We start from the raw sequence: 45,422 nt of genomic DNA on the forward strand, positions 1-45,422 counted from the left end.
GCGCAATCCTACCGCAGTGGAAAGAAGTTTAAGTGTGGACACTGTGGATGGGAAGGGGATGCGGATTTGAATGGTGCGAATGTGATTGCGCTTTTTGGGGCTGCTGTAAACCAGCCTAGAGGTTCGTGGTTGGCTTGCCAACTGCAGGGCTACCGAAAGCCCGCTCCGTACCGCTTTAGCGGTCGGAGTCGGGTAGTTTACGTTTTCACTTCCGAATCTCTCCTATCCAACAGGTTTTGCAACCACACCTGAATATCCCGCAGGCTCTCCGGGGAAACTTCATGGCCCATCTCGTACTCGCGATAGGTGAAGTTCAGTGGCAGCGGGGCAAAATAATCCCTGATCTGGCGGCCAAAAGCAATCGGCAAAACAGCATCAGCAGTGCCATGAACCACCAGGATGGCCAGGTGTTTCATCCGCTCCGGCTCCACCGCCTCGGCCAGGATCTCTGGAGATAGGCGCCCACTCATTGCCACCACCCCCGCCAGCTTCTCCGGCTGGGTCAGAGCCAAGTACAGGCTCATGATCGCCCCCTGGCTAAACCCCAGCAAATACACCTGCCTGGGATCCAAGGCAATATCCGGGATCCCATTGGGCAGCGCCTGTTCCAGAAAGCGGCTCAGGAGCTTGAGGCTATTGCGCGCTTGCTGGGGATCCCCCACCAGCCCTTCTGGCGTCCAGGCCATTTCAAACCAGGCAAACCCGCCCACACTCCAAGGAATAGGGGCTCTCAAGCTAATCACCGCCAACCGGGGATCCAGATAGGGGGCCAACTGGAACAAATCCCCCTCGTGGCTGCCGATCCCGTGCAGCATCACCAACACAGGTGCGGATCCCAAGCCGACCTGTCGAGGCGGCTGAAAGCGGTAGGTGAGGGGCAAAGAAGAAGGCACGCAGCGGATCCTCAAAGGCGGAGACAAGGTATGGCCGGCCTACGCCCAATCCTGGGGCTGGCGAAGCACCTGATGGAGCTTGGCTTCCCACGTGTCCGGTTGCGGCTCGTAGCCATATTCCCAGCGCACCAATGGCGGCAAAGACATCAAGATCGACTCGGTGCGGCCCTGGGTCTGGAGTCCAAAGATCGTGCCGCGGTCATAGACCAAGTTGAACTCCACGTAACGCCCGCGACGATAGAGCTGGAATTGCCGTTCTCGCTCTCCCCATTCCATCCCCTGCCGCCGCTCCACAATCGGCGCATAGGCCGGCAAGAAGGCTTCGCCACAGGCTTGCACCAACTCGAAAAGATGTTCCCAACTGCGGGATCCCACCCGCACCTGTAACGATGGTGGCTCAGAAGCCAGTTGTTCGGGATCCCCTTCCGCCTGGCCTTCAGGCCGATAGAGCAGCCCAGGGCGTTCATCCTGATAGTCGAAGAAAATGCCGCCAACGCCGCGCGCCTCGCCGCGATGAGGTAGGAAAAAGTAGCGATCGCACCAGATCTTGAAAACTGGGTAGTAGACGGGATCCAAGCGGTCACAGGCTGCCTTGAGGGTGCGGTGAAAATGGGCCGCATCCTCCTCAAACAGGTAATAGGGGGTGAGATCCATCCCGCCCCCAAACCACCAAACCGGCCCCGCCTCGAAATAGCGATAGTTCAGGTGTACCGTCGGCACATAGGGGTTGCGAGGATGCAACACCATAGAGGTGCCTGTGGCGTAGAAAGGATGCCCTGCCGCTTCTGGACGCTGTTTCAGAATCGAAGGGGGCAGATGGGATCCGAACACCTCGGAAAAATTGACTCCCCCCTGCTCAAACACGTCTCCCTGCTGAATGACCCGCGAGCGCCCGCCCCCTCCTCCAGGGCGTTCCCAACGGTCTTCCCGAAACTTGGCTTTTCCGTCTAGGGCCTCCAGACGGGCACAGATGTCATCTTGTAGGCGCTGCATGAATTGGCTCACCTGTTGACGGGCATCCACTGGCAGCGCTGTAGGGCTTGAGGCCAGCATCATAGTCTTCCAATCTCTCGAAACTCGACAAAAACCTCTCCAGCCCCCATCAAACCTCTCAGACTGGGAGAGCCGAACTGCCAAACTGAAGAGTTCTAACCTGGCCGGGCAAGAAACTCCCTGGAAATCCAGGCCGCTCTTGGATCTTACGTGGGAACCGCCTCATAGGGACGAAGTCGCGCCCACTTGTTCCGTTCCTCGCGAAAGCTCTGGCAGCCCACCACATCCCATTCCATCTCGGTGCCCCCATTGCGGATATTGACATTGATCTGGGGGCCCTGCGGCTCAAAATCCGGCGTCAGTGTGAGATGAGGTTGCTGATGCTGCGCTTCCACGGCATGGTAGGTGGTACAGCGATCCACGTAGTAGCAGTGAATACAAATACACATGGCTGCTGCCTGCAAGAAACGGTTCCCAATCTTGAGGGTAGCATCCTGCCTCCTTCCAGACGGCGGATCCCCTCTTTCTCAGCCGATTCTTGAGATATTTCTTAGCAAAGAGAGGCATCTCCTCGTCTCTCGTCTAAAATCTCGACATATTTCTCAGGATGGGGCTTGATCTGTCCTTAGGATCGAACCATCCAGGCTATCCAGAGGAACTGCCATGAACACCCACACCCGCTACCGCTTCACCTGCACCCTCTCCTTTGGAGATATCTACGGCCAGATCATCGTTTGGCTGATTGTCATCTTTGCCAGCTTGGCCGCTGCCCTCTCCCTGATGAATAGCCCCCTCTACGCTTTTCTCACCATTGCTCTGATTTTGGTGATCTCCCTGCCTTTCCTGCTCTTCGCCTTCGTGACCACCCTGCTCAATCACATCGAGTTTGCCGTTGTCCCTCCTGAGGAAGAGGAAAATCGCGCTGCTGCTGCCGCTAAGTCGCCCGTGGCCGTCAGTTAGAAACAACTGGCAGTCGGTTGGCGCTTGTCGGATGGATCCCTTGCCCCAAAGACACCTGTGCTGAGTTAAAAAAACCTTGGCTCTCTTGGTCTAGCGCTTGAGTTGGCCCCTGCAAGGCGAGCAAGCGGGTAGCCTTTTATTGGCATTTTATTGGCAATTGTTTTACCAAAGAATTGGGTCTAAAGCCCTGCCGTTCACGGCAGCTTTTGTGCTGTACTCTAGACCAGTAGTAGAGTAGTCAACCACTTAAAAAACCCGGTAGCCCGGCGACTACGCAAGCAACCTAAATAGGTTTTGCCCTTTCTCTTCAACGGTACTTAGGGCAGAAGGGAACTGCCCCGCTTGGGGAGATGGGCACCGCTGTCGTAAAGGGGCAACCCGATACGGCAAGTGCTGTCTTGGAACCAAGAGCCAGAATCCTCTGCCTTTGGGCAGGGGAGTATGGTGACATCCTCCCGGCGCTCGTCCTGTGGACAGAGCGCGGGCCACCCTTCCCGTCAGCAGGACGGAGTCCTTACCTCGCGGTCGGGCATTCCTGCCCCACGCCACTTGTCTGGGTCTACAACCCCCGACAGACCGACTGAACAGGCAGTTTCCCTTCCCCAGCCTCCCTGGCTACTGCCAGCTTGCAAAACAAGTCTAATCCCAGGGAACGGTGCATCGGCAGACAGGATGGACTCCTGCACCCAGGAACCCCTGTCCACCGGCCAAGAGCAAGATGCTATCCACTCGTTGATTTCCGGCAAAGTGTAGTTGTATACGTCCTGGCCAATCTCCAGCCACGCCAACAGCAAGGCCTCCGTCCCGCTGACGCGAGCGGCTTGTTGGGAGGCATCTGGATCAATCCGGTGCTTGTAGGTTACACCAGCATAAGTAGGTTTTGCTACAGATTTCGCTCAGGGGTATGGTGGGGATCCCTGTATCCCGGTGCTTACCCTGCGGGTAGAGCGCAGGACTGATTGCCCCCGCACCACCGTTAGCTAAATCGTTGAGTTGCTCTGCAAGCTAAGATCGGCAAACCCTGTTCCATCGATGAGGATCCGCGTCGGCCATGATGACCGTAATGGAGTTTTTCGCCCTCAGTGCTGGGGAGTGGATGTGCCAACGCACCAGCCATCACTTGGCTTTTCGCCGCTCTGAGGGTGGGAGGTCGCGGCTACAAATTGCCACCCTTGCGGCAACCGATCCAGCAGTCATCCGGGTTTGCGAGTTGTTCAGGGTGGATCCCCGACGAGCTGTGGGAGCAGCGCGGGTGCGGTGGGATGGCGAGCAGGAGTGGGACAACGAAGAGTACAAGGGAGACGTGGTGCTGGTACCTATCCCCGATGAGACCGATCCCATGCGCGGGCAGTTGCTGCGGGATCAGGGCTACGCTGAGAAAGTACCGGTGGCCGGTACCTATGTCATGGGATCCGATGGCGCCCTTACCCTTTACACCCAGTATGAGATGACTGAGTCGGAAGAGCGCATTTGGTTTGCCAGCCCCAACTTGCGCCTGCGGGCCAGCACTGTCAAGCGGTTCGGTGGCTTCAGCATGGCTTCTTTCTGCTCCGAGGTGCGTAAACTCTCCGTCGGCCCTTCTCCCACCCCTACGGTGGCCGAATCCAGCTCTTTCCGCAGCTAGAGCGTTTTCTCCTCAACCGCAACACGGGTTGTGCCATGCACCAAGTCTTGGATCTGGGGATTAACCTGCTCCACGCCAATCAACACCAGGCCGACCACAACCGGGAGCATTTTGATGCCTGGGGAGTAACCTGTCTGAACCTCATGAGCGCGCCGGGGGCGGGTAAGACGTCTTTGCTGGAGAAAACCGTGGTCGCTCTTGCTGGCTCGCTGCGCCTGGCGGTGATCGAGGGAGACATGACGACCCAACTGGACGCGGAGCGGTTGCGTCGCTACGGGATCCCGGTGATTGCCATCAACACGGGGCGGGCCTGTCATTTGGATGCGGCCATGGTGGCCGGGGGCTTGCAGCAATTGGAAGCACTGCTGGATCCCCAACAACTGGATTTGCTGCTGGTGGAAAATGTCGGCAACTTGGTCTGCCCGGCGGAGTTTGAGGTGGGGGAACACGCCAAGGTAGCACTGCTCAGCGTCACAGAAGGGGAAGACAAGCCTCTCAAGTACCCAATCATGTTTCGAGAGGCGGATTGTCTGCTGATCACCAAAGTGGATCTGGTTCCTGTGTTGGAGGTGGATTTGGATCGGATCCAGGCCAATATCCGCGAGATCAACCCTTCTGTGCCGATTTTTTGTCTTTCTGCCAAGACGGGTGACGGGCTGGAGCCCTGGCTGGGCTGGATCCGAGAGCAGATTCTCCTGGCCCAACACCGACGGCAGCCGCAGTGAAGGGTATCATACTGAGCATCTAGCCGTGGAACTGATACATTTACGCTGAACACTGCTGAACATCACTGTTCAACTATGCAGCGATAGCATTCTGTTTGTTTCCATTCGCGTTAGCGGGACGGAGTCCAAACAGAATGGCGGTATCCCGCAAAGCTTTGAGTAGAATACCCAAAGCGCAGTTTCCGTGTCGTCTTACTACCAATTTTCTGCTTTGCTTTGGCTACCATGTTGGCAGACTCGAAAGTAAACAGAAAGATCAACTGGTAGTAATCCGTACTGAACATATTATACATTATTTTCAGTATAGTTGAGCTTATTATTGACTAGAGTCATGCTCTCCTCACCTGAGCTGGCCAGGCAGGGGATGAGTTAGCACCTCTGGCGGGTCAATTTGCAGATAACTTGTGTGGATGGAAAATCCCGGCTATGGCCAATTTAAGTGACTTTGTACAGGGCATTGAGCAGTTGATCGAGCTGGCTCAGAAGCTGGACGAGAAAAAGCAAAGTGGAGAGCTGCGAACCGAAGTCCGCATCCAGGCCCGTCCTCTGGGCAGTTCTATTCCCCCTTCCGGCTCCATCCCCCGCCGCCGCAGCCCTGCCCAAACGGGGGATCCCCCCTGGAGCAGCGAGCCCCAAGTGATGTCTGCGGTTCGCTTCCAGGAACCGTCCAAGGCCGCTGTGCCCGACCCGCCAGCAACTTCTGCCGACCGCCCAGAGTCTTGGGCTGGGCCACGCCTCAAGGATGTGGGGGGACTGAGGGAACAGCTCCAAGCGCTGCGGGAGATGGTGGAGATCCCCCTCAAGCGGCCCGATCTGCTGGCCAAGCTGGGGTTGGATCCGCCCCGCGGCGTGTTGTTGGTAGGCCCCCCCGGCACCGGCAAAACCCTGACGGCCCGCGCCCTGGCCGAGAGCCTGGGGGTGAACTACATCGCCATTGTCGGCCCGGAGCTGATCGGCAAGTACTACGGCGAGGCGGAGGCGCGCCTGCGGCAACTGTTTGAAAAGGCAGCCAAATCGGCTCCCTGTCTGGTGTTTATTGACGAAATCGATGCCCTAGTGCCCAACCGCGCCACTGTCGAGGGGGAGGTGGAAAAACGCCTGGTGGCCCAGATGCTGGGGCTGATGGACGGGTTTGTGGCCCAAAAGGGGATCGTGGTGCTGGCAGCCACCAACCGGCCCGAGGCTCTGGATCCGGCTCTGCGGCGACCGGGGCGCTTTGATCGGGAGGTGATCTTCAAGGTGCCGGACCGGGAGGGGCGGCGGGAGATCCTGGCCATCCACACCCGCGGCATGCCCTTGGCGGAGGATGTGGATCTGGACAGCCTGGCGGATCAGACGCTGGGCTTTGTGGGGGCAGATCTGCGGGGCCTGTGCCAGGCAGCAGCCTATGCGGCTTTGCGGCGGCAGGTGCCCGATTTGGGATCCCCCATCCCCGAGTCCCTGACGGTAACCGCAGCGGATTTTCAACAGGCTCTGCAACAGGTGAAGCCGGCGGTGCTGCGCTCGGTGGAGATTGAATCCCCGCAGGTGAGCTGGGATCAAATTGGCGGCCTGGAGCACGCCAAGCAGATTTTGCAAGAGGCCATCGAGGGATCCCTGCTGCACCCTGAGTTGTACGAGCAGGCTCAGGCCCAAGCGCCCAAGGGCATCCTCCTCAGCGGCCCCCCTGGCACTGGCAAAACCCTGTTGGCCAAAGCCATCGCTTCCCAGGCCAAGGCTAACTTCATTGCCGTCTCCGGCCCGGAGCTCTTGAGCAAATGGGTGGGATCCTCCGAGCAGGCGGTACGGGAACTTTTTGCCCGCGCCCGCCAATGCGCCCCCTGTGTCATCTTCATCGACGAGATCGACACCCTCGCCCCGGCGCGGGGAAGCTACTCCGGGGATAGTGGGGTCAGCGACCGCGTTCTGGGGCAGCTGCTGGCAGAGCTGGACGGGATCCGCCCCAGCCAGGGGGTGTTGGTGGTGGCCGCCACCAACCGCAAAGCCAGTTTGGATCCCGCCCTCACCCGGGCCGGCAGGTTGGAGCTGCACCTGAGCGTGGAGCTGCCGGATCGCAGCGGGCGACGGGAAATTTTGGCCGTTCACAACCGCAAGCGTCCCCTAGGGCCTGATGTGGACTTACAGGGGTGGGCCGAGCAGACCGAAGGTTGGAGTGGTGCCGACCTGGCCCTGCTCAGCAACCGCGCCGCCATTGCCGCCATCCGCCGCCACCGCGCCACTTCCGAGACGGTGGATGCCAAAACCCTGGTCATCCAACAGGAAGACTTCTGTCGAGCCTTTGCCGAGCTGCAGCAGCAACGCCAAGCCGGCTGATCCCAGCCTGAGGGCTATTCCCATCACGCCAGCGGCTCGGAGCACCTTCAAACTTTCAAAATCAAAAGACTGGGATCCCTTGCCATTCTGGTTGGCTGTGGGCGTGGGCTGACTCACCGCAGGTGCGGGGGGTGGGAAAGATCTTGCCGGGGTTGGCGATGTGCTGGGGGTCGAACACCTGCCGCACCCATTGCATGCTCTCCAGATCCGCAGGCGTAAACATTTCCGGCATGTAGCAGCGTTTGTCTGCCCCGATGCCATGTTCGCCGGAGATGCTGCCCCCCAAGCGCACGCAGAGCTTGAGGATTTCGCCCCCCAGTTTCTCCACCTGCTCCAGGGATCCCGGCACTGACTCGTCGTAGAGGATCAGGGGATGCAGATTGCCATCGCCGGCGTGAAACACATTGGCCACCGGATAACCGTACTCACGGCTGAGGCGCTCGATTTCCTTCAAGACAAAGGCTAGCTGGCTGCGGGGGATCACCCCATCCTGGACATAGTAGTTGGGGCTGAGCTTGCCCATGGCGGCAAATGCTGCCTTACGTCCTTTCCACACCCGCGCCCGCTCTTCCGGGTCGGATGCGACTTGCACCTGTCGCGCCCCATTTTTGAAGCACAGCGCCCTCACCTGTTGGCTGGCTTCTTCCACCTCCAGTTCCAGCCCATCCACCTCCACCAACAAAATGGCCGCCGCATCCCGCGGATAGTAGCCCAACTGCACCACATCCTCCACGGCATTGATGCTGAAGTTGTCCATAATCTCCAGGCCGGCGGGGATGATCCCGGCAGCAATGATGTCGGAGACGGTGGATCCCGCCGCTTCCACACTGTCAAAGTCTGCCAGCAAAACCTGCACTTGAGCCGGGGCCTTGAGCAAGCGCAGGGTAATCTCGGTGGCAATGCCCAGGGTGCCCTCGGATCCCACAAACAGCCCCACCCAGTCGTAGCCGGGCATCTCCGGGATCTTGCCTCCCCAGCACACCACCTCCCCATCCGGCAGCACCACCGTCAGGCCGAGAATGTGGTTGGCTGTTACGCCGTACTTGAGGCAGTGGACACCGCCGGAGTTCTCCGCCACATTACCTCCGATGGAGCAAACCGACTGGCTAGAGGGATCCGGCGCATAAAAGTAGCCTTGGGCGGCCACGGCCTGGGTAATCCAAGTGTTAATAACCCCCGGCTGCACCACCATGCAGCGGTTGTCCAGGTCGATTTCCAGGATCTGCTTCATCAGGGTGGTGGCGATGACGACGCTATTTTCCACCGGCAGGGCTCCCCCTGAGAGGCCCGTACCGGATCCCCGCGCCACGAAGGGCACCTGGTAGCGGCTGCACAGCTTCACCGCCTGCGCTACCTCTTCTGTTGTGCGGGGCAGCACCACCAGCGCCGGCCTTTGCCGGTAGCTGACCAGCCCATCGCATTCGTAAACCAGCAGCTCCTCCGGCTTGCTGATCACCCGCTGGGGATCCAAAATCTTTTTGAGCTCAGCCGTCAGCCTAATCCAGTCGAAGGTGAGGCCGGTTTGCAGAGGATGAGAAGAAGTTTTTGCGCTGGCAGTGCGAAGCACTTTCATAACAGTAGGCTCAGCAGGAGTTTGGGAGGGGGATATTGTCACTATAGTCTTGCTGGCTCCAACAGATAGTCCATGCAGCCCAACTCCCCCAGCGCCGAACAAATCCTCAACCAAGTGCGGCAGCTCTACGAGCTCTACCCTTTCCCCCCGCAGCCCGTCGGCACTGTTCCCCCGCCGGGGTGGAATTGGCGCTGGAGTTGGCCCCAGGCCCATGCCTTTTGTACGGGATCCCATCCGGGTCGGCGCAAGGTGCGCATTCTGGATGCGGGCTGTGGCTCGGGAGTGGGAACAGAATACATTGCCCACCAAAACCCCAACGCAGAAATTTGGGCCTTTGATCTGAGCAGCCGCGCCCTGGAGATTGCCGAGGCCCGTTGTCGGGCTTCCCAGGCACCGCCGGTGCAGTTTCGCCAGCTCAACGTCTACGACATCGACCAGCTGCCGGGGCAGTTTGACTTCATCAACTGCGTGGGCGTGCTCCACCACCTGCCCGATCCGCTAGCGGGGCTGCAGGCTTTGGCCGGCAAATTGGCTCCCGGCGGGCTCTTGCACCTGTTTGTGTATGGTGAGCTGGGCCGCCACGAAATCCGCCTCATGCAAAAGGCCATCCGCCTGCTGGTAACGGGTTCTGAACACCAGACCCTTGCCTCGGCGGAGCAATTGCAGAGGGGTCTCCAGGTGGGCCGCCGCCTTTTCGAGATCTTGCCGGAAACCAACCGCATCCAGCAGCAAGAACGGGCCCGCTGGGCCATCGAGAACGTGGACGACGAATGCTTCGCCGATATGTACCTGCACCCCCAGGAAGTGGACTACACCATCGAGACTCTGTTTGAATTAATCCGGGCTTCCGGACTGCAGTTTCTGCGCTTTTCCAACCCGGAGTTTTGGCGGCTGGAACGGGTGTTGGGCCAAGACGAGGCCCTGCTGGCTCAGGCGGCTCAGCTGCCGGAACCGGAACGCTATCGCCTGATCGAGCTGCTGGATCCGGTGGTAGCCCACTACGAGCTGTTTCTCGGCAAGCCCCCCATCCGCTGCTGGGAATGGACAAGCCCGGAAAGTGTAGCATCAGCCATTGCCCACCTCAGCCCCTGTCTGGGCCTGTGGCCGGGGCGGAGCATTTTCAACTACGCTTACGAAGCCATCTCCCTGAGCGAAGAAGCCTTCGCCTTTCTCCAACAGGTGGACGGGATCCGCACCGTCCAAGAGATCCAGGCTGGCCTAGAGTGCCCCCTGAGCTTTGAGCAACTGCAACGCTTGCTGCGCTGGCAAGTGCTGCTGCTGGAGCCTCAAAACTCAGTCTCCTGAGAGTTTCTCGACCCCTTTCCCTTGCCTCAGCGGGACGAACCTTGGCATTTGCCCTCTTGTTCTTCTATGGCTTATCCTAGAAAGCTGTGACCTTTAGCTCTGGCCCCGCATATTCTGGGGTTGTCATCATGCCCAAAATCAAAACCCGCAAGGCAGCAGCCAAGCGCTTCCGCCTGACCGGCAGCGGCAAGTTTATGCGTCGCAGGGCCGGGCACAACCACTTGCTGGAGCACAAAACCAGCAAGCGCAAACGCAAATTGGCCGGTGTGGCCCTGGTGGACAAGCGGGATGTGGTCAATGTGCGCCTGATGTTGCCCAACACCCACTAGCCGGGATCCCGCTCGCGCCGGCAAGAAGATTTCAGGGGCCGGCATTGGCGACAGCAGTTCCGATCCCGTTAGCAGGACGGAGTGCTTCTACCCTTCAGTTTGAGTTTGTTCAAGTTCCTATTGAGTTACTGCCATGAGAGTCAAACGGGGCAATGTCGCCCGCAAGCGCCGCAAAAAGATCCTCAAGCTGGCCAAAGGCTTTCGGGGAGCTGGTTCAAAGCTGTTCCGCACCGCCAACCAGCAGGTGATGAAGGCTTTGCGCAGCGCCTACCGGGATCGCCGCCGCAAGAAGCGGGATTTTCGTCGCCTATGGATTACCCGCATCAACGCGGCCACCCGTGCCCAGGGCCTGCGTTACCACGAGTTCATCGATGGTCTCAAAAAAGCCAATATCCAGCTCAACCGCAAAATGTTGGCCCGCTTGGCTTTCCTGGATCCAGAGGCCTTTACCTGGGTGGTGGAGGCAGCGCGCCAGTCTCGCGCCTCCTGAGGAGGTTCCGACGGCTATCCAGAAGTCCTTCCTGGCAGCCATTCTGGCCCTCGCCTGCCTGGGGGGAGGGATCCCTACTGTGGCTCGTCCTTGGCCGGAGATTGTGGATTCTGGACGGCTGCGCGTTGCCATAAAAGACAACTTGAGGCCGCTGGGGTTTCGCACTCCCCAAGGGGATCTGCAGGGGTTTGAGATCGAGCTGGCTTGTGAGCTGGGATCCCGGCTGTTGGGCTCGGCAGAGGCTGTGGAGTTGGTGCCGGTCTCGAATGTAGAGCGGCTGCAGGTGCTGGCTGACGGCCAGGTGGATTTGGCCATTGCTCAGATCGGCATTACCCCGGATCGGGCGCGCCAGGTGGAGTTCACTTCTGCTTACTATCAGGATGGCCCCAGCTTGGTTGTGGCTCGTTCCCACAACTGGGAAAGCTGGTCGGACTTGCGGGGCGGTCGCGTTGCAGTCTTGCGCGGTTCCAGCGCCATTCCCCTGCTGAATCGATACCTGCCAGGGGTGGAGTTGGTGCCTGTCGATTCCTACCGAGAAGGGGCGGAACTGCTCCTGAAAGGGGCGGTGCAGGGGTGGGCAGCAGATCGCTCGGTGCTGGCAGGGTGGCTAGCAGAGCATCCCCGTCGCGAAAGCGCTGCGGAGCCACAGTTTCAATTTCTGGGATCCCCCTTGGCAACGGTGGGGCTGGGCATTGCCATGCCCAAGGGGCTGCAGCACGCCGAATTGCGGCTGCGGGTGCGCCGAGAACTGGAGAATTTGCGGGCTGAGGGCTGGCTGGCAGAGCGGGCCAGAGCCTGGGGGTTGCCCTAAAGTTGAGGATACTCCCTACTGATACATTTACGCTGAACACTGCTGAACATCACTGTTCAACTATGCAGCGATAGCATTCTGTTTGTTTCCAAACAGAATGGCGGTATCCCGCAAAGCTTTGAGTAGAATACCCAAAGCGCAGTTTCCGTGTCGTCTTACTACCAATTTTCTGCTTTGCTTTGGCTACCATGTTGGCAGACTCGAAGGTAAACAGAAAGATCAACTGGTAGTAATCCGTACTGAACATATTATACATTATTTTCAGTATAGTTGAGCTTATTATTGACTAGAGTCATGCTCTTTGTCTCTCTTGGGAAGATTTCTCTCTTGAGCAGAAAGGCGGGCTCAGTGCAGAAAGTGACGTATGCCGGTGCAAACCATGGCAATACCGGCAGCGTTGGCAGCAGCAATGGAATCGGCATCGCGGATGCTCCCCCCCGGCTGGATGATGGCGCGGATCCCTGCTTGGGCAGCCATCTCCACGCTGTCGGCAAAGGGGAAGAAGCCATCGCTGGCCAAAACAGCTCCTGCTGTTTGGGATCCCGCCTGCTGGAGAGCGATCTCCGCTGCTCCCACCCGATTCATTTGTCCGGCTCCGACGCCGAGCGTCTGCCTCTGCTTGGCGACGACAATGGCGTTGGATTTCACATGTTTGCAGACTATCCAGGCAAATTCCAGATCCGCCCACTCCTCCGGTGTGGGCTGGCGCTGGGTGACCACTTGCCAAGAAGGGGGGCTGTCGGTTTGCGTCGGTTCCTGGTCGCGACAGCGTTGCAGAGCAACAGGTGAATCGGCGTCTTGCACCAGAAAGCCCCCGGCCAGGGTGCGGATTGTTTGGGCAGGCCCCACACACAAGTCCGGCAAGATCAAGACCCGCAAGTTCTTTTTGACTGACAGTAGCTCAGCCGCTTCTGGAGTGCAATCGGGAGCCACCACACACTCCAAAAAAGGCTCCACCAGCCGTCGGGCGGTCTCTGCGTCCAAGGGTTGGTTGAGGGCGACGATGCCCCCAAAGGCCGAAACTGGATCAGCAGCCAGGGCAGCCTCGAGGGCGGCAGCCGGCGATGGGCGAATGGCCACCCCGCAGGGGTTGTTGTGCTTAACCACCACCGCCACCGCTTGTTCAGGTTGCAAGAACTCCCTCCGAGCAGAGCCAGAAGACACAGAGCCCTTCCCGTCAGTGGGCCGCGTCGCATCAGCATTGCGGAGTAACAAGGTTAACTCTGCCGCCAGGGCACGGGCCGCCTCCAGATCCAGCAGGTTGTTGTAGCTCAGCTCCTTCCCCTGCAACTGCTTAGCCCGGTGCCAGCCGGGGGCAGCCGGATCCGTCACATACCAAGTGGCAGCTTGATGGGGATTTTCCCCGTAGCGCAGGCGTTGCCACAGGATCCCTTGCAGTTGAAACCTGTCTTCAGCGGCAGCTGCGGAGGACTGGGAGGGACCTGCTAGCTCCAGGCGAGCCAGGTAGGTGACGATGGCGCGGTCGTAGGCCAGCACCTGCTCAAAGGCCCGACGAGCACACTGGAAGCGAAACGCCAGCCGCTCTGTTTCCCCATAGGCCCCGGAGAGCAGTTGCAAATACTGGGGGTACTGGCTGGGATCCGTCAGCACCGTAACGTAGGGATAATTTTTGGCTGCCGCCCGCGCCAAAGTGGGCCCGCCGATATCGATCTGCTCAAAAGCTTCCTCCAGAGACACTCCTGCCTGGGCCACTGTCTGTTCAAAAGGGTAGAAGTTGACCACCACCAGTTGGATGGGAGGGATCCCCAGCGCCTCTAGGTCTGCCCGGTCTTCGCTGCATTCCAGGCGGGCCAAAATGCCGCCGTGGATGCGGGGGTGCAGCGTCTTCACCCTTCCCCCCAAGATTTCCGGCGCGCCAGTGTGGGCAGAGACAGGGGTGACCGGGATCCCAGCTTCTGAGAGCGCCTTGGCGGTTCCTCCACTGCTGAGCAGTTGAAAGCCATGATCCTGGACAAGGGCTTGGGCCAGCGGGATCAGTCCGGTTTTGTCGGACACGCTCAACAAAGCCAACGGTACAGAATCCTGGTCGCGACAGGGTTGCGGAGCAACAAGGGACATCGGACGGCGTTACCCAATAGAGATTCAGAGGAAAAAGCTGGCCAGCGCTCTCACAGCATACCCCGAAAGCTGGACCCTCTTGTCCAGCCACCTGGTTCATATCGTTCGCATCAGCGGTGCGGAGCACAATGGTGTTCAAAAGTGAACAGAGCCCGTTCGCGCTGCTCGGACGGAGTCCTCTCAGGAATAGTCTGCTTCGCCTCTAACCTGATCCTGCCGAGCCTGTTCCCGCTCCCGGTTAAGGCGGGCCACCTGGGCCTCCAGATCTTGAATACGGTGCAGCAACTGCTCGATTGCACGCCCCACCGGGTCAGGCATGAGATGGTGATCTAGGTCAATGCCATGGGCGGGGATGCGGCGTTGATGGGGTGGGATGACCGCACGGCCTGGGATCCCGACCACCGTCATGCCGGGAGCCACATCCTGAATCACGACCGCGTTGGCTCCGATACGAGCTTTTTCCCCAATGCGAACCGGCCCCAGAATCTTTGCCCCCGTGCCGACAATCACCCCATTTTCCAGGGTGGGATGACGTTTGCCCTTGTTCCAAGAGGTACCCCCCAAGGTGACCCCGTGGTAGAGGGTAACATCATCGCCAATTTCTGCCGTCTCACCGATCACCACCCCACAGCCGTGGTCAATGAAAAAGCGCCGCCCAATCTTGGCTGCCGGGTGGATTTCAATCAATGTGAAAGAACGAGCCAAGAAGCTGAGCAGCCGCGCTAGGAAAAACCAGCGCCGTTTCCACAGCCAGTGGGCGATGCGGTGCAAAAACAGAGCATGCACACCGGGATAAGTGAAGATGACCTCCCAGCGATTGCGTGCTGCCGGATCCCGATCGAAGACACAATCAACATCCTCCCAAAATTGCTGCCAGAACCCCAGTTTTGGCTCCGGCTTGCCAGCAGGGAGAGAATTGCCCTCCCCCGTTTTGGGGCTTTCCACCGCCGACTGCTCGGCCTCCGTCAGCATGAATGGTCTCCGTTTAGGAACCTCCACTCCCCTTTTAGCACTTTTTGCCGGCAGCAAGGAGAGATCTCCAATCGCGCCAAGGGAGCTCCTCGCGCAACTCTCCACTGGGTCGAGCTCAAGCAAATTGCCTTCTGCCCTAGCCTTTACTCAACTGCTGAGCCACCAGTTCTCCAATGGCTTGCGCGGCTCCCGGCCTTCCCCCCAGCCGCTGCAGTTCTGTCTGCATTTGCTGACGGCGCTGGGGATCTTCCAACAGAACTCGCATTTGTGCGGCCACGGCCACCGGGCGCAAGTGGCCCCGCAACTCTGGCACCACCTCTCGCCCTGCCCAGATGTTCGGCCAAGCCAAGTGACCTAGCCAACGCAGAGCAATTCTGTTGACGGCGCGGGCCAGCCAAGTGCCCAAGCCTGGAAGGCGGGTCAACAGGCCAAGAATCCCATCCCAGGCGCGCATTGCCTCCAGCTTGTTGGTAGGGATCACCACAACCATCGGCACCCCCAAATAGGCCAGCTCGGCGGTGTTGGCGCCAATGGTGGTCAGACAGAGATCACAGTTGGCCAGCACAGAATAGGCAGGGAAGCTTGTCCACAATTGCACCGTGCTGCCAAAGGGGGTAACAAACTGGGATCCCAGATTGGTCTGCTCCAGAATGGCTGAGGTGCCATAGATCAAAGCCATATCGGGATTGAGCTTGGGATGGGCATAGGCTGCCAACGACTGGGGGGTTTGTCCTGGGGCCACCGGGATCACAAAGCGGACATTCGGCAGCATCTGTCGCAGCTCATCGGCCACAGCCAACACCAATGGCACCCCCAAGGAGAGCTTGGCTGGCTTGGAGCCTGGGAGCAGCCCCACCTGATAGTGGGTGCGGTTCTCATCGCTCAGACGCTGCCAGCCGCGCGGTAGCAATTCTTCAAAGGCCTCCGGCCCGCTTACGCGAAAGGCCTCCGGCCCGCTTACGCGAAAGGCCTCCGGCCCGCTTACGCGATCGGTGAAGCGGTTCCCCACTCTCTCTGGCGCAGTTCTTACAGGCTCCCCCTCGCCGATGGAGCTGGGAGATGCATCTTGGAGCAGGCCAAAGGCTTGGGTTGGGGAAGAAAAGCCTGCCGTGGGTTTGGAGGCAGCGGCAGGAGATCTGCTGCCAAGCCAGCCGGAAAGCGGCACCCCCGGCAAATAGACAGCGCTGGCCACGCCATCCGCCATCAAGTCCCCGACAACGTGCATCTTGTGGGCCCAAGGGTGGCCCAGCAGCCGTCCGCCATCGTAGCGGCGTTTGATGGCCTCGGTTCGCACGGCGAAAGCATGTACCCAAGGCCGCCAACGGGGTTGATGCTCAGCATAGACCACCAGCCGATAGCGCAAGCGGCGAGCAATCCAGACGGCAAAAAACTGATCCCCCCCCAGAAACAGCACCACCCCTCGCTTGGCCCAATCCCAGGCTTCTTCGGTTTGGCCAGTAAGCAAAAAAGCCAGAAAAAAATCGGGATCCTGCACCCGATCCACGTCGACGAACGCTTGCGCTATCTTCATCTCTTGCCCGGAAGCATGGGGGCAGGGGGACAGCACCAGGGAGAGGCGTGCCTGAGGCAGTTGCTGGCGCAATTCCATCACCACCGGACGCACCCAGGTGGTCAGCTCTCCAGGGCCGTTTGAGAGAATAAGAATGTCATAGGGAGGCTCACCGCTGCTCAGTGGGGCCATCGGAGGCTGGGATCCTGCAATTAATCGTCTCATTCTACCGTTTGCCCATGGCCCTGGGCCGATTCCTGCCAGTCCGGAGATTTGTCGGGATCCCTTCCCAAAGAGGCAGCCCCAGCGTCGGCTGAGGGGCAAGGCGTTCTTCAGAGAGGCATCTGGCCATGCGAGAGGCCAAGGGATCCTTTAGGCCAGCAGGGACCCGCCGATCATCCCCGCCAGCAGAATAAACCCTTGCACCACATTTTGGCCGAAGATGGCCAGGTACAAGGTGGGAGAGGCATTCCTTTGGTGGAGCTGCCAGGTTTGCCGGCCCCAGAGGACGCTGGCGATGGCCCAACTGACAAAATAAACTCCATGCAACCGTAGGCTGATCCCCACCCCCAACAGCGCGATGGCAGTGCCCAAAAAAAATAGCCCCACCGCCGTCGGCGTCCGCTGCCCGAAAAAACGGGCGCTGGAATGGATCCCGGCCCGCTCATCGTCCTCCCGATCCGCAAGAGCATAGACGGTATCAAATCCCAGTGTCCACAACACCGTGGCCAGCCACAGCCAGCCCAGCCCCTCTTCCCACAGGGGTGTGTTGGCATCTTGGCCGCTCACCGCCGTCCAACTGATGAGCACGGCAAATCCCCACGCCAGAGCCAGCACCAACTGCGGCACCGGAAACACCCGCTTGGCCCCTGGATAGAGCAGAATTACCGGCACCGCCGCCACACAGAGGGCAAAGCTAACCGGGTTGAGAAACAGCGCCAGCCCTGCCGCACAGGCCAAACTCACCACCGCCATCAGGATCCCGACGCCAACGGTCAACTCCCGGCTGGCCAACGGGCGATGGCGGGTGCGCTCCACCAGCGGATCCAAATCTCGATCCCAAAGATCGTTGATGACACAGCCCGCTCCGCTGGCGGCCAAACTGCCCAGAATCAGGATCCCGACCAACGGCCAAGGGGGCGTTCCCCGTCCGGCCAAAAAAGCTCCCCACAGCGCCGGGATCATCAAAATCAGTCGCCCTGCCGGCTTGTGCCAGCGCAACAGCCGCAGAATGGCTCCGCCAGTGGCCCAGAGTGCAGAAGGGGAAGCAGACATAACCGGTTTCCGGCCAATCGCGACAGCGGGACGGAGTCCTTAAAGCGTGAGTTGCCGTTCGCGGGAGGGGTGCAGAGCACCATGAGGCGTGGGTAGGGGCGGCTCCACATTAGAGATCTTAAATCAATCATCCTGAATTGCAGGTTTTTGGAATCCTTTCGGTTCCATTCGCCGTCTCAAGGCCCTGTGCAAGTCAGTCCGCCCCTGTTCTCTTTATTGGCCTGCCCTGGAAGTTTGATATCCTATCGGGGGGCTGCTGTTGACGGTGGCGGCACTTGCCCTTCTCACCCTGTGAGGCAGTGATTGCTACGTGACGCTTCCGCGTTCGTGACGGCGGTGCGGAGCACTTGCGTGCAGGCGCAACGGAGTTCTGTATGGAAGCAACCCTCTCCATGACCGGTCCACTTCCTCAAGCCAAGGAAGCTGCTTCCCATCTGGAGACCCTGCTGGTGGTGGATGACGAGGATGCCATTCGGGAAACGGTTGCCCTGGCTTTGGAAGAGCAGGGGTATCAGGTTTTACAAGCCGCTGATGGTCGGCAAGCCCTTGAGATGGTGCATACGGTTGAGCGGCTGGATTTGATGATCTTGGATTTGATGTTGCCCAGCTTGAACGGTCTGGATCTGTGCAGGCTGCTGCGCAGGGAGGGCAACACGATTCCCATCCTGATGTTGACGGCCAAAAGTAGCGAAACCGACCGCGTGGTGGGCTTAGAGCTGGGAGCTGACGATTATCTGACCAAGCCCTTTGGTATGCGGGAGCTGATCGCCCGCTGTCGTTCGGTGTTGCGTCGGCAACAACTGGCCCAAGCCAGCGATGCCACGGTGCTCCGCTACGGGGATCTGTGCATGTTTACTCAGGAGTGCCGCGTGTTGGTGCGGGGCGTTGAGGTGAGTTTTTCCCCCAAAGAGTTTCGCCTGTTGGAGCTGTTTATGTCCAACCCCCGCCGCGTTTGGACGCGGGAGCAGCTTCTGGAGCGCGTCTGGGGATCCGACTTCATGGGCGACAGCAAGACCGTCGATGTACATATCCGCTGGCTGCGGGAAAAATTGGAGCTGGATCCCAGCAACCCAGAGTATTTGGTGACGGTGCGCGGCTTCGGCTATCGCTTCGGCTAGTCTTTTTGCTGGCCACGCCACCGGCGGGCAAAAGAGAGCGCCTCGGCACGAGTTTGAATCTGCCCCCAAGCCTGCGCCTCCTGGAGGTCTTGCAGCAACTGGCCTACCCAGGGGCCGGGTTTGGCCCCCAAGCTGTGCAGCAGATCGCGGCCATCCAGCAGGGGCACCAGATGGGCCAGGGGATCCTGGGGGTCTTCGTAGCGTTTGAGCCAAGACTCCAGCTTTTGAGGGTCGCCGCCCGTAGCCACCGCCAACAGCGCCAGGCCACCGAACAGGGATCCCGCCTGTTGATAAAGCCGCCACTGTTGCGCAGGGGTGGGGGAGTCCGTCAGGAGAAGCTGAAGCTGAGGCAGAAGATGGTGTAGCTTTTGGATGGCCCGCATTTCCGCTCGGCTGAAGCGCAGCCGCTCCAGCTCGGTTTCCACCCTTTCTGCCGTTCGCGTCAGCAAGACAGAGTCCTCAGTTCCCGCTGGATCCCACAACAAGGCCGCCAGCACCACTGCCAACAGCCTGCCGCGCCCTTCGCGTGAGGATGTCAAGGGCTGGGCCAGCTCTGCCAGCGTGCGGGGATAGAGCGGTTGCCAGCGCCCGGCCCACTCCCACACGGCCTGAGCTTGAGGGAAGCCCGGACTTTCCGGCTTCAGGTGGGGCAGCCAAGCCTGCAGCAACCCCGCCGCCACCGCCGCCTGTAGGTGAGCCAGCCCTGGGATCCCTGCCTCCAACAGGGCCACTATCTCTGCCCGCACCCGTTCTGCCGCCACATTCGCCAAAAGGGGGGCCCGCTCCCGGATTGCCTCTTGCGTAGCCGGATCCAGCACAAACCCCAGTTGAGCCGCCTGTCGATAACCCCGCAACAGCCGCACCGGATCGGCGCTGAGGTTGTCGGGGTGTACCATGCGCATCCGGCTCTGGCGAATATCGGCTTGTCCGCCTGTGGGATCCAGCAGTTGCTCCCTTTGCAGATCCAAGGCCAGGGCATTGCAGGTGAAGTCCCGCTGCCTCAGATCCTCCTCAGGGGTGGATCCCGCCTGCAGCCCCACGTCCACGGTCAACTTTGCCAACACAATGCGGGCAATCTGCCGTTCGGGATCCAACACCACAAAGCCCGCCCCCAACCGCCGTGCCACTGCCGCTGCCCAGCCCACGGGATCCACAGCGCACATCAGGTCCAAATCCACCGACGCTGAGGACTCCATCCCACCGTCGCGAGCGGGATCTCCAGCAGCACAGCTCCGCAGCCAAGCCAGGTAAGCATCCCGCAGGGATCCCCCTACCCAATAGCTTTTCTGCGGCAGCCACTCTTGGGGGAAAGGCAGCCGTTGGTAAAAATAGGTCAGCAGCCACTTCGTCAGCAAGGCTTCGCTCGGGCTTAGGGTCATTCCCAGTCAAAACTCCATGAAGATGAGACACCTGGGGTGGTAGGAGAACGCTTCTGGGGGTATGAAGTCAGCGTCCTCGTCTGGTCGCGTCAGCGTTGCAGAGCAACAATGAGCAGAGCAACAATGAAATGCCCGGAGTTTTTCCCTACCGCTCCAGCAGCGAGCCGCCCACAGCAGCAGGGACAAAGGCAGGAGCTGCCAAGCCCGGAGTGAGCAGATGAGGCCGCACCAGCGCCGCCAAGCCAGCAATGAACAGAGGGTCGGTATTTAAGGCGGGCACACGGCGAAAATCGGCAATCCCAGCTCGATGGGCCAGTTCCCGATACTCGATGTCAATCTCCTGCAGGGTCTCGATGTGCTCCGACACAAAGCTAATCGGCACCACCAGCAACTGTTTCACGCCTTGGGATCCCAACTCCAGGATGACCCGTTCGGTATAGGGTTGCAGCCACCGCACCGAACCCACCCGGCTTTGATAGGAGAGGGTGTGGTCATTGGGGCGTCCCACCTGCTTCCAGATCAGCCGCACGCAGGCTTCCATTTCCCGTTGGTAGGGATCCCCGGCCTCGGTGACATAGCTTTCGGGAATGCCGTGGGCGCTGAACAGCACATGCACCCCTTCGGGCTCGGCAAATCCATCCAACTGTTCCCGAATTGCTCTGGCCATCGCCTGCACGTACTGAGGCTGATCGTACCAGGAGTAGATCTGGCAGCGCTCGATGCATGCCAGCTCCGGATCTTCAGCCCAGAGCCGATCCAGCAGCTTAAAGCTGGATCCCGTCGTGCTGATGGAATACTGCGGGTAGAGCGGCAGCACCACCAAGCGGGTGATCCCATCCGACTTGATCTGCTGCACCACCGACTCGATCAACGGATGCCAGTAGCGCATGGCAACATACACCGGCACGTCATAGCCCTCAGCCACCAGGTGGGCCTGCAGTTCTCGCGCTTGCTCAGCAGTAATGCGCCGCAAGGGGGATCCCCCCCCAATGGCCGCGTAGTTGCGGCGGGATTTTTCGGCCCGCAGTGTGGAGATGGCCCAGGCGAAGGCCCGCTGCAAGAAGGGAAACGGCAGCCGGATCAGCTCGGGATCGGCAAACAGATTGTAAAGAAAGGGCTGCACATCGGCCTGGGTCTCTGGCCCCCCCAAGTTCAGTAGGAGCACGCCGCTTTTGGACATAACAAGGCTCATTGCGTTGGCGGTGCGGAGCACCATGTTCTTCTTTATCCACTATCCCACAGCGGGAAAGTGACCTTAAGTTTTTTTGCAGTCTTTCTCAGCTTTCCCCTCAGGAGAAACCACCCGCACCCAAACCTACAAGTCCAATCCGGAGACTCCGTCCCGCTGTCGCGAACAAAGTCCAAAAAGGGATCCCCACCCACTGCAGGGATCCCCGGCATCAACACCCCATTGCCGCTAAGGAGCAGAGCGCTGTCAGAACTCTTGACCGCGGTAAACCCGCTGCAGGGCCGGAGTGACGGGGTAGCGATCAATATCGGCCAGGCTCAACTTCAAGCGCAGCGTATTGAGGAGTTTCCAGTAGGGGGGCACAAAAGCCTTTTCAGGGATGGGTTGGACGGCAGGAGAGGGATCCCCAGGTCGGGCAACCGTCTCCATGGGGCAGCCGCGGTAGCGGAGCGGACGGGATCCGAGGTTAGCTGAGCGCAGATCTCGGCTGGGATCCACCGTCAAGCCGCGAAACTGGATCGCCCCCGGACGAGAGGCTTCCCGATAGCGCAGATAGCCTGCCCACACCTGGGCAATCCACTCCGGCAAAGCTTCGGGCCGAATGTGATAGCGCTCCGGCAACAGACGGTCGTTGAGAAAACCCATCAGCCCAGACCAAACTTGCCAGACAAAAGCTCCGACGATGCGAGCAGCGGGAGACGATGAAATCTTCATGGTGGAAGCTGAAAAATGTAGAGAACCTGAAAAACCGGTGATGCAGCCAGAATTTGCCGTTGATTATATCAGCCCAGATGCATCGGAACGCTCACCCTGAACCTTTTGGCCTCGAGTTTTTCTGCTCACTGGAAAGCAGAAGCCGGCTTGCGGCCAAGCGCGTTGAGCCACCCAAATCCATCGACTACAATAGGCCCAAGGCTTGGGTGTTGCTTTCTCTCTCTGAATCTTTAGCTGGTGGGGATCCTGGAAGCGCACCGACAAGCAAACTTCACTTCAATGACCACTGCACCTAATAGGGATCGACGGATTATGACCTGGCGCGGCGACATCACTCCCATCAATCGGCTGTGGGGATCCCTTCCCTACCTTTTGCCTTTGGTATCGGCTCTGCCCTTGGGCTTTTTGCCCTCTGGGTTGTTTCAATCTCTGCCAGGGCTGATCCCCATTTTTGCGCCTCTGTTTCGTCTGGTGCCCCTGGCCACGGGCTGGCTGGGAATGGGGGTGTCTTTGGCTCTCCTGTTCCTGGTGATCCGCAACACCCGCGTAGCCCATTTTGTTCGCTTCAACACCATCCAGGCGCTGTTGCTCAACATTGCCTTGTTCTTGGTGCAGGTGCTGATGCAGGTGTTCGGCATGCTCTTCGGCAGCCTTGGTCTGGCGGCGATGGTCAGCATTTTGGCCACCACGGCTCTCTTGGGGGTGATTGCCATCACCGTCTACGCCTGGGTGCAAAACATTCGCGGCCACTACGCCGAGGTGCCGGTGCTCTCTGATGCCGCCTATGCCTGGATTCGCTACTAGTTGTCAAGTCCCTGAGGGCCTGGTTGCTACTTTGACGACCTCATCCATCAGCTCTCAAGAAGTGCGGGAGGCGGAGGTGCCGTCGGATTCGAGCTCTTCTATTGGCCAAACCCTCACCCACCTGGACGCCTCTGGCCGAGTACAGATGGTGGAAGTAGGAGATAAGCCCACGGTTGCCCGTTTGGCCACTGCCCAAGGGCAGGTACGCATGTCAGAAACGACTTTGCAGGCTATTCTGGCCGGTCAAGGGCCCAAAGGGAATGTGGTGGAAACGGCCCGCCTGGCTGGGATCATGGCTGCCAAGCGCACCGCCGATCTGATCCCGCTGTGTCATCCTCTCCCCTTGAGCAGCGTCACTGTGGATCTGAATCCGGATCCCCATCTGCCCGGCTTTCTGATCACCGCTACAGTGAAAACCAACGCCCAAACAGGGGTGGAGATGGAGGCTTTGACAGCAGTTTCGGTGGCTGCCCTCACCCTATACGACATGGCCAAGGCCTTGGAGAAGACGATGGTGATCGAACACATCCGGCTGCTGCGCAAGTATGGGGGGAAGTCTGGGCCTTTCGAGGCAGAGGATCGGGATAACGCCGAGAAATGCTGAAAGCTTTGCAACAACCAGAGAGGGGTGTTGGGCTAGGGTTGTTGGTGGGCATTGGGGTGCTGCTCTGGCCCATGCTGCACCAGGGATATCCCATCACTCATTCCACCCACTTCAACCTCAGTTGGGCCTTTCAGTATCAGCGACAGTTTTTCAGCGGGCAGTTCTACCCCCGCTGGCTAGAGTATTCCAACTTCGGCTACGGCAATCCTACCTTTGTCTTTTACCCCCCTCTGTGCATGGTGGCCCCTCTGCCGTTTCGCCTGCTGGGGCTGGATATGCCCGGATCCCTGGTGGCCAGCATGGGCTTGGCGATGGCAGTCTTTGGCGCAGGGCTGTATGCCCTTCTCCGGCAACTCATCCCCTGGGCTTGGGCTCTGGTTTTGGCTCTGGCGGGTATGGCCGGCCCCTATTGGCTGGTGGATATTTACCAACGGGGGGCAATGGGGGAAGTGTGGGCCATTGCTGTCTCTCCCTGGATTTTCTGGGCCTCAGTCCAGGTGATCTGCCGGCCCCAGTCCCTTTGGCCGATTGTGGCCTTAGCCATTAGCTATGGCCTGTTGGTGCTGTCTCATTTGCCAACCCTGCTGCTGTTTACCCTGGTTTGGCTGCCCCTGCCGTGGGTGCTGAGCCGTCGGGATCCCCTCTGGCCCAGGGTGGGGCGCTGCTACTTGGGGTTTGGGCTGGGGCTGGGGTGGACGGCGTTTTATCTGCTGCCAGCCTTTTGGGATCAGCGCCTCATCCAGGTGGAGTTGGTGAATTTTGTCGAAGAGTACATGCCCCAACATCGTTTGATGGTGAGTGGGCTGACCCGGCTCCAGCCGCAACTGACGCAGCACTGGTTTGAAAGCGGCCTGGTAGGGTACTGGATCTGGATGGTGGCCGTTGTCTTGGGTGTTGGAATCCTGATTCTCCCAACTTGGCTGGCCCGCAGGACAAGGGGGATGACCCCGATCCATTCCGCTCGTGCTGGCGAGACGGAGTCCCATGGTGCCTTAGAATCCTCTGCTCCCCTGGCCAAAGCCATCCTGCTCTACAGCTTGGGGGCCAGCTTGGTGGCCCTGCTGATGATGACGGATTTGCTGGGTTGGCTCTACGAGTGGATTTTGCCCCTGCGGCGCATTCAGTTTTCTTGGCGCTGGATGGCGGTGACGGCGGTAACCGTGCCCTGGCTGTTGGGATCCCTGGCCGCCTGGGGGTGGGGACAAAAGGGCTTGAGGATCCTCTTGATTGTGGGGATAGGTCTGGCCATGGGGATACAAAGCTGGCAGGGCTGGCAGGTCTTGTCCAGAGCCTGGTTTGACCCGCAAACCATCCAGACTTTTCAAGAGCTGTCTGCCGCCAAGCAATTTCCCAACGAGCCCCAGGAGCGACCGGGCATTGCTTTTCTCCACATGCACTGGCGCTTTCCCGACGGGCTGGCGCTGGTGGATGTGCTGGAGTACCGACCTCGCCAGGCAACGCTGCCCATGCCGCCCCCAGAGGTGGATCCGCTGCTGCGGTGGCAGGGGGACGTAGTGGATTTTGGACAAGAGCAAGGCAATCTGGAGCCACTGTTGGAAGTGGAACGGTGGAGCTATGGCTATCGTCGTTTTCGGGCCGTTAACCCCACTGCTCAGGATCGATGGGTAGTCCTGCGCACGTTTTACTACCCTGCTTGGTGGGTACAGGTGGATGGTCGCCTCACATCTGCCGAGCACAATGGACTGGGGCTGTTGCAGGTGCGGATCCCGCCGGGGGATCATCGCGTGCAGGTGCGCTATCTGGGTACTGCAGCCGAGTGGATGGGGTGGATCTTGACCGGCCTGACGGGGGTGCTGCTGGTGAAGCTGCGGCGGCTGCTTCGTTTGTTGAATTTGAACGGAGCGCGGAGACAAGAAACTCCAGAGGAGGTAACAGCATGCTGAGTCGCGTGGCCGATTCCATCTACTGGCTCAACCGCTACGTGGAGCGCGCCGAGAACATCGCCCGCTTCATCGATGTCAATCTCAACCTCATCCTAGACTTGCCCAGCGGTCCCGCCCAGCAGTGGGATCCCATTGTCTACACCACTGGGGATCAGGAGCTGTTTTACCAACGCTATGGCCAGGCAACCCAAGAAACAGTCATCCAGTTCCTGGCTTTTGATAGGGATTACCCCAACTCCATCCTTTCCTGTTTGCGGCTGGCGCGAGAAAATGCCCGTTCTGTGCGGGAGGTCATTTCTTCAGAAATGTGGGAGCGGGTCAACCGCTTTTATTTGATGGTCAAAGAAGCAGCTCAGCAAGGCCCCCACCTGAGTCAGCTCCACGATTTCTTCACGGAAGTGAAACTGGCCAGCCACCTATTCGCCGGGGTGATGGATGCCACCATGACCCACGGGGAAGGTTGGCACTTTGGCCAGATTGGCCGTCTTTTGGAGCGGGCAGACAAAACGGCGCGCATTTTGGATGTTAAGTATTTTATTTTGCTGCCCTCTCTGCAGTACGTGGGCACGGCTTTGGATGAGTTGCAGTGGATCGCCTTGCTGAAGTCGGCCAGTGCTTATGAAATGTATCGGAAATACAGCCGCCAACACCGCATCAATCCCAGAGAGGTGGCCTCTTTCCTGATTTTGGATCGGCAATTTCCCCGCTCCATTCAGTTTTGTCTTATTCATGCGGATCGATCCCTGCACCAAATCACCGGCACCCCAGCCGATACCTGGCGGGATCCCAGCGAGCGAGCTTTGGGCCGCCTGCGTTCTGAGCTGGACTACCTAACCATCGACGACATTATGGAGCAGGGCTTACATGAGTTTCTCGACAAATTGCAGCTACAAATGAACCACGTTGGCGATTGCATCTACGAAACTTTCTTTGCCACTCGCCCCTTGCAACCGTCTGAATCCTCTCTACTCTCTCAACGTCAAGCCCAACTGACATGAACGGCCTCGACTCTAAATGCAACGAGAAAAACAGGACACCTGGCCAATTGGGCTGGATCGGCAGCCGACGGGAGTAGATGAGGCAGCCTTTATTGCCGCCAATGTCACACTGATCGGCGATGTCCATCTTTCGGAAGCGGTGAGCATTTGGTACGGGGCTATCCTGCGGGGGGATCTCTCGCCCATTGTCATTGGCCGCCGCAGCAATATCCAAGATGGAGCCATTCTGCACGGGGATCCCGGACAGCCGACCCTGGTTGGCGAGGAAGTGACCGTAGGCCATCGAGCGGTCATCCACAGTGCCCACATCGAGGGGGGATGTCTGATCGGGATTGGGGCCATTATCTTGAACGGGGTCACCATCGGGGCAGGCAGCATGGTGGGAGCTGGAGCAGTGGTCACCCGGTCTGTGCCACCCCACTCTTTGGCGGCGGGGATCCCGGCCAAGGTTATCCGCACCCTCACCGAGGAAGAGGTCGAGCAACTGCGCCTTCACGCCCAGCACTACGTGGATCTGGCGCTTCAGCATGCCAGCTGCCTTGGTCAGTGGAGCAGATGTTCGGGCGAGCGGCTCTGAACCTATTTTGCAAGCCGTCTCTCAACAGCCGGGATCCACACAGAGCACCCAGGTATCTTTGCTGCCGCCCCCCTGGGAGGAGTTCACCACCAGAGATCCCTTCTTGAGGGCGACGCGGGTCAGCCCCCCTGGGTGAACATAAATGTCCTTGCCATAGAGGATGTAGGGCCGCAAGTCCACATGACAGGGTTCTAGACGGGGGCCTTCTCCCCGATCCACCAAGGTGGGCACGCGAGAAAGGCACAGGGTGGGTTGGGCGATGTAGTTGCGCGGCTGGGCGCGGATTTTCTCGGCAAAAGCAGACCGCTCTGCCGGTGTAGCCTGGGATCCCATCAGCATGCCATAGCCGCCTGACTCGTTGGCTGCCTTCACCACCAGCTTGTCCAGGTTTTCCAGTACGTACGCCTGATCCTTAGGATCCCAGCAGAGGTAGGTGGGCACGTTGGGCAAAATGGCTTCCTCTCCCAGATAGTAGCGGATCATCTGGGGCACATAGGCGTAGATCACCTTGTCGTCCGCCACCCCCGTTCCCAAAGCGTTGGCGATCGCCAGCCGCCCCGACCGGTAGACCTCAAACAGGCCGGGTACCCCCAAGAGGGAATCAGGGCGAAAAGCAAGGGGATCGATGAAGTCATCGTCGATGCGGCGGTAGATCACATCCACCCGCTGCAGCCCCTTGGTGGTGCGCATTTGCAAATAGCCATCGGCCACCACCAGATCCCGCCCTTCCACCAGCTCCACCCCCATCTGCTGGGCGAGGAAAGAATGCTCGAAGTAGGCGGAGTTGTAGATGCCGGGGGTGAGCACCACCACCGTTGGATTGGCCAGTTGCGGCACCAGGTTAAGCAGAGTATCCAACAAATGGCTAGGGTAGTCGTCCACCGGGCGGATCCCCATGGTGTTGAACAGGGAGGGAAAGGTGCTTTTCATCACCCGCCGATTTTCCAGCACGTAGGAGATTCCCGACGGACAGCGCAGGTTGTCTTCCAGCACGTACCAAGTTCCGTCCCGATCCCGCACCAAGTCGGTGCCGGTGACGTGGCACCAAATTCTCCCCGGCGGGTTGAGCCCCACACAGGGCCGCAGAAATCCCTTGGCCGTCTCGATCAGCTCGGCAGGGATCACCCCATCCTTAAGGATCTTCTGGTCGTGATAGACATCGTCGATGAACAGGTTGAGGGCGTGGATGCGCTGCTTGAGACCCTTCTCCAGCCGCTGCCACTCGGAAGCCGAGACGATGCGGGGAATGATGTCAAAGGGGAAAATTCGCTCCGTGCCCTGGCTATCGCCATAGACGTTGAAGGTTACCCCCATTTGAAAGAGGGCCGCCTGTGCTGCCGCTTGCCGCTGCTGCAGTTCCCCTTCTTCCAGAGAATGAATGCGCTCAATCAACGGGATCGCCTCAGGACGGGGCTGGTTACGCCCCAAAAACAGCTCGTCGTAAAACCCCTCGCCCGGGTCGTAGGCATCAAAACGCACGTCTGGGATCCCTGGAACGCTATCATCTTCTTCTACTTCTTCTACTGTTGGCGGCTCTGGATCTGCATAGTGTGCTTTCAGCTACTTTTAGCCTGGTAAAAAGAAAGGACTCCGTCCCGCTGACGCGAAAGGACTCCGTCCCGCGGACGGTGGGTTGGCCAAACCAGGGGGGGAGCTCTAGGGATCCACCACCTCAAAGGCCCACAGACCTCGCTCAGCAGGGATCCGGTGCAACCGTCCGCTGGGAAAACGCCGTTGCAGTTCTGCCCCTTGCTGATCCCATACCCACTCGTTCATGAACAGGGTAAACGGTGGCTCCAGCGCCTGGATGGGCAACACCTCAGGGGAAAACACCGCTACCTTTTGTTCCCGTCCGGCAAAAAATTGGATCCAGCTTTGCCAATAGTGGGGTTCCCCCCAGCCGAAATAGGGGTAGGCAGCGCTGGCGGCCAGATAGAAGCGGTAGTCGGGATCCCCTTGGCGAGCTGCCACATAGCGCCCGGTGGCCCCCACATCATTGCCTTGAGTCCAGCCCTTGAAGACAAAATCTCCGAAGATTGCCAAGTTCCATCCCCCAATCGCCAGGATCGCGCCCCCCATCGCCACCGCTAGCAACCAACCTCTTGCCTGAGATCCTGCCCACTCCAGAAGACCGCTCAGCGCCCGCAGGAGCACCTGGATCCCTTCTAGGGTGAGGTAGGCCACGAAGGGCAGAATGACCAGCAGGCGGGTGTAGTTGGGGGCTTTGGTGATGGCAAAGCTAAAGAGCAAGTAAAGAAACAGGAAACTGCCGATACAGAGCCAGTCGTGGGGTTGGCTGCGCTTCTTGAAAAGGCGGTAGAGGCCGGATCCCAGCCCCAGCCAGATCAAAGCCCCCGTCAAGGGATCCACAAAAGCATGGCCGTAGTTGGGATAGATGTAGCCGCGGTCGTGTTGGCTGCGGTCGTTGAACATACTCAGGCCGTTGAAGATGTTGCGCCAGACCGCCTCCTCTGGCGTAGCCGCATTCACCCACATCTGTTGTAACGCCCGCCCTTCCGGGAAAAAGAGAAATTGTTGGCGAGAGTACTCGGCGCTCACCGCAGGTGCTGTGACCGTGGCCACCAGAATGGGCCCAGCCACCAGAAAAAAGCCCAGCGCCGCGGGCACCGTCAGCTTAGCCAGGACCCAGAGGGGATTAGCTTGCTTGTTTTCTCCTCGGAGATCCTCCCGGCCCAGGAGCAGGTACAGAACTCCAAACAGCAACCCCAGCAGGATCACCACCCGCCCCGGCAAATAGCCGTAGAGGGAGAAAGCCGCCGCTCCTCCCCCCAGATAGAGCAACAGGGGATTTTTTTCCCGCACGCCCTTGAGGAGCAAGGCCAGGGCCGCACACTCCACCAGCACAATCAGGTTTTCCCGCATGGCCATGCGGCTGATGCCCAGCAAGGCGTGGTTGGATCCCAAGAGGGCCGCCCCCGCCAAAGCCAGCCGGGATCCCCAAAAAGCGCGAAAGAACCCATAGGCCACCAGAATGGTGACGACCCCGAAGGCGGCATGTACCGTGCGCACATTGAGCAGCGTGACTCCCCCCATCAGCCGCGTCAGGCCGCCGAAGAGGCTGAACATGAAGCGGGGGAAATAGAAATACTCCGGCATCAGCCCAAAGATATCGGGATAGCGCACCCCTGAGGCGCGACGGGCCATGGAGGTGATCACAATCTCGTCAGTATTGATCTGAAAAGGGATGTTGGGCAGGTCGTAGAGGTAGATCGGGGCAAAGACCAACACCAACAGCCCCAGGTGCAACAGCTCCTGTTGCCAGCGCAGCCGCGTCGGATCCCAAGGGGGTTGAGCCGGGGAAAACTGCGCCCAATACAACCCCACCAGCAGGATGCTCAGCAGCCAGAGGCCAATCTGCAGCACGTGGTAGCCGGACAGCCCGTACCAGAGAGTCAGGGCTATTCCCAAGCCCAAGCCGGATCCCAGCAGGGGCAGATGCCGGGAGGTCATCACCCTATCCCAAACCGCCATAGAACCGATACGACTGGAATCAGGAACGAATCGATCCCTCTCAGCCTACCAGGCGCAAGATGCTCGACAAAACCAGAACTCAGTCAGCGCCCTCCCCCCTAGTCTTTCTCCCAAGGGGCGAGGGGGAGATCAGAAAAGGTTGGAATCAAAACTTTGCCCCACCTGTTCTAGGGATCGCCAACAGGGATTCACAAAATCAATAACCCCGCATCGGCTCCGCCTCTGGCTCCAATTCCGGATCTATGAAGTTGGACGGATCGTAGAGGAAGCGGTTGACCTCGTCCTCAATGCGATAGATCTCGAAGGGCTCCAATTGTTTGCCAGTTCGCAAGGCCAGCAGGTAGCCATCCACTAGCAGACGTAGCTCATCGGTGCGCCGGTAGCCCCGCTGCCAGGTATCCACCAGAGCATCGGTCAAAGCCTGATAGTGCCGGATCAACTTTGGGTCTTGCAACATGGTGTTCCCTTGCCCTGCCTGTTTCTATCCTAACGTTTGGTGTCTCTTTGTAAGCGGGGATTGCGAACGGGATCCCGAAGCATCGTCTCTTCTTGGCTTCAAGCCATGGGCAGGTGCAGCCGCGAAGGCGTCTCGCCGCCGCTGTGGAGAGTGATGGTGAGAATGCGGGCCTCAATCAGCCGCTCTTCCCGCATTCCCGTGCCTGTGTTGACAGGATAGGCCGGAAAACAAGCCGCGCTAAGGCTGAGGCGCAGAGCATGACCGCAAGGAATGCGAATACAGGTGGGCTGACAGGGAATCAGAATGGGGGTACTGGGCTGGGGATCCCGTAGGCGACAATAGCCTTGGGAAAAGTTATACACCTGCCCATCGGGCCTTACCACCGAGAGCACAGCGCAAAGATCGAAACTGGGGCTGTCGGCCTCCGCGTACACCTCCACAGCAATGTCCCCGACCAGAACCAGCTCGGCTTGCAGCGGCGGAGTGGTATAGGTCAGGACATCGGTGCGGCAGTCGAGGGCGGAGCGCTCTTGCGGCCCGGCAGGCTGAACTAGGTGGCCCCCCAAGGCCGGCACCGGTCGCCAGGGATCGTGAACAAAGGTATCCGATTGTTGCGTCGGCGAGGGTTCAGGGCGAAGGGATCCCTCTGCTTCTGAAAGGGCAGCCAAGCCGGTGCTGTGTAGGTAAAAAGCTTTTGGCTCAGGGGTAGGCCAAGCATCAAAGCCGCGCCAGCGGTTGGATCCCATCTCGAACAGGCGTACCGGCGGCTCCTGGAGGATCCCTGTATCTTTGCCTTTGAGGAACTGGTCAAACCAGCGCACCTGCAGGCGATCGATGGGGCTGACAGCCTCTGGGCCGAAATCCAACGCCCCCACTTTGCGGCCCCAAGGGAGATGGGCCCAAGGGCCGATGATCAGGTATTGAGGGTTCTGGCTGCGGGCGCTCATTTCCTTGTAGAGGCGCAGGCTACCACTCAGGTAGCTGTCAAACCAGCCGGCAATGTGTAGCATCGGCAGATCCACCGCCTCTAGACGGGGAGAGAGCTTGCGCCAGTATTCATCCGGCTCACTGTGCTCCAGCCAGTCGAAGTAATAGGATTGGGGGGCATACTGCTGCAACACCCCCGGCTTGAGGGGGATAGGGTCGTAGAGGGGGAGATTGCGGGCAGCTTTCAAAAGCGCTTGGTAGGCATTGGCATCCCCCCTGAGACGCGCCCCTTCGGTCTCCAGTTGCAAGGCCCAACTGAGGTTGTTGTAGAAGGCAAAGGCCCCCCCTGGGTAAGCGGCATCGGCATAGAGATCGTAAGGCAGCATCGCCGGGCAGATGGCCTTCAAGGCGCTGGGACGGGTAGAAGCCGCATACAGCTGGGTCATGCCCTGATAAGAGAAGCCGTACATGCCCACTACGCCGTTGCTCCCCGGCAAGGCAGCCGCCCAATTGACGGCGTCAAACCCGTCTTCCACCTCATGGCGGAAAGGGTAGAAGGATCCCTTGGAGGTTCCCCGTCCGCGCACATCCTGGATGACCACAATGTACCCCTGGGCCGCATACCACCTGGGATGGGCATACACCACCGTCGAGGCAATGGCCCGCCCATAGGGCTGCCGCATCAGCAAAACCGGGTAGCTCCCCTCCCCTTGCGGGCGATAGACATCCGCGTCCAGTTGGATCCCGTCGCGGGTGAACATGGAAACAGTTTCGCGGGGGCGAACGGGCAACATGGCCTGGGTTGGGCTAGCGGATCTTGCCAAAGGGATACCAACCAAGGACAACCTAAGGGATCCCTGGGTGGATTCTTCCTAAGATAAAACAGAAGCCCTTATGAGAGGGAGAAACTCCCACCAGAGTTTGAGCCCCTTCCCTGGTATTGCCCTTGATCTCCGGCCTGCTGGCGCAAACGCAGCCCCCTCCAGACCCCTCTTTTATGGCTTTTATGGATTTATGGAAACAGAGACCCTGGGAAAAGATTTGTCGGAGCATGCCTCTAACCCCCAAAACCCTGAACTTTGCTGAATTTACTGAGCTTTAGGCGGTTTGGCAAAAGTCATTGAGAGGGATATAGTAGACCAAGTTTCCCCCTGATCCTTGAGTCCACCGCAACGGTTGCCGGGAAGTGAAGGGGGAAAGCGCTCGGGGGGTATTCCTCAGGGCTTTGCGGGATACCGCCTTCCTGTTTGGACTCCGTCCCGCTGACGCGAACAGAGATAGGCAGGATGCGATCGCTTCTTTCCCGAACCATGTTCAGGAGAGTTCAGCGTGAATGTATCAGTACCCCTGACTTCCAACCTCTACAGCTCCCAGAGCCATTGAGGCCTAAGCCTCAGCAAATGCCCTTCTCCAGCCCCCCGACAGCACCTGCAAATCCTCCTCATCCAAGTCCGCAGGAGTGCCGGAGCGGATGAGCTCGGCAAAATCTTCGTTGGGCACCATGAAGCAGAGGGCGTAGAGGCGGCCTGGGCCGGTATTGTGGATTTCATGTACACCGGTCGGCGGTACCAGAATGCTATCTCCAGTTTTGATGGGGGCCGCTTTTCCATCGCAAATGGCCAGGCCTTCCCCCTTGAGAACAAAAAACATTTCCACAGCCATTTGATGGCGATTTGGAGGGGTTTTGCCTCCCTCATCGAAGATCTCCACACAAAAGGTTAGAGAAATCTGAGCATGAGAAGGATCGAACACGATGGCCAGGCGATTGGTATCGTGGGGGCTGATGCGAAAAGCCTGATAATCGGCAGGGGTTTTAACAATTGGAATCACGCAGCGGGAAAGCGTTTGCATCCGGATCCTCCGCTCAAGAGATGAGGGGTGAATAGTGGGCAAGTGCTAACAGGGGAGAGCCGCGAGCAAATCTGAGGAGGAGGCGACAAAGCCAAAGCACTGCTTGACGTTGTAGAGAGTAGCTAGCAAACAGTATTCAGGAGAGGTGGTGGCGGCGCAGTCTTCCAGCAAAATGCAGTCGTAGCCGAGGAAATTGGCGTCTTGCAGGGTGGTCATGACGCACTGGTCGATGTTCACACCGGCAAAGAAGAGGGTGGTGCGCCCCAGGTTTTTGAGAATGCTATCGAGAGGCGTATCCCAAAAGCCGCTCATGCGGAACTTGTCCACCCAGATATCCTCGGGTTTGACTTCCAACTCCTCCACTACGGACGCACCCCAACTGCCGTGAGTGAGAACCAGAGACCCGTTCTTGGGCAAGGGATCCCCGAGTCCCACCCCTTCTCCGGTGGGGTTGTACACATGTTGCAAGCCAGCACTGATGTTGAGCAGGTCGGGGCGATTCCCCCAGTTCACCCACACAATCGGCACTTGAGCTTGTCGTAGGCGCGGCAACAGGGTTTTCAGAGGGCCGATGGGAGCCCGCGCCGGTGTGACATCGACGCCGATGCTGGCCAGCCAACCGTCGGGGTGACAAAAGTCGTTTTGCATGTCGATCACCAGCAGCGCCGCTTTGGCCAGATCCAAGCGCAGGGTTTTGCTGGAGGTGGGCAGCAGGATGGGCCGGGGATCCAAGGGCGGACGGGTGATGTCGGCCATTTCGGCATTCACGGCCCAAGCATTGGGAGGGATCCCAAGGGTCTTCAAGGGGCGATTGGGGGTGCTCATGGATTCTCCGCTCGCGTCGCGCAGCAGTGGGATCAGGTGGGGCGGATGACCCACAACTACGCTCGACCTTAATGCACAGCCAACCTCACTTTGGAATCGTAGGCTACACTTTCTCACCTTATTGACGCATGGGATCCCCCAGGGTCAGTCGATAGGGGCTGAGATGGAGATCAGGAGAAGAAAAACCGAGGAGATTTCCGAAAAGCTGCCTAGGGATTCCCCTCTGCACGCTATGCTGTAGAGACCAAGGTTATGTAGAAATATGAACATCTTGCGGCAATATATCTTTCCTGCCCTCATCCTGCTGGTGTTTCTGTTTACCCTGGTGGTGGTGAGCATCCGCTCGTTTCTGCCGGAGGATATGGCCCAGCCTGCCCCCCTAGAAGAAGCAACGCCTGTGGCCCTTTCTGCAAACCCCTGAGGATGGCTGAACAAGGGATCCCTCTGCCTGTGGGTTATCGTTGGCGCATCGGTTCAGCCTGGGATCGGCCCTGGGTGCGACGAGGATTGCAGGCCACGTTGCAGGAATCTTTTCCAGAGCAAAGCAACTGGGATCACCTAGAAGAGACGCTGGATCGCCTCTTCGACCCACCCCGCACCCCCTGCTGGTGGATCTTGAAAGAAGAAACTGCAGAGCCGGTGGGCTGTGTTTGGGCCGGCATCTCCACAGATCAAGCCACCCATCGGCGGGTAGCCTACATTTTTCTGCTCTGGGTGGATCCCGCCCATCGTCGGCAGGGCCTGGGCAAGGCCCTCATTCAGCAGGTGGAACGATGGGGATCCCAGCAGCAGCTGGCGGCCATCACCCTGCAGGTTTATCGCCATAACCAGGCTGCCCTCAATTTCTACAAGCGGGCCCATTTCTCCGTGCAAGGCTACTGGCTGTACAAACCCCTCGGCGCCGCTGGCGTGGCAGAACCAAAAGATTATGAAGTTTTGTAAATAAGCTGGGATCCGCTCTCAGTTGCTCTTTTGATGAAAGCGGTGGCAAAGACTGGAGGGAAAGCCCATGTCCAGACCTGTCAAACTCAGTGAAGCTGAGGTCCAAGCCAAGCTGGAAAATCTGCCGGGCTGGTCTTTGCAGGATGGGAAGCTGCATCGCCAATTTCAGTTTGGTTCCTTTGTCGAAGCCTTTGGCTGGATGAGCAGTGTGGCCTTGGTGGCCGAGAGCATGGGGCACCACCCCGAATGGAGCAATGTCTACAACCGCGTGCGGGTGGATCTCACCACCCACGATGCCGGGGGCATTACAGAACTGGACTTTACCCTGGCGCAACGCATGAACGAGCTGGCCAGCTAGACGCTTCAGTACCCAACTTTGGGGATCCCTCAAAGCCGGCTTGGCAGAGGATCCCCATTTTGTCGCTGCCTCAAAGTTGTGTTGGATTGTGTTGGGAGCTGTGTCGGTCTGATAGACTAAGCCTAAGGTTAAGAAATGATAATTTTATGAACGTGCTGGTTGTGGGGGCGACGGGAACGCTGGGCCGTCAGGTGGTGCGCCGAGCCATCGAAGAAGGACATCAAGTCACCTGTCTGGTGCGAAATCCGGCAAAGGCTGCTTTCTTGAGTGAATGGGGCGCTCAACTGAAAGTGGGAAATCTGCTTCAGCCCAGCACCCTCAACTCCGCCATGGAAGGCATCGAGGCGGTGCTCGACTGTGCCACGGTGCGGGTGACCGATACCCTCAGCGCCCGTCAGGTGGACTGGGATGGCAAAGTTGCCCTGATCAATGCAGCCCGAGCTGCCCAGGTGAAGCATTTTATCTTTTTCTCCATTATGGGTGCTCACCACGAGTACCCCAACGTGCCCCTGATGAATTTCAAGCATCACATTGAGAAGTATTTGGTTGGATCCCAGATGCCCTACACCATTTTCCGGCCAGCGGGCTTTATGCAGGGGTTGATCGGCCAGTACGCCATCCCCATCTTGGAAGAACAAATCGTCTGGGTAACCGGCGAGGGCATGCCAACGGCCTACCTAGACACCCTAGATGCAGCCCGGTTTGCGGTGCGAGCTCTCACTGTAGAAGCTGCCAAGCAGCAAATCTTTCCCTTGGTGGGGCCCAAGGCTTGGACGGCTCGAGAAGTCATTGCCTTGTGCGAGCAGCTATCCGGCAAAAAGGCCAAAGTCAGCACCATGCCGCTGGGACTGCTGAGAGGGGCGCGCAAGGTGGCGCAGTTCTTTCAGTGGAGCTGGAACATTGCCGACCGGCTGGCCTTCGTCGAGGTGATTGCTGCCAAAGAACCCATGCACGCCGATATGACGCCTGTATGCGAAACCCTGGGGATTGAACTGGCCTCTCTGACCTCTCTTGAGGACTACCTGGCGGAGTATTTCCAGAAGATGTTGAAACGGATTCGCGAGCTGAAGGTCAAGCAACCCAAAGTCAAAACGCCCTTCTAGGTCGTTGTTCTCAGTCTTCTCGGCAATTTCACAGCAGCTTGAGCAGCAACCTTGGGAGAAGGGGTGGACGGGGTCGTGTTTGCGTAAGCGGATGCCATAGCCCCAACTACTGGGATGAACTCCCAGACACTTCCCAGACGCTTTTTATTGACACTGCGCCATATTCAAGTTGGCGGAGATCAACCCGTACCATAACACAAAGCCGCTCTGTCGCGACAGCGGGCCGTAGGCCTTCGCTTTGGCGGTGCGGAGCGCTAAACCCAGTTTTCTTGATCATTCCCTGTGTCCAAACAATCGCAAATCCTTAGGTTCCCAAGGGGTTCATTTCCATCTACGCTTTAGAGAGTGAGGGGGTGACAACGACAGAGGTTATTCTGCTCCCCCTGCTTGAACTATAGATTTTTGTCTATAGTTTTTATCGGAAAGTTCAATTTTTGTCTATCTCGGTTCGCAGCTAAGATGCTGCTTAAGATTTTTTACAGGATCTCAGCAAGTGTTCCAGTTTGGCCAAGATCCCTGGCCGAAGGAGGATTATGAGCTTGAACGGGCTGGTCACAACTGCATGGCTGATTCCCCTCTACGCCTTGGTGGCGTGGGCGGGAGCGCTGATCTGGTCCCCAGGAATCACCCGGCGCACGGGACCACGTCCGGCAGGTTATCTGAATGCGCTCTTGACGTTGATGGCCTTCCTGCACAGCGTGGGGGCGCTGGTGGCAATTTGGGATCAGCCGGCGCAGGTCATTCGGTTGCCCTGGCTACAGGTGGGGGATCTGATGTTAGAGCTGCCGCTGCAGGTGTCATCGGTAACTCTGGGGGCCTGCGCTGTGGTGACGGGGCTGAACCTGGTGGCCCAGATCTACGGCTTTGGCTACATGGAAATGGACTGGGGCTGGGCGCGGTTTTTCTCCCTGCTGGGCCTGTTTGAGGGGGGGATGTGTGCCTTGGCTTTGTGCGACTCCCTCTTTTTCAGCTACGTGATCCTGGAGATTTTGACCCTGGGCACTTACCTGTTGGTGGGCTTTTGGTTCAACCAATCGCTGGTGGTGACGGGAGCGCGGGATGCTTTTTTAACCAAGCGCATCGGCGACCTGTTGCTCTTGATGGGGGTAATCGCCATCTATCCCCTGACCGGCTCCTGGGAGTTTGAGGATTTGGCGGCCTGGGCAGAGGCGGTGCAGGCAGGATCTGTCACTGTGGATCCCACCCTGCTGGCCCTGGTAGGGCTGGGGTTGCTGGCTGGCCCGGTGGGCAAGTGTGCCCAATTTCCTCTGCACCTGTGGCTGGATGAGGCGATGGAAGGGCCGATCCCCTCGACGATCTTGCGCAATGCGGTGGTGGTGGGCACGGGGGCCTGGGTGTTGATTCGCCTGCAACCCCTCTACGAGCTTTCCCCAACAGTGCTAAGGGTGATGCTGACTATCGGCAGCTTGACGGCGGTGGGGGGATCCCTAGTGGCCTTGGCCCAGATCGATGCCAAGCGGGCCCTGTCTTATCTGGTGAGCGCCTACATGGGCTTGATCTTTGTGGCGGTGGGCACCGGTCATCCCCAGCAAGCCTATGGGTTGCTGCTGACCTATGCGCCCGCGATGGCCCTGTTGGTGATGGCGCTGGGCATGGTGATCTGGAACAGCATTACCCAGGATCTGCGCTATCTAGGAGGCTTGTGGTCGCGGCGCCCTATCTCGGGGCTGTGCTTCTTGACCGGGATGGCTGGAATCATCGCTTTGCCGCCTTTCGGTTCCTTTTGGGTGCTGACGGATCTCTGGCAGCAGTTGGTGCAACCGGGGCAGGGGTTGTGGGCGGCAGTTGTGCTGGTTACCAATGCGGTGACGGCGCTGGGGCTAACGCGGGTATTTGGCCTTGTTTGGGGGGGCAAACCGCAGCAGATGAGCGAGCGCTCGCCAGAGGTGCATTGGCCGATGATGCTGCCCAGCACCGCCATGATGGGGGTAACGCTGCACATGCCCATGATCCTAGCGGCACTAGGTCTGATTCCCGCTCTGGAAGGGATCCCTGTTGGGGTAATGACGGGATCCAGCTTGACAGGCATTGCCTTGGGAGCCTGGCTGTATCTGCGTCCGCAGCGGCAGCCGGTGGACTGGGCCTTCTTGGCCGACTGGCAGGATCTGTTGGCCAACGACTTCTACACCCCCAAGCTCTACCGGGCCAGTGTGGTGTTTGTGGTGCGCATCATCTCTGAGATCACGGCCCTGTTCGATCGCTATGTGGTGGACGGCTTGGTGAATTTAACCAGCTTGGCGGTATTGGCGGGTGGACAGGTTTTGAAATACACCACCTCTGGCCAGTTGCAAGCCTACGTGCTGACGATTGTCGTGGGGGTGGCCCTGCTGGGCTGGCTGATTCTCTAGGCTTGGGCGATAGCGGGACGGAGTCCTTGAATAAAGAGGAAAGAGACCATGCTGAGTGCCTTGATTGTGTTGCCGATTCTGGGATCCCTGCTCCTGTTCTTAGGCTTGGGGGGGCGAAAGCTGGCAGTGGCCTTGGCCGGGATCCTGCTGGGGATCTCGCTGCTGCTGTTTGCCAACTTTGACCTGCAAGCGGAAGGGCTGCAGTGGGTGCAGCGGTGGGATTGGATCCCGGCAATTGGGCTGAGCTACTCCCTGGGCCTGGACGGGTTTTCCCTGCTGATGGTGGCTTTGAATGGGCTGCTCACGCTGATTGCGGTGCTGACAGCTGAGCCAGAGGTGAAGCGGCCCAACCTCTTATACGGCTGCATTTTGTTCATGAGCGGGTCGGTCAACGGGGCTTTTGTTGCCCAGAACCTGCTTTTGTTCTTCTTGTTTTACGAGCTGGTGCTGATCCCGATCTATCTGCTGATCTCCATCTGGGGCAGCGGCAAACGGGATTATGCTGCCATCAAGTTTTTGATTTACACCGCCGTTTCCGCCATCTTTCTGTTGGGGGCCTTTTTGGCCATCTACTGGCTGGGGGATCCCCATAGCTTTGAGCTGCTGGAGATCCGCATCACCTCTCTCAGCCCTGTTGCCCAGACCTTGACGCTGTTGGCCTTGATCGTGGCTTTCGGCATTAAGATGCCGCTGATCCCCTTCCACACCTGGTTACCTGATGCATACGGGGAGTCGTCGCCGCCAGTGGCCATCCTCCTGGGAGGGATCCTCTCCAAGTTAGGCACGTACGGTCTGTTTCGCTTTGGGCTGCAGTTGTTTCCCCAAGCTTGGGCCGACCTGGGCGGGATCCTGGCCTGGTGGGGAGCCATTGCCGTGCTGTCGGGGGCTTTGGCGGCCATCGCCCAAAAAGACATCAAGCGCATGGTGGCCTACAGCTCCATCGGCCATATGGGCTACATCCTGCTGGGCATGGCGGCAGCCACCCCCATTAGCCTGACCGGGGCGATGGTGCAGATGGTCTCTCACGGTCTCATCTTGGCGCTGCTGTTCGATTTGGTGGGCTTGGTGGAGCGCAAAGTGGGAACGCGGGATCTGAACGTACTCAACGGCCTGCTCAACCCCTTGCGAGGCTTGCCCACAGTGAGCGCCCTGCTCATCTTGGGGGGGATGGCCAGCGCCGGGATCCCTGGCCTGGTGGGCTTTGTGGCGGAGTTTTTGATCTTCCAGGGCAGCTATCAGGATTTTCCTTTGCCGACTTTGATCAGCATCTGTGGCACCGGTTTGACGGCGGTGTACTTTGTGATTTTGCTGAACCGCACCTGCTTTGGCAGGTTGGACAACCGCACCGCCTACTACCCGCGCGTGCATGGCTGGGAGCGGATCCCAGGGCTGATTTTGACGGCCTTGATCGTTTGGTTTGGGATCCAGCCCATGAGCCTGGTGAAATGGCCACAACCCTTGGCGTTTACCCTATCCACCCAGGTGGCTCAAGCGCAAACGCTTATCCTGGCCTCGGCTGGCGATCTTGCCGATTCTCCCTAGGGAGCTGGGCTGCCTTCTCTGGAGCAGATCAAGGCAATCGGGAAACTTCCAGGAATTGAGATCCCAGGGAATGACCTCAAGGAGCCAGAACTTTTGAAGAGTTGGAGACTTCTTCCTTCTATGACGACAACCCTTACAACCCGCAAGCTTCCCCCTTCTACCCATCCTTTTGCGGATATAGTCCACCGCCTGGAGGCAGGGGGATCCATGCTGCCAGATACGCCGGAAAACCTGATGCAAATTATCGGCCTCTACAAAGCCTATGCCGTGCCAATGGATTTCTACTGGCGGGATCTGCTCTACATTGCCGAGCAGGTGTTTGTGGATCCCTTGCCTTTTTTCAAGTTCATCATTCCTGAAGAGTATCTGAAGCTGGCCAACCACTACGCGGGAGATAACGCGGATTTGCGCATTTGGCGAGGCCAGGCTACGGCCCATCCCGAGCTGCTGGAGTTCATGGAAAAAGGGGAGCTGAAGCGCAAGCTGCCCAGGATTTTGCATCACCTCTGGCATGACCGCATCAACATGGAATTTGCCGAAGAATGTATGCGGGCCATGCTCTGGCATCGGGACATGGGGGGCTTGCTGGATCCCTACATGGATTCCGAAGAATACAAGCAAAATGCCGACCGCGCCATCCGCGCCTATTGCCAGGGAAACCCCCTGTTGATGGGGCTATACAAGCTCTTCCCCGATATGTTTTTGGAGCTGTGCCGCCAGGCCACCATGTACTCGGTGTTGGGCCTGTTTTGGGAGGTGATGGCTCCGGTCTTTTTTGAGATGAGCGATCTCTACGATGAAGGCAAAATTACCAGCGTGCCGGAGGCGATGAACTTTCTGGTCAACGGGATCTTCGCCATTGCCGGACGACCCATCTACCACCGCGTGCGTATTCGGGGAGAATGGTACGATATTGTGCCCAAATCCAAAGGATTCACCTGGCTATATGAGGCTGCCTTCCCCTATGTAGAGGCCGTGTTTTATCGCACCTCTCCTTTCCGCGGCACTAAGTCCTACAACGCCCAGGCCAACGAAGTTCCCACCAACCAGTTGGACTTCCACTACGGGATCCTCTACGCCGATAAGTTTCCGGTGGGCACCGCCGGGATCCCGCCCACGCTCTTGCACCAGGATATGTACCACTTTTTGCCCCAGTATTTGGTGGAGTATTATCGCAAGCATTGCCGCGGCGAAGAGGACATGCTGATTCAATTGGGGGTTAGCTTCCAGCGCTCCATGTACAACGTCACCTCAGCCGTGATTCAGGCGGGAAGGGCCGCTTTCTTGTATCCCCTTGATGACCCAAATCCGCGGCACTTGATGATGAACCGCCGTTATTTTGAGGGACAACTCAATCGCTTCACCCGACCGGAATATGGGATCCGGGAAGCAGCCCGCCTCGCCTACATTCAGGATCAGAATTATCGCTAGCCCGTGGCAACTTTAATGATCCCAAAGCCTTTCGAGCAGCAATCCAGTTAGCAACAACTTCACAGCAAAAGGATCCCGGCCATGCCCGATATTGTTGATATTGCCGTCTCTGCTGAGGGCTTTTCCACCTTGGTAACTGCCGTTAAAGCGGCAAACCTGGTGGATACTTTGAAAAGCCCCGGCCCCTTTACCGTTTTTGCCCCCACCGATGCGGCTTTTGCCAAGCTGCCCCCTGGCACCATCACCACTCTGGTGCAAAACATCCCCCAACTGACTCGCATCCTGTGTTACCACGTGGTGCCCGGCCGCTTGAAAAAGGCAGATTTGGCCAAGTACCAAAGTGTGGGCTCGGTAGAGGGATCCCCCATCGACTTGTTGATCGAAGGGGACGTTTTCGAGGTCAATAACGCCACCGTTATCCAAGCCGACATCGAAGCCGATAACGGCATCATCCACGTCATCGACACTGTCATCCTGATGCGGCCCCACTGGTTCTGGCCGATTATGAACTCCGCCTTGGCTGCCTCGGCCAGAGGATAGACAGATCTATCCTGAACCGAGCTTGGGGAAAGTGCCTGGGTGAACCCTCTCCCCCTCTCCGCAACTTTATAGGTACGGTCAGAGATTTCTGCTCCGCGTGCAGTCTACACCATCCCCCGCCCCCCACAGGGTGGGGATTTTTGTCTCTCGGTAGCAGTGATGTCGCCGTCTTTTAAACCCAGAGATGAATCCGAAGCTTGGCCTGATACGTACCTTATTTAGCCTGTTCTCTGACCGAGGAGCTTTTTTCCATGTTGTTGATCGGTTTTTCCCTTCGGCCTCGTTCAATTTTCGAGGTTTTTTGCGGCTTTTGCCTGGTTGCTGTCTTGTTTCTCAGCGGTTAAGGAAGCTTTACAAATCTCACAACCCCACTTCTACCCATTGCTAACTTTGGCCCTGGACATATTCACATTGCTCAGCCGCAGCCAGGACAATCTTTCGCCCAGGCCACAGGGCCGGTGGTCTTTGTCTTGAACATGTTGCCGAATCCAGGCAATCAGTCGGGGAATTTCCGACTGGAAGCCAACCTCACCCCTGAGCAAGTCTCCAGCTTTTTGGCCGGAGCTTACTACATCAACATTCACACGCAGGCCAACCCGCCGGGCGAGTTGCGAGCCCAGGTGGTTTTCCCTCGCTAAGGTTTGATCCAGTACCCCATCTGGGATCCCCGCAGGTGAGGGGATCCCTAATTTTTGCGGACGGATTGGCTGTTCTGTGAACTCCCCCACGGTCAGTCGTGCCGGCAGGACAGAGTTTCTGTGTAGCTCCTGGCCAGCAGCTTTCGGTAGTCCTGGAGCTGGCCTGCCAGTCCCCTTTACAGAGCGAGCTGTAGGCTTCACCTCTGGGCTAGCTGTGGAGCGCCAAGGGAATAACTACACAGGTTGCTGTCCGCCCACAATGGCCCGACAGCGAATGTAGGGGCCGCCTGCATCCACCTTGGCCGGTTGACCCTTGCCACAATGGCCGGATCCCAAGTCCCACAGGAAGTCCCGCGAGACGGCATCCACCGATTGCAGCACCTCAAAAGCATTGCCGGTGATGGTGACACCGCGCAGCAACTCCGCCAGCTTGCCATCGCGAATGCGGTAGGCCCGCTCTACCCCAAACATAAACTCGCCGGTGGAGTCCGCCTGCCCGTTCCTGGCCCCATCCAGGAAGTAGCCATCGGGAGTGCTGGCGATGATTTCCTCTAGCGTTTGGGATCCGGGCTCGATGAAGGTGTTGCGCATGCGGATCAAAGGCTCATCGGCGTATTCCCAGGCGCGGGCATTGCCGGTGGGCTCCACCCCAAAGTGGGCGGCAGTTTCGCGGTTGTGGAGATAGCTGACCAGAATGCCGTTTTGGATGATGGTGGTGCTTTGGGTAGGAACGCCCTCGTCGTCCACAGGAAGGGTTCCCCCTGCCCCTGGCATAAACTCCGAATGGCCGGAGTCTTTGAGAGTAACCCAGTCGCTGGCCACCCGCTGCCCCAGCTTGCCGGCAGCCACAGAACCCGCCAGGACAAAATCCGCTTCGACAGTGTGGCCAATGGCCTCGTGCACCAATAGCCCCACGATGGAAGGCGACAGAATAACCGTGGCCCATCCCCCTTCCGCGTAGCCTGCGGACAACAAGTCAACAGCGGTAGCAGCCGCCTTTTCCGCCATCTGCAAGGGATCCGAGCGGAACAGGCAATCCCATCCCCCCGTTACCCCAATGGCCTCGGAGCCACTGCTGAGCTGGCCGTCCGCTTCGGCCACCGCCTGAACTCGCAGCTCGGGGCGCACCAGACGAAAGGCCACATCCGCCCCATCGGTGGTGACGATGGCTTTTTCCTCGTAAATCTCGTTGTAGGTGCAACTGGCGGAGCTAATTTGGCGGGAAGCCTGCCGGGCCTGCGCCTCGGTTTCCAGAGCCAACTGGATCTTCGCCTCCAGCGGTTTGTTCAACACCTCCTCCACACCGGGCTCGCAGAACTCCCCTTGGGCCAGCCGCACACTGGGCAGGGATCCCAGCTTTTGTTTGCGGTAGTCGGCGCTGGCTTGGGCGGCACGGCGAGCTTCAGCGATGGCCTCCCGAATAGCAGCCGGCGAGGGATCCCCGGTGGCAGCAAAGCCCCAAGTGCCGGCCTCCAACACCCGCACCCCCACTCCGGAACGGCGACGAACCGCGGTGCGCTCAAGGCGGCCCTTCTCGGCAGTGACGCTGCGGAACACCTTGCTGTGGTAGCGCAGTTCCACAAAGCCAGAGCAGTCCCGAAGGATGTCGCGCAGAAGGTCTCGCATAGCAACAGGGAGATGGGTGTAGTCCTCAGTCCAGCATAGCCCGATCCTGGAAAGTCGATGAGCTGCCACGCCGAGTAAACTACCCGGCACCCGCGCTATGCGCAGGGTGCGGGCTTTATCCCAATCCCTAGCGGCCCCAGAGGACAGCTAAGTTTCGGAATTTCAGGCGAGTTTACAGTCGC

The 45,422-nt window shown here is 58.9% G+C and carries 41 protein-coding genes and 2 pseudogenes; 24 read left to right on the forward strand and 19 right to left on the reverse strand.

Annotation, left to right across the window (positions count from 1 at the left end; translation table 11 throughout):
- Nucleotides 1-252 (forward strand): annotated as a pseudogene (locus ACVWXZ_RS09200) (hypothetical protein); the annotation flags it as partial.
- Here ACVWXZ_RS09200 and ACVWXZ_RS09205 read toward each other — a convergent pair.
- The 3 genes from ACVWXZ_RS09205 to ACVWXZ_RS09215 form a co-directional block, all read right to left on the reverse strand.
- Nucleotides 198-893: an alpha/beta hydrolase gene (locus tag ACVWXZ_RS09205; protein ID WP_457403453.1), complete on the reverse strand. Its 696-nt coding sequence runs from the start codon at nucleotides 891-893 to the stop codon at nucleotides 198-200. The pseudogene ACVWXZ_RS09200 and the gene ACVWXZ_RS09205 sit on opposite strands and share 55 nt — an antisense overlap.
- A gap of 39 nt (nucleotides 894-932) precedes the next feature.
- The gene (hemF, locus tag ACVWXZ_RS09210) at nucleotides 933-1,946 is read right to left on the reverse strand and encodes an oxygen-dependent coproporphyrinogen oxidase (RefSeq protein ID WP_457403460.1); all 1,014 of its coding nucleotides are present in this window, start codon (nucleotides 1,944-1,946) and stop codon (nucleotides 933-935) included.
- Nucleotides 1,947-2,092: 146 nt separating this feature from the next.
- The gene (locus ACVWXZ_RS09215; RefSeq protein WP_011434378.1) at nucleotides 2,093-2,335 is read right to left on the reverse strand and encodes a Ycf34 family protein; all 243 of its coding nucleotides are present in this window, start codon (nucleotides 2,333-2,335) and stop codon (nucleotides 2,093-2,095) included.
- 214 nt (nucleotides 2,336-2,549) lie between these two features.
- On the opposite strand from ACVWXZ_RS09215, the gene ACVWXZ_RS09220 reads away from it, so the two are divergent.
- The 4 genes from ACVWXZ_RS09220 to ACVWXZ_RS09235 all read left to right on the forward strand — a co-directional run bounded on the left by ACVWXZ_RS09220 (nucleotide 2,550) and on the right by ACVWXZ_RS09235 (nucleotide 7,508).
- Nucleotides 2,550-2,846 carry a hypothetical protein gene (locus ACVWXZ_RS09220; protein ID WP_011434379.1) on the forward strand — a complete coding sequence of 99 codons (297 nt, stop codon included), beginning with the start codon at nucleotides 2,550-2,552 and terminating at the stop codon, nucleotides 2,844-2,846.
- Between the two features lie 1,054 nt (nucleotides 2,847-3,900).
- The gene (locus ACVWXZ_RS09225) at nucleotides 3,901-4,470 is read left to right on the forward strand and encodes a phycobiliprotein lyase (protein ID WP_011434381.1); all 570 of its coding nucleotides are present in this window, start codon (nucleotides 3,901-3,903) and stop codon (nucleotides 4,468-4,470) included.
- Nucleotides 4,471-4,505: 35 nt separating this feature from the next.
- Complete coding sequence (gene hypB, locus ACVWXZ_RS09230; protein ID WP_414343585.1) at nucleotides 4,506-5,195, forward strand: hydrogenase nickel incorporation protein HypB; 690 nt, start codon at nucleotides 4,506-4,508, stop codon at nucleotides 5,193-5,195.
- 426 nt (nucleotides 5,196-5,621) lie between these two features.
- Nucleotides 5,622-7,508, forward strand: a complete 1,887-nt coding sequence (locus ACVWXZ_RS09235) for an AAA family ATPase (RefSeq protein WP_011434384.1) — start codon at nucleotides 5,622-5,624, stop codon at nucleotides 7,506-7,508.
- A 61-nt stretch (nucleotides 7,509-7,569) separates the two neighbouring features.
- On the opposite strand, the gene glcD is transcribed toward ACVWXZ_RS09235, so the two are convergent.
- Complete coding sequence (glcD, locus tag ACVWXZ_RS09240; RefSeq protein WP_457403452.1) at nucleotides 7,570-9,081, reverse strand: glycolate oxidase subunit GlcD; 1,512 nt, start codon at nucleotides 9,079-9,081, stop codon at nucleotides 7,570-7,572.
- Between the two features lie 72 nt (nucleotides 9,082-9,153).
- Here glcD and ACVWXZ_RS09245 point away from each other — a divergent pair, with 72 nt between their 5' ends.
- The 4 genes from ACVWXZ_RS09245 (at nucleotide 9,154) to ACVWXZ_RS09260 (ending at nucleotide 12,016) form a co-directional block, all read left to right on the forward strand.
- Nucleotides 9,154-10,386, forward strand: a complete 1,233-nt coding sequence (locus ACVWXZ_RS09245) for a class I SAM-dependent methyltransferase (protein ID WP_457403450.1) — start codon at nucleotides 9,154-9,156, stop codon at nucleotides 10,384-10,386.
- 128 nt (nucleotides 10,387-10,514) lie between these two features.
- Nucleotides 10,515-10,715: a 50S ribosomal protein L35 gene (rpmI, locus tag ACVWXZ_RS09250; protein WP_011434387.1), complete on the forward strand. Its 201-nt coding sequence runs from the start codon at nucleotides 10,515-10,517 to the stop codon at nucleotides 10,713-10,715.
- Nucleotides 10,716-10,848: 133 nt separating this feature from the next.
- Nucleotides 10,849-11,205 (forward strand): 50S ribosomal protein L20, encoded by a 357-nt coding sequence (gene rplT / locus ACVWXZ_RS09255; protein ID WP_457403449.1) that lies wholly within the window; start codon nucleotides 10,849-10,851, stop codon nucleotides 11,203-11,205.
- Between the two features lie 79 nt (nucleotides 11,206-11,284).
- Nucleotides 11,285-12,016, forward strand: a complete 732-nt coding sequence (locus ACVWXZ_RS09260; protein WP_414522463.1) for a transporter substrate-binding domain-containing protein — start codon at nucleotides 11,285-11,287, stop codon at nucleotides 12,014-12,016.
- A 60-nt stretch (nucleotides 12,017-12,076) separates the two neighbouring features.
- On the opposite strand, the pseudogene ACVWXZ_RS09265 reads toward ACVWXZ_RS09260, so the two are convergent.
- The 5 genes and pseudogenes from ACVWXZ_RS09265 to ACVWXZ_RS09285 all read right to left on the reverse strand — a co-directional run.
- A pseudogene (locus ACVWXZ_RS09265) lies at nucleotides 12,077-12,260 on the reverse strand (hypothetical protein); the annotation flags it as partial.
- A 101-nt stretch (nucleotides 12,261-12,361) separates the two neighbouring features.
- The gene (gene purH, locus ACVWXZ_RS09270) at nucleotides 12,362-14,095 is read right to left on the reverse strand and encodes a bifunctional phosphoribosylaminoimidazolecarboxamide formyltransferase/IMP cyclohydrolase (protein WP_457482423.1); all 1,734 of its coding nucleotides are present in this window, start codon (nucleotides 14,093-14,095) and stop codon (nucleotides 12,362-12,364) included.
- Between the two features lie 180 nt (nucleotides 14,096-14,275).
- Entirely contained in the window at nucleotides 14,276-15,067 is a 792-nt protein-coding gene (cysE, locus tag ACVWXZ_RS09275) for a serine O-acetyltransferase (protein WP_414424610.1), read from the reverse strand.
- 136 nt (nucleotides 15,068-15,203) lie between these two features.
- Nucleotides 15,204-16,769 (reverse strand): hypothetical protein, encoded by a 1,566-nt coding sequence (locus ACVWXZ_RS09280; protein WP_457482424.1) that lies wholly within the window; start codon nucleotides 16,767-16,769, stop codon nucleotides 15,204-15,206.
- Between the two features lie 180 nt (nucleotides 16,770-16,949).
- Nucleotides 16,950-17,852 (reverse strand): 4-hydroxybenzoate solanesyltransferase, encoded by a 903-nt coding sequence (locus ACVWXZ_RS09285; protein WP_457395192.1) that lies wholly within the window; start codon nucleotides 17,850-17,852, stop codon nucleotides 16,950-16,952.
- A 392-nt stretch (nucleotides 17,853-18,244) separates the two neighbouring features.
- On the opposite strand from ACVWXZ_RS09285, the gene ACVWXZ_RS09290 reads away from it, so the two are divergent.
- Complete coding sequence (locus tag ACVWXZ_RS09290) at nucleotides 18,245-18,970, forward strand: response regulator (protein ID WP_457403445.1); 726 nt, start codon at nucleotides 18,245-18,247, stop codon at nucleotides 18,968-18,970.
- Here ACVWXZ_RS09290 and ACVWXZ_RS09295 read toward each other — a convergent pair.
- The 3 genes from ACVWXZ_RS09295 to ACVWXZ_RS09305 form a co-directional block, all read right to left on the reverse strand.
- Nucleotides 18,967-20,349, reverse strand: a complete 1,383-nt coding sequence (locus tag ACVWXZ_RS09295; RefSeq protein ID WP_457403444.1) for a CCA tRNA nucleotidyltransferase — start codon at nucleotides 20,347-20,349, stop codon at nucleotides 18,967-18,969. The genes ACVWXZ_RS09290 and ACVWXZ_RS09295 overlap by 4 nt on opposite strands.
- Nucleotides 20,350-20,494: 145 nt before the next feature.
- On the reverse strand, nucleotides 20,495-21,529 hold the full coding sequence (gene hemH, locus ACVWXZ_RS09300; RefSeq protein ID WP_457482435.1) for a ferrochelatase: 1,035 nt from the start codon (nucleotides 21,527-21,529) through the stop codon (nucleotides 20,495-20,497).
- 255 nt (nucleotides 21,530-21,784) lie between these two features.
- Nucleotides 21,785-22,252 (reverse strand): hypothetical protein, encoded by a 468-nt coding sequence (locus ACVWXZ_RS09305; protein WP_457482425.1) that lies wholly within the window; start codon nucleotides 22,250-22,252, stop codon nucleotides 21,785-21,787.
- Nucleotides 22,253-22,564: 312 nt separating this feature from the next.
- On the opposite strand from ACVWXZ_RS09305, the gene ACVWXZ_RS09310 reads away from it, so the two are divergent.
- From ACVWXZ_RS09310 to ACVWXZ_RS09330, 5 genes are all read left to right on the forward strand, one after another.
- Nucleotides 22,565-23,056 carry a Tic20 family protein gene (locus ACVWXZ_RS09310; protein WP_414328739.1) on the forward strand — a complete coding sequence of 164 codons (492 nt, stop codon included), beginning with the start codon at nucleotides 22,565-22,567 and terminating at the stop codon, nucleotides 23,054-23,056.
- A 76-nt stretch (nucleotides 23,057-23,132) separates the two neighbouring features.
- Nucleotides 23,133-23,660: a cyclic pyranopterin monophosphate synthase MoaC gene (moaC, locus tag ACVWXZ_RS09315; RefSeq protein ID WP_457482436.1), complete on the forward strand. Its 528-nt coding sequence runs from the start codon at nucleotides 23,133-23,135 to the stop codon at nucleotides 23,658-23,660.
- Nucleotides 23,654-25,564: a hypothetical protein gene (locus tag ACVWXZ_RS09320; RefSeq protein ID WP_457482426.1), complete on the forward strand. Its 1,911-nt coding sequence runs from the start codon at nucleotides 23,654-23,656 to the stop codon at nucleotides 25,562-25,564. Before moaC ends, ACVWXZ_RS09320 begins: the two co-directional genes overlap by 7 nt.
- Entirely contained in the window at nucleotides 25,558-26,562 is a 1,005-nt protein-coding gene (locus ACVWXZ_RS09325) for an alpha-E domain-containing protein (RefSeq protein ID WP_011434401.1), read from the forward strand. Before ACVWXZ_RS09320 ends, ACVWXZ_RS09325 begins: the two co-directional genes overlap by 7 nt.
- Nucleotides 26,563-26,578: 16 nt before the next feature.
- Nucleotides 26,579-27,139, forward strand: coding sequence for a gamma carbonic anhydrase family protein (locus ACVWXZ_RS09330; RefSeq protein ID WP_457403438.1), 561 nt, complete (start codon nucleotides 26,579-26,581; stop codon nucleotides 27,137-27,139).
- 21 nt (nucleotides 27,140-27,160) lie between these two features.
- Here ACVWXZ_RS09330 and ACVWXZ_RS09335 read toward each other — a convergent pair whose 3' ends face one another.
- The 6 genes from ACVWXZ_RS09335 to ACVWXZ_RS09360 form a co-directional block, all read right to left on the reverse strand.
- Nucleotides 27,161-28,618 (reverse strand): circularly permuted type 2 ATP-grasp protein, encoded by a 1,458-nt coding sequence (locus tag ACVWXZ_RS09335; RefSeq protein ID WP_457482427.1) that lies wholly within the window; start codon nucleotides 28,616-28,618, stop codon nucleotides 27,161-27,163.
- A 177-nt stretch (nucleotides 28,619-28,795) separates the two neighbouring features.
- A complete protein-coding gene (locus tag ACVWXZ_RS09340; RefSeq protein WP_457482428.1) occupies nucleotides 28,796-30,610 on the reverse strand; it encodes a glycosyltransferase family 39 protein in 1,815 nt (604 codons plus the stop codon).
- A 217-nt stretch (nucleotides 30,611-30,827) separates the two neighbouring features.
- Nucleotides 30,828-31,088, reverse strand: coding sequence for a DUF6761 family protein (locus ACVWXZ_RS09345; protein ID WP_011434405.1), 261 nt, complete (start codon nucleotides 31,086-31,088; stop codon nucleotides 30,828-30,830).
- 98 nt (nucleotides 31,089-31,186) lie between these two features.
- Nucleotides 31,187-32,809, reverse strand: a complete 1,623-nt coding sequence (locus ACVWXZ_RS09350) for a CocE/NonD family hydrolase (RefSeq protein WP_457482437.1) — start codon at nucleotides 32,807-32,809, stop codon at nucleotides 31,187-31,189.
- 592 nt (nucleotides 32,810-33,401) lie between these two features.
- Nucleotides 33,402-33,866, reverse strand: a complete 465-nt coding sequence (locus tag ACVWXZ_RS09355; RefSeq protein WP_011434408.1) for a cupin domain-containing protein — start codon at nucleotides 33,864-33,866, stop codon at nucleotides 33,402-33,404.
- A gap of 45 nt (nucleotides 33,867-33,911) precedes the next feature.
- Nucleotides 33,912-34,691 (reverse strand): cysteine hydrolase family protein, encoded by a 780-nt coding sequence (locus tag ACVWXZ_RS09360; RefSeq protein ID WP_457482438.1) that lies wholly within the window; start codon nucleotides 34,689-34,691, stop codon nucleotides 33,912-33,914.
- Between the two features lie 262 nt (nucleotides 34,692-34,953).
- Between ACVWXZ_RS09360 and ACVWXZ_RS09365 the strand changes: the two genes are divergently transcribed.
- The 9 genes from ACVWXZ_RS09365 to ACVWXZ_RS09405 all read left to right on the forward strand — a co-directional run bounded on the left by ACVWXZ_RS09365 (nucleotide 34,954) and on the right by ACVWXZ_RS09405 (nucleotide 43,614).
- Nucleotides 34,954-35,112, forward strand: coding sequence for a hypothetical protein (locus ACVWXZ_RS09365; RefSeq protein WP_414417802.1), 159 nt, complete (start codon nucleotides 34,954-34,956; stop codon nucleotides 35,110-35,112).
- Between the two features lie 2 nt (nucleotides 35,113-35,114).
- Nucleotides 35,115-35,633 (forward strand): GNAT family N-acetyltransferase, encoded by a 519-nt coding sequence (locus ACVWXZ_RS09370; RefSeq protein WP_457482429.1) that lies wholly within the window; start codon nucleotides 35,115-35,117, stop codon nucleotides 35,631-35,633.
- Between the two features lie 67 nt (nucleotides 35,634-35,700).
- The gene (locus ACVWXZ_RS09375) at nucleotides 35,701-35,991 is read left to right on the forward strand and encodes a 4a-hydroxytetrahydrobiopterin dehydratase (RefSeq protein WP_457482430.1); all 291 of its coding nucleotides are present in this window, start codon (nucleotides 35,701-35,703) and stop codon (nucleotides 35,989-35,991) included.
- Between the two features lie 146 nt (nucleotides 35,992-36,137).
- On the forward strand, nucleotides 36,138-37,094 hold the full coding sequence (locus ACVWXZ_RS09380; protein ID WP_457482431.1) for an NAD(P)H-binding protein: 957 nt from the start codon (nucleotides 36,138-36,140) through the stop codon (nucleotides 37,092-37,094).
- Nucleotides 37,095-37,627: 533 nt separating this feature from the next.
- Nucleotides 37,628-39,463 carry an NAD(P)H-quinone oxidoreductase subunit F gene (locus ACVWXZ_RS09385; protein WP_457482432.1) on the forward strand — a complete coding sequence of 612 codons (1,836 nt, stop codon included), beginning with the start codon at nucleotides 37,628-37,630 and terminating at the stop codon, nucleotides 39,461-39,463.
- Between the two features lie 48 nt (nucleotides 39,464-39,511).
- Nucleotides 39,512-41,005: an NADH-quinone oxidoreductase subunit M gene (locus tag ACVWXZ_RS09390; RefSeq protein WP_457482433.1), complete on the forward strand. Its 1,494-nt coding sequence runs from the start codon at nucleotides 39,512-39,514 to the stop codon at nucleotides 41,003-41,005.
- Nucleotides 41,006-41,125: 120 nt separating this feature from the next.
- A complete protein-coding gene (locus tag ACVWXZ_RS09395; protein ID WP_457482434.1) occupies nucleotides 41,126-42,436 on the forward strand; it encodes a CO2 hydration protein in 1,311 nt (436 codons plus the stop codon).
- An 81-nt stretch (nucleotides 42,437-42,517) separates the two neighbouring features.
- On the forward strand, nucleotides 42,518-42,976 hold the full coding sequence (locus ACVWXZ_RS09400; protein WP_414357838.1) for a fasciclin domain-containing protein: 459 nt from the start codon (nucleotides 42,518-42,520) through the stop codon (nucleotides 42,974-42,976).
- A gap of 380 nt (nucleotides 42,977-43,356) precedes the next feature.
- Nucleotides 43,357-43,614, forward strand: coding sequence for a CHRD domain-containing protein (locus ACVWXZ_RS09405; protein WP_414374720.1), 258 nt, complete (start codon nucleotides 43,357-43,359; stop codon nucleotides 43,612-43,614).
- A 234-nt stretch (nucleotides 43,615-43,848) separates the two neighbouring features.
- Here the strand turns inward: ACVWXZ_RS09405 and ACVWXZ_RS09410 are convergent, their stop codons facing one another.
- Complete coding sequence (locus ACVWXZ_RS09410) at nucleotides 43,849-45,240, reverse strand: TldD/PmbA family protein (protein WP_457403430.1); 1,392 nt, start codon at nucleotides 45,238-45,240, stop codon at nucleotides 43,849-43,851.
- Between the last annotated feature and the right edge of the window lie 182 nt (nucleotides 45,241-45,422).

Source organism: Thermostichus sp. MS-CIW-38 (genome assembly GCF_054058415.1).

Excerpts from the sequence above, each read along its gene's own strand:
- hemF (WP_457403460.1), bottom strand. The coding sequence starts at position 1,946 with ATGCTGGCCTCAAGCCCTACAGCGCTGCCAGTGGATGCCCGTCAACAG.
- ACVWXZ_RS09215 (WP_011434378.1), bottom strand. The coding sequence starts at position 2,335 with ATGTGTATTTGTATTCACTGCTACTACGTGGATCGCTGTACCACCTAC.
- ACVWXZ_RS09220 (WP_011434379.1), top strand. The coding sequence starts at position 2,550 with ATGAACACCCACACCCGCTACCGCTTCACCTGCACCCTCTCCTTTGGA.
- ACVWXZ_RS09225 (WP_011434381.1), top strand. The coding sequence starts at position 3,901 with ATGACCGTAATGGAGTTTTTCGCCCTCAGTGCTGGGGAGTGGATGTGC.
- hypB (WP_414343585.1), top strand. The coding sequence starts at position 4,506 with ATGCACCAAGTCTTGGATCTGGGGATTAACCTGCTCCACGCCAATCAA.
- ACVWXZ_RS09235 (WP_011434384.1), top strand. The coding sequence starts at position 5,622 with ATGGCCAATTTAAGTGACTTTGTACAGGGCATTGAGCAGTTGATCGAG.
- glcD (WP_457403452.1), bottom strand. The coding sequence starts at position 9,081 with ATGAAAGTGCTTCGCACTGCCAGCGCAAAAACTTCTTCTCATCCTCTG.
- ACVWXZ_RS09245 (WP_457403450.1), top strand. The coding sequence starts at position 9,154 with ATGCAGCCCAACTCCCCCAGCGCCGAACAAATCCTCAACCAAGTGCGG.
- rpmI (WP_011434387.1), top strand. The coding sequence starts at position 10,515 with ATGCCCAAAATCAAAACCCGCAAGGCAGCAGCCAAGCGCTTCCGCCTG.
- rplT (WP_457403449.1), top strand. The coding sequence starts at position 10,849 with ATGAGAGTCAAACGGGGCAATGTCGCCCGCAAGCGCCGCAAAAAGATC.
- purH (WP_457482423.1), bottom strand. The coding sequence starts at position 14,095 with ATGTCCCTTGTTGCTCCGCAACCCTGTCGCGACCAGGATTCTGTACCG.
- cysE (WP_414424610.1), bottom strand. The coding sequence starts at position 15,067 with ATGCTGACGGAGGCCGAGCAGTCGGCGGTGGAAAGCCCCAAAACGGGG.
- ACVWXZ_RS09280 (WP_457482424.1), bottom strand. The coding sequence starts at position 16,769 with ATGGCCCCACTGAGCAGCGGTGAGCCTCCCTATGACATTCTTATTCTC.
- ACVWXZ_RS09285 (WP_457395192.1), bottom strand. The coding sequence starts at position 17,852 with ATGTCTGCTTCCCCTTCTGCACTCTGGGCCACTGGCGGAGCCATTCTG.
- ACVWXZ_RS09290 (WP_457403445.1), top strand. The coding sequence starts at position 18,245 with ATGACCGGTCCACTTCCTCAAGCCAAGGAAGCTGCTTCCCATCTGGAG.
- ACVWXZ_RS09295 (WP_457403444.1), bottom strand. The coding sequence starts at position 20,349 with ATGACCCTAAGCCCGAGCGAAGCCTTGCTGACGAAGTGGCTGCTGACC.
- hemH (WP_457482435.1), bottom strand. The coding sequence starts at position 21,529 with ATGTCCAAAAGCGGCGTGCTCCTACTGAACTTGGGGGGGCCAGAGACC.
- ACVWXZ_RS09305 (WP_457482425.1), bottom strand. The coding sequence starts at position 22,252 with ATGAAGATTTCATCGTCTCCCGCTGCTCGCATCGTCGGAGCTTTTGTC.
- ACVWXZ_RS09310 (WP_414328739.1), top strand. The coding sequence starts at position 22,565 with ATGACCTGGCGCGGCGACATCACTCCCATCAATCGGCTGTGGGGATCC.
- ACVWXZ_RS09320 (WP_457482426.1), top strand. The coding sequence starts at position 23,654 with ATGCTGAAAGCTTTGCAACAACCAGAGAGGGGTGTTGGGCTAGGGTTG.
- ACVWXZ_RS09325 (WP_011434401.1), top strand. The coding sequence starts at position 25,558 with ATGCTGAGTCGCGTGGCCGATTCCATCTACTGGCTCAACCGCTACGTG.
- ACVWXZ_RS09330 (WP_457403438.1), top strand. The coding sequence starts at position 26,579 with ATGCAACGAGAAAAACAGGACACCTGGCCAATTGGGCTGGATCGGCAG.
- ACVWXZ_RS09340 (WP_457482428.1), bottom strand. The coding sequence starts at position 30,610 with ATGACCTCCCGGCATCTGCCCCTGCTGGGATCCGGCTTGGGCTTGGGA.
- ACVWXZ_RS09345 (WP_011434405.1), bottom strand. The coding sequence starts at position 31,088 with ATGTTGCAAGACCCAAAGTTGATCCGGCACTATCAGGCTTTGACCGAT.
- ACVWXZ_RS09350 (WP_457482437.1), bottom strand. The coding sequence starts at position 32,809 with ATGTTGCCCGTTCGCCCCCGCGAAACTGTTTCCATGTTCACCCGCGAC.
- ACVWXZ_RS09355 (WP_011434408.1), bottom strand. The coding sequence starts at position 33,866 with ATGCAAACGCTTTCCCGCTGCGTGATTCCAATTGTTAAAACCCCTGCC.
- ACVWXZ_RS09360 (WP_457482438.1), bottom strand. The coding sequence starts at position 34,691 with ATGAGCACCCCCAATCGCCCCTTGAAGACCCTTGGGATCCCTCCCAAT.
- ACVWXZ_RS09365 (WP_414417802.1), top strand. The coding sequence starts at position 34,954 with ATGAACATCTTGCGGCAATATATCTTTCCTGCCCTCATCCTGCTGGTG.
- ACVWXZ_RS09370 (WP_457482429.1), top strand. The coding sequence starts at position 35,115 with ATGGCTGAACAAGGGATCCCTCTGCCTGTGGGTTATCGTTGGCGCATC.
- ACVWXZ_RS09375 (WP_457482430.1), top strand. The coding sequence starts at position 35,701 with ATGTCCAGACCTGTCAAACTCAGTGAAGCTGAGGTCCAAGCCAAGCTG.
- ACVWXZ_RS09380 (WP_457482431.1), top strand. The coding sequence starts at position 36,138 with ATGAACGTGCTGGTTGTGGGGGCGACGGGAACGCTGGGCCGTCAGGTG.
- ACVWXZ_RS09385 (WP_457482432.1), top strand. The coding sequence starts at position 37,628 with ATGAGCTTGAACGGGCTGGTCACAACTGCATGGCTGATTCCCCTCTAC.
- ACVWXZ_RS09390 (WP_457482433.1), top strand. The coding sequence starts at position 39,512 with ATGCTGAGTGCCTTGATTGTGTTGCCGATTCTGGGATCCCTGCTCCTG.
- ACVWXZ_RS09395 (WP_457482434.1), top strand. The coding sequence starts at position 41,126 with ATGACGACAACCCTTACAACCCGCAAGCTTCCCCCTTCTACCCATCCT.
- ACVWXZ_RS09400 (WP_414357838.1), top strand. The coding sequence starts at position 42,518 with ATGCCCGATATTGTTGATATTGCCGTCTCTGCTGAGGGCTTTTCCACC.
- ACVWXZ_RS09410 (WP_457403430.1), bottom strand. The coding sequence starts at position 45,240 with ATGCGAGACCTTCTGCGCGACATCCTTCGGGACTGCTCTGGCTTTGTG.